This window comes from Maribacter cobaltidurans (assembly GCF_002269385.1).
Classification (GTDB): Bacteria; Bacteroidota; Bacteroidia; order Flavobacteriales; family Flavobacteriaceae; genus Maribacter; species Maribacter cobaltidurans.
The window spans coordinates 1,629,721-1,687,094 of the sequence record NZ_CP022957.1 but is presented as its reverse complement, the minus strand read 5'-3'; the positions used below and the strand labels follow the sequence as shown (position 1 = coordinate 1,687,094).

Genomic DNA, 57,374 nt, shown 5'->3' with positions numbered 1-57,374 from the left:
TAAATCCCGTTTCGGTCAACTGATTAAAACAGTCTTGAATTAGTTTCTTTCTTTCGTCTTTATTTAGCAAGTAAATTAGTCCGTAACAAAATATTCCGTCATACAATTTATCATCAAACGGCATTTCGGTTACTGAACCGTGGTGGATTAATAAATCATTACCAAAATGTTCGTGTGCTATGTTAATAGCGGTTTGTGAGATTTCAATTCCCGTTACAGACATTCCATTTTTTCGGAAAATTTGTGCATTTCTTCCGTAACCAATCCCTGGAATAAGGACATTTTTTATATTATGTTTAGCAAAAAAGTCTTTCGTTATAACGGTTGACTTGGCAGGTTCTGACCCCCACATTTCTTGATTTTCCTTGAATGCTTGCTCCCAAAATTCAGTCATTGATACTTTTATTATATGCAAATTTTGTCTTCCAAAATTTCACAATTATGGTCATAACTATTAACTGCTGTCAAAATTTTATCAGCATTGATTTTTTTGCCCTCTACCCTTAACACCGTATGTCCGCAAGGATATTGTTTTTCGGTTTCGTTCAGGTCGTAACTAACTTTTAGTTCAGGACTATCTGTTTTGATTGAGTTCACGATTTTGTTCAGTTGAACTTCGTTTTGAATATTTGTTATAAATATCCCTATCATAATCTAAGTAATATATTTTGCATTGAGTTGTTTCGTTTTTAAATCGTCTTTAGTACTCCCGAATCTGCTCTTAAAGTTGCTCCATTTGTAGCAATAGAAAGGGGACTTGCTAGGTAAGTGACTAAATTTGCAATTTCATTTGGATTAATAAATCGCTGTAATAAAATATGTGGATTAGACTGCTCTATAATTGCATTTTTCATTTGCTCAACGTCAAGTTTTTGCATTTGTGCAATTTGCTCAACAACTGTCGCAACTCCGTCTGAATAAGTCGGTCCACCTAGAACTGTATTTATGGTAACTTCCGTTCCTTTAGTCAGTTTAGAAAGTCCATTTGCAATAGCTGACATTGCTGATTTTGTCATTCCGTAATGTATCATATTTTCGGGAACATTTACTCCCGATTCACTACTAATAAAAATAATTCGTCCCCATTTTTTATTCAGCATTTCGGGTAATAGTTGTCTTGATAAACGAACACTACTCATTACATTTATTTCAAAATATCTATACCAATCTTCGTCTGTAATATTTTCAAATTTTTCTATCCCGAAAATGCCAAGATTGTTAACCAAAATATCTATGTTCGAAAGTTGGTTTAGCAATTTCTCAACTTCTTCTTTTTTTGAAAAGTCTGCCGATAATGCTGAAATATTGGAGGTTGGAAATTCTTTCTGTAACCTCTCTTTGGCTTGATTGGTCTTTTCAGCTTGTCGTCCGTTAATTGTAACAGACACCCCCTCTTTTAATAATTGCTGTGCAATAGCAAAGCCAATTCCTTGTGTTGAGCCACTTATAAATGCTCTTTTCTCGTTTAGTTTTAAATCCATCGTTCATTTTTGTAATGATTGTTCAATAAATAGTCAAAAAAATTAGCTTAATATTTGCAGTTGCATTTCTATTTGCTGTTTAAGTATTTTTTCATTAGGGTAAATCCTTCTAAGTGAATTAATTCCACACCAAAGGGTAATTAAAAATTTTCCTAAATCATCGGCAGGCAATTTTGATTTTATGTTCCCTCTTTTTTGTTCTGTAAGAATGATAGAGGTATAAAGTTCTTCTGTGTCTTTCAATATTTCGATTGCTGATTGTTCTAATTCGTTATCTACAAAAGTCATTTCAACAACTGTATTAGAAATTATACAACCTTTTAAATGAGTGTTTTTAGAAGCAACAGCTACAGAAAGGAAAAAATCCTTTATTAGTTCAATGGGACTATCACTTTTTTCTAATTGTATTTTGAAGTTGTTAAAATCTTCTCTTCGTTGTTGAAGTGATTTTTTGAAAAGTTCTTTTTTCCCACCTTTAAATGAGTTGTACAAACTTCCTGCACCAGCTCCTGTTGCTTTGCTTAGGTCTGCTAACGAAGTAGCGTTGTACCCCTTTTTCCAAAATAGTTCTTGAGCTTTTAGAACAACCTCTTTCTCGTGATGAATGTTTGGTCTTCCTTTCATATTATTGTAATGTTCGATACAAAAATAATAAAAAGCAGAATAAGTTGATGCGAAGCACCAACTTATTTTAAGTAATTGGACTTACTTTTTGTTTGGTCAGTTTTGGTATCTGTCTGTTCAGAATTACCCGCCAAAGGTCTCGTATAACCTTCATTTACAGGTTAATAGGTGTTAATTTTCGGTTTAGCACAGACGTTAGCAATTCCGCGTGGATTCGGACGTAGGCCAATCCACCGACACGAGCGAAGCGACTGACGAACTCCATAAAAAATAAACATCCGTGAGTAAATTGCGGTTATAGATTGTTGGCAATAGTTTTTTATTCAATTTATTCATTCCAATCCATCCCTCCAAGTATATACCAGTCATCGCCTCGCTTAATCCAAGTGTGGGTTAATCGAGTGCTACTTTGAAAAAGGAAAAGTCGATAATGAAGAATTGCAACATTGTTTTCGATATAAATCCCCTGTTTTTCTATTTGGAATTCTGTGTCCGCAGGCATTGGTTTCGAAAAGTATTTTTGTAAGTATTCCGAACCAGAAGTCTTTCTTGCAGAGTTCTCTAAACGACTTGGCCAACCAAGAAAATTTTCGTCCCACATTGATAAAATTTTCGAAAGGTCAGCGTCTTTATGAGCTTTTATATACTCTTCTTCTAACCCCCATAATAAATCTTCTTGGTTTTCTATTGTTCGACTTTTATCAGAACACGCTAGTATCAATCCTGTCAATGAAATCAATAGTATAATAATCTGTAGTTTTCTAAAATATTTCATTCAGTTGGTTTTTAATAATAGTCGGTCGACGTTACGAGTTGTTTCAAATTATTGCTAACGTTTAGTATAAGCGGTCGTTTTAATGCCGCTTATTCATTGTTACCCACTGGCTTTAATTCATATTTCGATACTCTGTTGGGCTCAATCCCGTTTTCATCTTAAAGAATTTGCTGAAATGATTAGGGTAATCAAAGCCTAAATTAAAGGCAACTTCACTAATGCTTAATTCTGGATTTTGTAGCTGATTTTTTGCTTTTTTAACTACAAACAAGTCAATATGCTCTTTAGCTGATTTTCCTGTTTCTTCTTTTAATAGGTCGCTAAAATAATGAGGCGATAAGTGCACAGCACTAGCACATTGCTTAACTGTAGGCAATCCATTTTCTATTAAATTTTGTTCAAAATATTTTTTCAAATAAGCTTCAAATTTGGCTAAATATGTATTGTTGCCTGTTTTACGCGTAATGAATTGGCGAGCATAAAAGCGGTTGCAATATTTTAAAATGGTTTCAATATTAATGCAAATAATTTCTTGTGTATGTTTATCAATTAGCTGATAATATTCCTTTTCTATTTTTAATATCAAATCATTTAGTGCCAACTTTTCATCTTCTGATACGTGTAACGCTTCATTGATTTCGTAGTTGAAAAAATGATAATTATCAATTTCGTTTCCAAGACTTGTCTTAGAAATAAAATCGGGATGAAAAACGAGTGTCCATTCATCTTCACAATTTGAGAAATCTGCCGAACTAAAAGAAAATACTTGATTAGGAGCAAAAAACACCACTGTTCCTTCTTGAAAATCATACGTTTCTCTACCGTAATTGACTACGGCTTCTTGCTTTACTTTTATGCTAATCATATACATATCGGTAGTAAATGATTGCGTTGTAAAATTATCGGGCACCACTAAATCTGAATGACGAAAAACCGAAACAAGAGGATGTTTCGGTTTCGCCAATTTAAATAGTTGGTGTATTTCTGAAATTGATTTTACGCGATAAATAGTATTCATTAGATAGCTTCTTTTTTACTTTCCACAAAAGCCTTTAATTCTTTGTTAAAAACCTCATATCCTTTTTGCATTTGTTTCTCAAGAATTTTTCCTAGTAAAAAACTTGCACCTCCATAAAGTCCATCGGTTTGTATAAACTCGGTTTTGCCATCTGAAGTAGCTTTTAAAGTATATGTATGATAATCGCTCATACCTAACATAAAGACACCGGTCCAAGCAAATGTTTTGCCCTCTTCAAATTGAAACAGCTTTTTTTTCATCTTACTTTGACCAAAAGGGGATTTAAAGGTAACTTCTATTTCACCGTTTTTCTTAAAATCTCCGCTTAATCCTTGAAAAGAAGAACTCCAGGACTTGAGATTATCAAAATCGGTTAGGACGTCCCATACTTTTTGAGGGCTAGCATCAATAATAGCACGAGCCTTTATGTTTGTTTTCCTTTCCATTATAAGCTACTTGGGTCTACAGTCAATAAATCGTTCTTTTTAGCTTTCCAAGCCTGTTCTTGTGTAGCTTTTATCCACGGTACAATGGCTTCTGGAATTACATTTCTGAACTTAGAATTGTCCTCTTCAGCAACTCTTATCATTGCGTCTACCATTATTTGTGGGTCGAGTTGATTTTCTAAACCTTTAGGGTCTGTAAAAGCTTGAATGGTTCCCATTTTTGACAATGACTTTTCTGGGTTCCACCATTTTGTCAATGTCTCCGCACCACGGTCATTAAACCCTGTGCCAAAAACACCTGGATTTACAGTACAAATTTCAACTCCTGTTCCAGACAACTCGTCTTTTAAACCTTCAGCCATACCTTCCAATGCGTGTTTTGTAGAAGTGTAAATTGCAGCAAATGGAACGGTAATTAATCCACCCATTGACGAAGTAAAAATAACTTTACCTGAACCGCGTTTTACCATTTGAGGCAAAAATCCTTGAACCAGTTGAAGCGGTGCAAAAACATTTACTTCATAATTTCTACGTACATTTTCAATTGGAATTTCTGCTACAGGGCCTGTTTCCATAATTCCTGCATTGCTCATTAATACATCAATTTCATAACTGTTAAAAGCAAATTGACGGTCACTTTCTTTGGTAACATCAAGAACTATTACCTCTAATTCTACTCCTTCATTTTTTGCTTCTTCAAGCAAAATTGTTTTTAAAGGTTCTACGTGAACAGCTGCTATGACACGATGTCCTTTTTTTGCTAATCCTATGGCTGTTCCTTTTCCAAAACCCGAAGATGCTCCTGTAATTAAAATTGTTTTACTCATTTTTTATCTTTTTTGTGAGATACAAAGTTGGGTCGCTTAGATAAGACCCATGTAAACATATTCCCGAAGGTTGGATAGATTTCGTGGATGTTGTTTTTTTAGCTTGTGCCTAACGCCGCGCTATGTACGCTATCTGCGGAGGCAGTGGGCGGGAAGGAGCGCTGGTGGCGAATTTTAAGGAAATATAGCAAAATCCAATCAACAATGCTGTGTGAATCGGACTTCCTATTGATCGCACGGCATTGTTCTTCAAGGAGTCCGCGTTAGCGGATGTACCCATGTTGGATTTTGCGGTATTGGGAATAAAATTGGACGGCCATCCACGATAGCTATCGGGAACATATAGCGTCCTGATATGTCGAGTAGCAGAGCCGTAGCGGCGGTCCTGGCAAAAATGCCCCTCATCCTACGGACAATGTAATCTGGCATAGCGCAGAGCCTGTACTGAGTTTATCGAAGTGATGATGTCGACTAGCTTTTAGTGCGGTAATTGCGCTAGCAATGCGGCAAAAGTACGCCGCAGGCGACCGAGCGGAGCGACCGATGAATTCCTCTGAAAAAAAAACAATAGAAATGATATGAATAATTCGACATCACGCTTTAGCTATGCGCAGTGTCCCGAAGGGCATTGCGTATAGGTTTTGTTAGCTGTTGTTTTTAATTTTTGAGTTAGTTGCAATTCTAAATCCTAAGTCATCAATTTTGAACGAAAAGGGGTGACTTCTTCTTCGAGTTGTCGCCATTACGCTCCTTTCTTGGTCGCACCAACCCCCGCCACGGAAAACGCGATATGTTCCGTAAACAGTTTCGTCATAAATGTCTGAACACCATTCCCAAACATTTCCAAGCATGTCGTAAAGTCCCCATTGGTTAGGTTTCTTTTGTCCAACTTCTTGAGTCCGACTGTTGGAGTTCTCTTTAAACCATGCAATTTCAGCTAATTCTCCATGTCTAATCTCTTTCGTTCCTGCTTGGCAAGCATACTGCCATTCTGCTTCTGTTGGTAATCGAAATCCATTTGTATTTGGGTCCAAGGTTACTTTTTCAGCTGCTGAGTCAATTGAATAGCATTTGTCTTTTCCATAAGAGTTAGATAGTTCATTACAAAAATTCACAGCATCAATCCAAGAAACTGTTTCAACTGGTAACCTGTCACCTTTAAATGTCGAAGGGTTCTTGTCAATTATTGCTGAATATATTTCTTGTGTTATTGGGAATTTAAAGAGTTCAAAAGAATTTATGTCAACCGACCAAGTTTCTTTTGTTCGGTCGTCTCGCATGTCAACAGTTCCTGTCGGAATGTTCACAAATGACTCGTCAATTACTTTTTTATATATCTTATTGCTTGTCGTTTTCACGGTTTTCTTTTAAATAACAGCTAACTCCCTGCTAAGTGTTTGTATGTGAATCGTAGCGTGTAAAAAGACGCTGACTTTTCGGATTAAACACGAGCCGAATTTTTAAATTTTTCTTTTTATCTTTATTTTACTAAAAGCCAAATTTAAAAATTTGGCGGTCTTCGCAAATACACACAAACCTCTGGAAAAGCCTGTAATAGCTATGTTTTATATACTTTGTTGGCAACTGGCTTTTCCTTGTCCTTTCGGTAAACTTGTTCTTTATAAGCTGTTCTGCCTTTAATTTGTTTTGGTTTCATTTTCGATTCGTCTTTCTCTCGAAATTTCTCAGTTACTTTCATAGTACTTAAACCAACAATAACTCCTGTAATTATTGATTTGTTTTTTCGATAGGTAGTTTTAGGTTTACTAACCTTTAGTCCATTTCCTGTAATACACTTTATTATAGGAATACATTTTTCTCTAAAATCATTATTTGATGAAAATGTCAAATCATCAATCCATCTTGAATATGAAATGTTTTCTCCTTTTAAAATCTCAAGAATTTGGTTGTCGATTTTTTCGAATACTATATTAGAAAGGGTAGGACTTGTTGGTGCTCCTTGTGGTAACGATTTTGAATTCCAACTATCCTTTGTTCGGAAAGTAGTCAGTTTAGTGATTGTATCAGCTACATTTTTTTGAAAAGCCTTTGTATCTCAAGGCATTAAAAACCATAGTATCTGAAACCGAAGGAAAAAAATTGGTGAGGTCAGTCTGAAATCTGTAAACGTTGCCTTTGTGTATTTTCGAATTGTCGATATTCCCACAACCTTTAACACCACCTTGAATGTGTGGAATTAAATCAACTTTACTTAATATTTTGTGTTGTAATTTGTTCTGAATGTCCTTTAGTCTTTTGCGACTTGGGTTGTAGAACCTTTTTTGTGTAACTCCATCTTTAACTTTGGGAAGTCCAGTTTTGGAATTGTATTTAATTTCAGAAAACTCGTAATAATAGTGGTCTATATTTTCGACAATTTCGGAAATCTCTTTTTTATCATAACCGATTATACTGCAAAGATGGTTTAAAGTTTTAATCATAATTCTCCGCAAAAAATAGAGAATTGACAAGATTATTTAATGATTCGCTAACAACACCATAAGCTTCTTTTTTTGATTCTGGAATGTCAGCATCATCTAACGATTTAAAAAATAATACAGGTAGTGGAATATTTAATTTCTCGCTCAAAACTTTTAAAGTTGATAAATTCGGTTCTTTTTTATTTTTTTCAATCATAGAAAGGTAAGACTGAGTGATGTCGCACGATTGTGCTAAATCTCCCTGACTTAAACCTAATTTCTTTCTGTGTGTTTTTATAGCTTCTCCTAAATTCATAGTATCTGTAAAAAAAAATTAAAAACGGGTCAATCACAAGTTTGCTAAGAATTCGAGTACTTTTCCTAACTCTTCCATAACATCGGAACGAAAAAATGTTCTAATAATTACCGGAAGAACTTCAGACAGAATTTCCTTCCTATCCGATACTTTCGAAACTTTCTTCAATTCGTTCAGCGTAACAATTACGTTTTCTAAGCGAATTACATCGTCAATTGACAAAGAACTGCGGTTCTTTGAGAGAACAATCTCAATCGATAAGACGAGATTGTCAAGATTTGCAATAAAATCAGGTTTTTCCATTTGTTTTTGGATTTTAAAAATTAATAAAAAATAAAAAAGATTAGGAATGAAGAGTGTCTAACACAATTCATTCCGTTTCTAATCTTTAGAAGAACAATAAATAAACAGTTTACTGTTATTGTTGTTCGTTTCTGGTTTACCTGTTAATGCTTCTTAGGGCGTTAATCTATGGCTCCAGCAAAGGGTTATAGGAAACCGTGTAATCTAAGTACACTATTCAATCCCTTCATTCCTAATCTTTCAAATGGAAATCAATCTCTCAAAGAACTTATGATGCAAATATATAAAATATAACTCACAGTACAAAAAAATGACAAAAAGTTTGTTTTTTTTGTCATTTGGTTGATTTTAACGTGATGCTTTTTTAGCTTGTTGCCAACAATTGTATAAACTTACCTGGGTACGTTTATTTCTCTTTTAGGTGTAAGTTACTAATTATCTAGTGTTCATAGGGGATTTGAAAAGAACAGCGAACTATTATACGTATACTATGCACTTACAAACGTTTCACTAACATTCTAGTTTGGAACTTGATACGTTTGGGTAACTGATATTGGTTTTGAAAAATCCACTGGATTCATACCTTTATTGTAGTCAGTCTTTACCGAGCAATATTAATGCGTCAAGCCTTCCAAACAGGTGAAGCGCAAGCGTGCTGCTATTGGTCCGTCGTTTTTGTGTAAACCACTTGCCCGATTAAAATGGTAATTTCCAATTGGGTGTCCAATAATTTGTCCTCTGTATAAATTGGGCCACCGTGAATCGGCAGGGTGGCTGTTTGTTTCTTTTCGCATTAAAAACAGACCAAAACAAGGGTAATTAAGACCTTGCTATAGCGAAACAATTGAATCTGTACGGGATTCATTTTTAAGGTTCCCATAGTACTTAAAATTTTTTAATGGAAATGGGGTGATTGTACTTAGTATATGATTTTTACTCAAAATCAAGATAAAAATCGAAAAAGGGTAACATCTGTTGTGGAATTCTGCCATCCTGGGTGTAGATGTTATTGGTATGGGTGCCAATATATTCTTCGGCAAAATGTTTTACACCTACGTTTTCCAAGCGTTGACTGAACATTTTGCATTGTATGGTAAAACGTTCTCCCGCATTTCTTCCCCAATCAAACTTAATGGCTCTGAGCTTATTTAGATTTTCGAGATACTCATCGATCATATGAACAGGCATTTCTGAGTACCATTTTTCTAGTGCTTCGGGGTTGGCTACAATAGTTTCGTTCTTATATTCAAAGGGTAAATCAAAGTAAAAGGGAGGTTTATTGGCATTGGGAGACCATGACCTTCCAAACGCCATAATAACTTTTCCAAAATAGGATTTTGACAGATCTTCTATGGTTTTCATTTTGGAAAATTCAACATAGGTGTTGCTGTTCGGCCCATATTCTCGAACTATAGTTAGCGCTCCAGGACTTAATGCATAAACGGTTTCAAAAATATCCGGATGCTTCATGGCAATTTTTAAAGCACCATAGCCTCCCATACTGTGTCCGGTAATTCCGCGACTTCCGGGTTTTGCCAAGGTTCTATAGTTGTTATCCATATAAGAAACCAAATCATAAGCTGTAAAATCTTCCCAGTTGCCAAAGATGCCCGTATTGGAATAGAAACTTCCGTCATAAGTAGTACGCTGATCGGGTATTACAAGAATAAAGGGATCAATCTTTTCTGCGGCTATGGCATAGTCCAAAAGATCCTTCATATAATTCATAAGACTATTGTCGTTCAAAAAACCATGTAAAAAATAAATTACGGGATACCTGGTTTTTGAATCTTCATAGTTTGGTGGCAAATAAACCGATACTTTTCTGGTTGGATTTTCACCAAAATCATTTTCCAGGTTTTTGGAATAAATAGAGTCTAAAACAACTTTTCCTTCGGCCACTTCCTGAGCGGATAGCAAACTTGTTAGCGATAGAAATAGAATGACCAATATTTTTTTCATAATCTGAGTTTTAAAAAGGTATGTTAAGTAAATAAGCCCCAAGCGTTTTTCCATGTTTGTCCAAGGCGGTCGAAGACGTCACCCCACCTCCAAGGGCATCGTACATTACAAAATTGAGCGCGCCAAGTTGAGGTAGATCATATCTTTTGACCTCACCCAGTACCTGTTTCCCAAACCATTTCTTGATAAATTCCGGAGTTAATTTTTCCGAAACTATTTTAAAATGTTCAGGGTCATAGACGGTTACGGAAACATTACTGATGTTTCCCTTGTCCCCAGTTCTCACATGAGCAATTTCCCATAATTTCATGGCTATGTAGTTTTATAGAGTACGTTAATTTCAAAATCATCTTTGGGAACCAATATAGAAGCAATGGAAATAATCTCATCTACTTTTTTAGTAGCTCCGCCTCCACCATAAGGACCATTGGTATATAAGGTCTCCACTTCATTGGCAATGAACTGGGCCTGTTCTTTGGTGTTTGTTTTTCCCGCTACCCTTAATCGGGCTTCATTGATGTCTTTGGGTATTTCTCCTTTATCAAATAAGGAATTTATACCGATAAGATCACATCGTAATTCCGAAATTGGGAAAGACAGGTTTTCTAACCTTTTTTCTACGATTTCCTTGGCTAATAGAGCCCTTGCAACACAGTTGGGACCACCATAACTTATTTGACCCTCCCCTATAAAGCCGTTCAAATAGCCAACGCTTACTTTATGCGTTGCAGTGGCCGATTTTCCTGAGGCCCCGGAAAATTCAATGGTGTCCTTTTGTAATTCTTTGAATGTCACTTTTGAAAAATCAGCGGTGCAGTCTGGAGTAAGATAGTTTTCTGGGTCATGAATTTCATAAAGCAATTGTTCCGTACATGTGGCCGTGGTGACCATGCCTCCCGTATTGTCCAATTTGGTGATAAAGCCTTTTCCTACTTCATTGACTTCAACTAGGGGAAATCCCAGATTCCACAGATTGGGTACTTCCTTAACACCGGGATCAGCAAAATAGCCTCCGGTTACCTGTCCGGCGCATTCCAATAGGTGGCCAATCATGGTTCCTATGCCCATTTTTTCCCAATCTGTTTTTTCCCAACCAAACTCGTACAGCAAGGGTGCCAGAAACAGGGAAGGATCTGCAACCCTGCCCGTAATGATAATGTCCGCATCGTTGCTTAAAGCTTCAACAATACCATCGGAGCCCAAATAGGCATTTGCGGAGAAAAGCTCCTTATTAATTTCAGATAATGGCTGACCGGTTTCAATGACTGTTTCGCGGATGTAATCCTGTATTTTGTTCGATATGTCATCCCCAAGAACTGCAGCTACTTTCAGGTTTTTAAGTCCCAATGTAGTAGCCAATTTTGCAACCTCTTCCATGGCTTTTTTTGGATTGGCCGCCCCCATATTGGTAATGACCTTGATTTTGTTTTTATGTGCCAATGGAAGGACTTTTTCCATCCGATAAAGAAGAAGGTCATTATAGCCTTTTTCTGGGTCGGCCTTTTTCGCTTTTTGGGCCAAGGCGATAGTCCTTTCCGCAAGGCCTTCAAAACAAATATAATTTAGATTACCATGCTCCATTAATTCAAGGGCAGGTTCTAATCGGTCTCCAGCATACCCAGCTCCGCTTCCTATTCTAATTTTCTTCATGCTACAAGCTTATTGCTCCAATCATTAAGGATAAAATTAAAATAACTATGGTCACCAAAAATGCCAGTGGTATGGTTTTTTTCTGATGATCCCCCAATTCGATTCCCGTGAGTCCAATTAATAGATACGTGGAGCCCGTAAGCGGACTTACGGGAAAACCTGTCGTCATTTGCCCGATAATTGAAGCCCTTCCTACCTCAATAGCCTCCACGCCAAAGTGCGATGCCGTGGTGGACAACAAGGGCAATATTCCAAAATAATAGGAATCCGGATCAAATAGCAGACTGGCGGGCATGGACAGTACACCGGTAATGACGGCCAAGTGACTACCTATGGCATCAGGAATGTAGGTTACGGCACTTTCCGCCATTGCATTGATCATTCCGGAGCCCTTGAGTATTCCCGTGAAACACCCTGCAGCGAATAATATACTGGCCATCAAAAGAGCTGCCTTGGCATGTGCATTGATACGTTCCCCTTGATCTTTGGGATTTGGGTAATTTACAATTAAGGATATGGCAAATGCTATCATAAAAATAATATGTGGCGGGGCAATTCCACTGATCAAAACTCCCACCGCAACCAAAACCAGGGCAATATTGAAGTAGTAAAGCCTTGGACGTTCCAGTTTAGTGTCTGTTTCTTGTTCCAGTGCTATGTCATCAATAGTGGCACCTTTATCCACACGTTCCCTTTTACCAAGTATATAGGCAATAATCAAAACCGTTAATAGTCCGCCGATAACCGGAATCAGCAAAGGATTGAATAGCTCCGTAACATTGACTTCCAAAGCTGTTGCAGCTCTAATTGTTGGCCCTCCCCATGGAAGAATATTCATGGTTCCTGCCGCCAATGCCGCAATAGTGGCCAACGTGGTTCTCTTCATTTGTAAGGTGTCATATAAAGGAAGGAGTGCCGGTATGGTCACCAAAAAAGTCACTGCTCCTGAGCCATCCAAATGCACGGCCATGGCCAATAGTGCCGTTGCGACAGCAACGCGGGAAGGATTGTTTCCCGCAAATTTCAGTAGGGCCCTTATCAGGGGTTTAAAGGTTCCCGCATCGGTCAATATACCAAAGAACAGAATTGCGAATATAAACATGACTCCGGTGGGAGCGATTGATTTTAAACCATCGGTTATAAAAGTCGTTATTTCCGTAGTAAAACCACCCAAAAGAGCCGTTATAATTGGAACAATAATCAAAGCGACCACCGCCGCCATTTTCTTGCTCATGACAAGAAACAAAAGAGCAACAATGGTGATAAGGCCAAGCCAGGCTAACATTTGAATTTAGGTATTAAGTTGGTTTTGGTCAAAAACTTAAATATAGGCAATTGGGACGTTTCAAAAGTAAAAGCTAGGATATAAACCCTAGCCATTTCCTTATACTAATATTTTTGGGTTTAACTAAGCTCCCATCCCTTACGGTAGCTTCCCTTGACCCATTCATTGGCTTTTTCCCAATTGGTTACACGCATGTTTTCCCCATCCCAAAGAATTTTTCTTCTACCAGGATATTCAAAAGGATCCCAATCACCCAATTGTTTACCTTCCTTCAGTTTTTTGTACTGGAACGCCTTTAAGGCCAAATTACCCATAAGCACAGCTTCGGTCAATGGTCCGGAGCGTTCAAAATTAGAGGAGGTTTCAGCACCTTGTAGGCATCCTTCCACAAAGTTGCGCTGGTGTCCACCGGTATCCCCTTCAATACGTTTTAAATAGGGTTTTGGAGGAGTCAATAGTTCCATGGTAGTGGAAGGCAACAATCTGGCATTTCTGGAATACGTATCACAAACCAAAATACCTCGCGTTCCGTAGAAAATGCTTCCACCACTGTTATCACCAATAGTTTCGCCATCTTTCAACTCATCGGGTAAATCGGGTAATAATCCGCCATCATACCAATTTAACGCAATATCTCCGTGCTCAGGAGTATTGAACTTTAACCGGACAATGGAAGAAGCGGGACAGGATTCACTATAATCCGCCTCCACAAAGTCACCGACCCAGTTGGTCGTACAGCTCGCCTCGGCCTCGGTTGGATAGCCCAATTCCAAGACACTGAAAGGGGTTTCCATGATATGACATCCCATATCCCCAAGTGCACCGGTGCCAAAATCCCAGAAACCTCTCCATTTAAAGGGAAGATAAGCGTCGTTATAATCTCTCATTTCGGCAACGCCCAACCACAAGTCCCAATCCAGTCCTTTGGGGATTCGGTCCTTACCTTGTGGAACGGGAACACCTTGTGGCCAAACGGGTCTATTGGTCCAACAATCTACTTTGTATACTTTTCCTATTATGCCTGAATCAATCCATTCCTTAGCTTCCCTGCTACCATCACTTGATGCTCCTTGGTTTCCCATTTGGGTAACGATGCCATTTTCTTTGGCCACTTTGGTCATTAAACGGGCTTCATTGATATTGTGTGTCAACGGTTTTTCAACATAGGCATGTTTTTTCGCCCGCATGAAAGGCAAGGCTATGGAAGCATGCATATGGTCTGGGGTAGCTACCATAATGGCGTCCATATCATTTAATTGCTTGTCATAGACCTTCCTAAAATCTTTATATCTCTTTACATCGGGAAAATTGGCATAGGTTTCTGCAGCCCTTCTGTCATCCACATCACAAAAGGAAACAAATTTTACTTTTTGGGTTTCATTTAGGCCTTGGATAACGCTAGAGCCCCTTCCACCAACACCAAAAGCACCAATATATAGTGTATCACTTGGAGGAACATGTGATTTGCCCATTACAAAACTGGGTACAATGGAAAAGGCCGCGGATGCGGCAGCGGTATTTTTAATAAACTTTCTTCTTTGCATGGTTAATTAAATTTATCTGAGCTAGGAAGGTACAAAAAATTGACTTTTTATTTCCGTCTTGCGATTTTTATTGAATCTATAAAATGACAGGTCGTATTTTTTGATATTCATAAAAAAATAAAGTCATCTTCATTTTGAATTTGATGCATCCATCAATCCAAAATCTTTACAAATTCTTACCTAAATGTTAAAGGTGGATTTTTTACATAAATAAATCATAACAGGTGATCCAGAGTGCCATGTGTTACCGTATAGACTCTAGAACAAATCGAAAACACAAATGAAATCTGAAAATACGTTTACACCTAAATCTATTAATGTCGAAAAATCCGATTCAACCCCAACTTTCAGAAACGGGTTTTTACTAAAATCGAGATTAAAGTCCTTTATTCAAAATGCAAATGCCTGGGGGGTTTTTGTGATGGGTAGCACGTTCGTGCTTATGATTGCTTCCATATATGTTATGTATGTTTTGCAAACGGATTATGATCAATTTAATCGGGATAGGATAAGTACTACCTTTGGATTGATCTTTATGATTATTGCCACTGGGTTATTTATTTTTAAGGCGGGCTTTTTTGCCTATACACTATATCGATATTTTAGATATAAGGCAATAGCTTCCGTTTCCGATGAGGAGCTGCCAAAATGTACCGTTATCGTTCCTGCATATAACGAAGGGAAACAGGTATATGCCACATTGATGAGTTTGGCAGACAGTGATTATCCCGTAGAAAAACTACAATTACTTTCCATTGATGATGGTAGCAAGGACGATACATGGCATTGGATGCAAGAGGCCAAGAAGGTATTGGGTGATCGGGTATCCATATGTCAACAACCCAAAAATATGGGAAAAAGACATGCCTTGTATCGTGGATTCAATGAAGGTACAGGAGATGTTTTTGTAACGGTAGATAGTGATTCCATCGTTAAAAAGGATACCTTAAGAAATTTGGTAAGTCCGTTCGTTACCAATGAGAATTGTGGTGCAGTTGCCGGTAATATTAGGGTATTGAACAATAAGAAGGCCTTGATCCCAAAAATGTTGGACGTTAGTTTTGTCTTGAGTTTTGAATTTGTGAGATCTGCCGAAAGTAGCCTAAACTCCGTTCTTTGTACTCCAGGGGCCTTGGCGGCATATAGAAGAACCGCTGTGTTTGCCTGTTTAAATGATTGGATCAATCAGACCTTCATGGGACAACCTTCTGACATTGGAGAGGACCGTGCCATGACCAATATGATTTTAAAACAAGGTTATCATGTGCTGTTCCAAAGAAACGCATATGCTTATACTAACGTACCCGAAAAATACAAAGGTCTTTACAAAATGTTCATTAGATGGGGTAGAAGTAATGTTAGGGAGAATATTGAAATGTCCAAGTATGTATTTACAAACTTTAGGAAAGGAAACAAGGCAGGTACTCGACTATTGTTCTTTAGTCAGGCAACTAAGATTGTCATGAGTTACCCATTCCTTTTGTTTATGCTGTATTTTGTTCTAACACATCCAATCTTATTTGTCAGCTCAACTTTCATGAGTATTCTGGTACTTTCTACTTTCCCTGTTATTTTTTATGCGAAGAGATATAACTTTATAGAATCATTCTGGGCTTATTCCTATAGTGTAATGTATACATTCGGACTGTTCTGGATAACTCCTTATGCCATTGCGACCGCCAATAGAAGAGGTTGGTTGACTAGGGGATAGAAAAGAAGATGTAAATTTTTTAGTTTTCATTAAAAGGGGAGTCTATTTTGATTCCCCTTTTTTATTGCTTTGGTCTAACGGTCAATGGATTCCATTCAGAATAGAACTGTTCCAAATAATCCAACATAAATTGGTGCCTTGACTCGGCAAGTTTTTTCCCCGTAGCAGTATTCATTTTATCCTTAAGCAACAATAGCTTTTCATAAAAATGGTTAATAGTTGGGGCCGTTGATTTTTTATAGGCTTCTTTGCTCAGTTTTAGATTTGGGGCAATATCCGGATTGTAGATTTCCCTATTTTTGAAGCCCCCATAATTGAATGCCCGAGCAATACCAATAGCACCAATGGCATCCAAACGATCGGCATCCTGAACAACTTCAAGTTCCTTGGATTTAAAAGGTCTCTTTTTGGGCTTACCTAGACTGTTTTTAAAGGATATGTGTTCAATAATTTTTACAACATGCCGCACTACTTTTTTCTTGACCTTAAGAGAGTGTAGAAAATCTTTTGCCATTTGCGGTCCTACAGTTTCATCGCCGTCATAAAATTTTGCATCGGCTATATCATGCAATAAGGCTGCAAGGCTTACCACAAGAATATCCACTTTTTCGTCCTTTGCAATGAGCATGCTGTTTTGAAACACCCTTTTTATATGAAACCAATCATGCCCACCTTCGGCATTCTGTAGTGTTTCCTTTACAAAGGTGATGGTCTCTTCAACGATTTCGGTATTGCTCATTTAAAAGAATTTATTCCGGATACAACAGCAGCTTCGGCTTTGGCAAGCAATCCATCAAAGTCTCCATCATTTTCAAATGGTTCGTGGACATCAAAGGAAACTTTCGTTCCTAATCCCATTGGAAATTTACCATATTGGACCAATTTCCAGGAATTATTGATGCTTATCGGAACGATTAAAGCAGATGGGGCTTTCTTCATCAGCATTTTTAATCCCATAGGCTTGAATGGCCTTGGGTGTCCATCCCTACTTCTTGTTCCTTCTGGGAAAATGACCGCTGTCCTACTGTATTTTTCTATATAGGTTCCAAGTTTTCCAATTTCCATGATTGAGCCCTTCGCATCTTTTCTGTCAATTAATACAGATCCCCCATGTCTCAAATTATATGAGACACTTGGAATTCCCTTTCCCAGCTCTTTTTTGCTCACAAACTTTGGGTGGTGCTTCCTCATGTACCAAATAATGGGGGGAATGTCGTACATACTCTGATGATTGGTCACTACTATTAGTGGTCTATCAGTTGGTATATTGTGGGGGTTTGTAAACCTGTACGTAGTTCCTAGAATATTAGTGGAGCGCATTAGGCAAAGATTGAGAAGGCTAACCGTTTTCTTAATCCCCGGGTAACCAAATAGTTTTAAACTTAACCAAAGTATAGGATGAAAAACCAACAGGGTCATCCCAAAGGCAAGGAAAAAGAAAGGGGTGACAATGTAGGATAGTATCTTTTGCATACTGCAAAAATAAAAAACCGCTCTATTAAGAGCGGTGTAAAATTTCTAAAATACTGTTGAAATAAGGATACTCTTAACAGAACTCGTTGTAGGCTTGTACAAGGTTCTCAGCAATCATTTCAGCAGGTCTTCCCTCAATATGGTGACGTTCTATCATATGGACCAATTCTCCATCCTTGAACAAGGCCATAGAAGGGGAAGAAGGAGGAAATGGTACCATTAAGTTTCTAGCCGCATTCACTGCTTCCGTGTCCACACCAGCAAATACGGTGACCGTATAATCTGGGGTCTTATCGTTTTGTAAACTCATCTTTGCAGCTGGTCTAGCGTTGGCAGCGGCGCATCCACAAACAGAATTGACCACGACCAATGTGGTTCCTTGCTGTTTAATGGCATTTTCCACTGCTTCAGCGGTATATAATTCTTCAAACCCGGCAGAAGCCAAGTCGTCTCTCATAGGTTTTACTAATTCTGCAGGATACATAGTATTTTTTTAAAAATGAATTACAAAGATAACCAATCTGACCTATTTTCTAGAGGACCTTAACTTTTCGTTAGTCTTCAAGTGTCTCCTGAATATTTTATCTTTGGCAAATATCAAAGTATTGGAATGATTAAATGGATTGGGGCTTTCCTCGGCTTTTTTGTAAGGGGTTTTGCGGGGGCCATATTAGGCTTTTTTGTTGGGAGTGCCCTTGATAGCCTTTTTGGTTCTGGGTCTGGCCAGACACAGACCGTTTTCAGGGATTTTACCAGACCAAATGTTTCGCCTGCAGATTTTGAACTTAATCTTCTTTCCCTTTGTTCCATAGTCATTAAGGCGGATGGCCATGTTAGCCAGCAGGAGATGGATTATGTAAGGCAGTACTTTGTTGGTACTTACGGTAAGGAAAAGGCGAATGCCATTTTCAGGACCTTCAACGACATTAACAAAAAAAGGGAAATTTCCGCACAGCGCATCAGTACATTTTTGGCACAAAGAACCCGGTATGAGGTAAGACTTCAATTACTTCATTTTTTGTTTGGGATAGCCCAGGCCGATGGAAATGTTAGCACGCCCGAGATTAACAAAATCCGAGAAATAGCGGGATACTTAAGGGTATCTCCAAGGGATTTTGAAAGTATAATGGCCATGTTCATAAAATCGGCTGATAATTCCTATAAAATATTGGAGATAGATAAATCCGCTACCAACGAAGAAGTAAAAAAAGCATACCGGACCATGGCCAAAAAATATCATCCTGACCGAGTGAATACCCAGGATGAAGCCATAAAAAAGGGCGCTGAGGAAAAGTTCAAACAGGTTCAGCTTGCCTATGAAACCATTCAAAAGGAAAGAGGAATCAATTAAAACAGTTAAAGTACATGGAGAATTTTTGGTTTTATATTAAAATGGGGTTGAACCATGTGTTGGATTTTGGTGCCTATGACCATATTTTGTTTTTATCGGCATTGGCCATTCCATTTACCTTTAAAAGTTGGCGAAAGGTATTAGTATTGGCAACGGTATTTACCCTAACCCATTGTCTTTCCTTGATGCTTTCGGTTTTTGAAATAGTGGTTATGGATGTTGGTTTAATTGAATTTTTAATACCTGTAACCATATTTTTGACGGCAATCTTCAACATTTTTTACTTAAAGAGGTTACAAGGGCAGACCAATATTTTGTTGCATGCATTGGCAACCGCTTTTTTTGGTCTCATCCACGGCTTTGGATTTTCCAATTATTTTAAGATGTTGATTGCTGGGGAAGATGAGAAAGTAACCCCTCTTCTTGGATTCGCTGCTGGAATTGAAATCTCCCAATTGATTATTGTGATGATGGTTCTTCTAGTGGCTTATGTATTCCAAAACCTAGGTAAGGTAAAGCAATCCGTTTTTGTTTTGGTTGCCAGTATTATTGTTTTGCTAATCACAATACCTTTATTATATCAAACGTTTCCTTGGTAAGAAGATAACCGACCCTTTGCAAGTTTGCGATACAATATAATTACTTAAATCTCGATTATCGAGTAAAAGTTAAAATTGTCCTTATACTTTTGGAAAGGTTTTTAAAGCGGGTATCTTAGGCGAACGAAGAATTTTGCTCCCGATTACATGAACAAATCGAAACAGGAAAAATACGACAAGGCTTATTTACGCATGGCCAAGGAATGGGGGAAATTGTCCTATTGTCGGCGAAAACAAGTTGGGGCCATCATCGTTAAAGATCGTATGATCATTTCAGATGGATATAATGGAACGCCTACCGGTTTTGATAATTATTGTGAGGACGAGGAAGGGTATACCAAATGGTATGTGCTCCATGCAGAGGCGAATGCGATACTTAAGGTTGCTTCGTCTACTCAGTCCTGTCAGGGAGCAACTTTATACATAACCCTTTCACCTTGTAGGGAATGCAGTAAATTGATTCACCAATCTGGCATAAAACGTGTGGTATATCAAATTGCGTACAAGGACGATTCAGGACTCAACTTTTTGAAAAGGGCTGGGGTAGAACTTGAATTTATGCCACAAATAGATGATTGATTGTAATGAAAAACAAGTATTCATATCTTCTGCCCACCATAATTGCCCTAGCCTTGGCCATGGGAATTTTTATAGGTGGCAAGCTTAACTTCAATGACACTCCAGAAAAATTATTCACGACCAATTCTAAAAAGGATAAGCTCAATAGACTTATAGATTACATCGATTATGAGTATGTAGACGATGTGAATACGGACAGCATTGTGGATGTAACGGTAAATAGTATTCTCGAAAAATTGGACCCACATTCTGTTTATATCTCCGAAAAGGAAATGAGTAAGGTTTCTGAGAATATGAAAGGCGATTTTGTTGGTATAGGAATCAATTTTTATGCCTATAAGGATACCATATCAGTTATTAGGACCATTAAGGATGGCCCCAGTTTTGTAAAAGGAATAAAGGCAGGGGACCGTATTCTTATGGCGGACAATGATACATTGTACGGCAAGAATATGTCCAGTGATGTTATAGTTGATAAACTAAAAGGAAAGGAGGGTACGCCGGTAAAACTTACGGTATATAGAAAATCCGAGGATAAAATGTTCACCGTTAAGGTAAATAGGGGAGTAGTGCCCATTAGGAGCGTGGAATCCTATTATATGCTTTCCAATGACATCGGATATATAAAAGTAACCCGTTTTGCGGAGTCTACGTTTAAGGAATTTAAATCGGCCCTTAGACAGCTTCAAAACGAAGGCGCCCGCAAGTTGGTTTTAGACCTTAGGGACAATCCAGGTGGATATCTTAATATTGCCGAGCAAATGGCCGATGAGTTTTTAGAAGATGGCAAACTAATATTGTTCACAAAGAATAAAAAAGGAAAAATAGACAAGACCTATGCCACTGGAAGAGGTAATTTTGAAGACAAGCCCATTTATGTCCTTATAAATGAGCGCTCTGCTTCTGCAAGCGAAATCGTGGCTGGGGCACTTCAGGATAATGACATTGGAACCATTGTAGGAAGAAGGTCATTTGGAAAGGGCTTGGTACAAAGGGAAATGGCCTTGGGCGATGGATCGGCAGTGCGATTGACGGTATCTAGATATTATACCCCTACGGGAAGAAGTATTCAAAAAAGTTATGCCCATGGGAACAAGGATTATTACGAACGTTTTATGGAAAGATACCATAGTGGTGAAATGGTATCCGTAGACAGTATAAAAGTAGCCGACTCCTTGAAGTTTACCACCCCTAAGGGTAAAATAGTCTATGGAGGAGGTGGTATCATACCCGATGAGTTCGTCCCTATAGGAACCAATGAGGAAGAGGCCGTTGAGAGCATGGACAGTCTTGGGTTTTTATCATTTTTTGTATTTGAACATTTGGATGAAAATAGAGGATTGTACACAGATTATACCCCTGAGGAATTTTTTAGATATTTTCGGGTAGACGATGTACTATTTGAAAAATTCGTGGACTATTCCTTGGAAAGAAATCTTAAAATGAATTTCTATGATTTTGAGGACAGCATCAAACTTTATTTAAAGGCTTCCCTGGCGGAACAACTGTTCGATGCCAATATGCATGCCAAAATAAAAAGTGTAGAGGATCCAATGCTTTTAAAGGTGTTGGAATTAGATAATCCAATTATAAAACAGGAAGAAGCGGCAACGATAGAGTCACAAAACTAATCCTCTTCAAGATTTTTCTGTATTTTTTTGCTAGTGTAAAAAATCAGGATTAAAACAATGGCACATAAGGAAGCCATGACACCAATAACAGCTACAATACTATTTCCTTCAAAAGGATCTTCAAAGTCTATTAGTGTCACATTATAGGCAATGAGGGCCACTGCACATACCACTAGGATTATCGATAAGGTCTTATTCATATCAGATTACGTATTCAGGTTAAAAATACGTTCTTTTTTATTGATTGAAAAGCGCATTGATATTTGCGGCGAACAGTTTAACGGCAATTGCCATAAGGATTACCCCAAAAACTTTTCTGATTACGTTTAAGCCTCTCTTTCCAAGGATTTTTTCAAGTTTTACCGAAGATTTAAGAACCAGATACACGAAGATGATATTGACAATAATGGCCAATATAATATTCTCCACATAGTATTCAGCCCGTAATGATAACAAAGAAGTAAGCGTACCTGCCCCGGCAATCAATGGAAAGGCAATGGGGACAATTGAGGCACTTTCCGGTTCCTCGTCCTTATAAATGGTAATTCCTAAAATCATTTCGATGGCCAGAAAGAAAATGATGAATGCACCGGCAACAGCAAACGAGTTTACATCTATACCAATGAGATTTAAGATTTCTTCACCTAGGAACAAAAAGGCCACCATGATGCAGGCCGCAACTACCGAAGCCTTTTCAGATTGGATATGGCCTACCTTTTTCCGTAGACCAATGATGATAGGAATACTTCCCAATATATCGATTACCGCGAAAAGGACCATACTGGCCGTCGCAATCTCCCTAAAGTCAAAATTAAAGGTCATTTTCAAATTTTTGCAAATCTACGTTTAATTAAAGGTCTTTGGATGTTATTGTACCAATAATATCTTTAACTGACTGTGTAAATAATGTATCTTTCGCCCTAAAATTTTTTCATGTTCCAATTAGGAAAAACCATCGTATCAGAAGAGATAATAGAGAACGACTTTGTCTGCAATCTTACGGCCTGCAAAGGTGCATGTTGTGTGGACGGAGATGCCGGGGCACCTTTGGAAGAGAAGGAGACCGAGGTTTTGGTTGATATTTATGCCAAGGTAAAACCATTTTTAAGGCCAGAGGGTATAGCGGTCATTGAAAAGGAGGGGGCTTTTGTAAAGGGTGAGGACGGTGAATGGGAGACCCCATTGATAAAGGGAAGTGAATGCGCCTACGTCATTTTTGATGAAAGGAATATAGCAAAATGTGGTATTGAGGAAGCCTATAACCAAGGAAAGACAAAATGGAAGAAACCTGTATCCTGTCATTTGTATCCCGTAAGAATTAGGGAATATACGGAGCTAACGGCAGTGAACTACCACAAATGGCAAATTTGTGACCCTGCATGTACCTTGGGCGAGGAGTTAAAAGTACCTATTTACAAATTCGTAAAGGAAGCCCTGATCCGCAAATTTGGTAAGGCATGGTACGAGGAATTGGAGCAGGTTGCTGACGACCATCTTAAATAGTGGGAATATGTAGCATTATTTTTGTGCCAGAGGGCTGATTATGCTCATCATAGATATCAATTATTTCCACATGGAAGGAGTTTTGATAATCCTTGGAGAAATTAGCCAATCGCTCTTTGGTTATATCTATTCCCACGGATTTTCTTTTCAGTACCTTTCGTTCCTTTATTTTCTCAGCGGCATCCCGCCCAACCCCGTCGTCCGTTATGGCTATTTTAATAAAGCCTTCAGGTCCCTTTAAGACATCTAAAGTGATATTTTTTTCTCCTTCCTTTGATGATAACCCGTGCCAGAGTGCATTTTCCAAAAACGGTTGAAGAATCAACGATGGAATTTTTACGTTATGGACATCAATACCGTCCTCTATATTGATTTTGAACACAATTTCATTCGAAAAACGGATATTCTCGATATTCATATACAATTCCACGGTTTCCAATTCTTCTGAGAGTGGAATCTCCCTTTGGGAAGAGGCCTCTAGAATTTTCCGAACCAGTTTGGAGAACTTATTTAGATAATGGACCGCATTCTTCTTTTCATTATTTATAATATAGAGCTTTATGGAATTTAATGAGTTAAAAAGAAAATGGGGATTCATTTGACTTCGCAACATAGTCTGCTCTAAGGTCAAAAGTTTCTTTTCGCTACTTAACTGGTATTGGCGGTACAAAATGTAAAGAATTCCACCAACAAGAGCAAGAGCGATAAACGTTACAAGTAGAATCGTTTTGTTTTTGCGTAGGGTAATGGCTTGGTTCTTTACCTCTTCCTCTAGGGTTTTTAATTGATCTATTTGTTTTTCCGCCTCGTACCTTAGAATCATATCATTGACATACCTAACATTTAAGTTATTGGTAACCTGTTCCTCATATTTTTTGGACTCTTTATAAAAATCCATTGCCTTTTTAAAGTCATTCTTTTTCATCCACAATTCCGAAAGGAATTTGTTGGCCTCGGCAATTTCGGATGGAAAATTATAGGATTTGGCAATATTGAGTCCCTCTTGTAAATAGGATTCCGCTTTGGTATAATCACCTACATTTAAGTTGGCCCATCCCAGATTGTTGAGAATGCTGGCTATAATTTCTTGGTCCCCTAGGACTTTTGCCCTTTCAAGGGATGAAGTAAGCAATGTTAATGCCTCATCCATTCTTTTTAGATGAACATATACATGTGCAATACTGTAATTACAGATTATTTTTCCCTTTTCTGAATTTATCTCCCTATTGTACGACAGTGATTTTTGAAAGCTTTCCAAGGCGGGTTCCAGTTTGGCCTGTGCTTCATAGCATTCGCCAACGTTTTGGTAGTTTATGGCTAGGCCAAGGGGATTGTCAAGCTCCTCTTCCAATTTCATGGATTCTTTAAATTTGTCTATCGCCAAATCATATTGTTCCAATAATTGGTAGATGTTGCCAATGGAATTTAAGGACACGTTGATACTTCTTTTTAATCCTTTTGAACGGTTTTCCGGTTCCACCGTTTCTGCGAGTTCCAAGGCTTCTTGGCTATAGTCCAGTGCAGATTTAATGGCCTCGGTACGCCTATATACAACGCTGATCATATTTAGGCTATAAATCCTAAATTCAAGATTGTCTGTTTCTATGGATAATTTGAGGGCTTCCTGAAAAAGCTCGAGGGCCTTTGGGTAATTGGATATGTCCCTATAGACCCTGCCAAGTTGATTTAGGGCGTATATTCGGCCGTCGATGTAGTCATGTTCAATGGATTCCTTTATGGTGTACCGCATTAATGAAGTATCCTTTCTGGAGCTTCTAAGAAAACCATCTATTTCTTCATAGGTTTTTGGAGCTTTACTGATCAACTCATTGACCTTATTCTTAAATTGATCGGGGACCTTTTGTGATTGAATGAGGTTGAAGGACAGGATTGTCCAACTCAATAAGAAATATCCTCTAAAAACAAATGAAAATTTTAGGTATGGGAATGTCCAATGATTTTTAGAACGTTTCAAAACCATATGCACTTATAATAAATCCAAAAAATCCGATTTCTTTTGTCTGGAAACGGGAATCTTATGATTGGATTTTAGGACTACGTATCCATCGGTTTTAAGGAATTCCTTAATCTTGTTCAGGTTGATAATGTATGAATTGTGTATTCTAAAGAAGCAGTCCTCGGGCAGTAATTGGTTGACCTCCTTTAATTTTTTGGTAAGGACGATTTTTTGACCATCGACCAAGAATATGGTACTATAATTTCCATCGGATTCGGCATATAAAATTTCATCACTTTCTAAAAAAAGTAATTTGCCGTCCGTATTCAATGTAATTCGTTTGTTAACAGATCTAGAATTAAAATTGAGAAGTATCTGCTCCAGTCTTTCTGCGGAAAAGTTCTTTGCATTGAATTTTTTGATTTTAGAAATGGTGTCTTCCAAATCATCTGAATCAATAGGCTTCAATAAATAGTCTATGGCCTCGTTCTTTAGGGCTTTAATGGCGTATTGGTTATAGGCAGTGGTGATTACGACCGGGAAGTTTTTGTTCGTTAATTTTTGAATGAATTGAAATCCGTCCATGGTTGGCATTTCAATATCCAAAAAAAGGCAGTCCGGCGTATTTTTCCCTAAATATTCCAAAGCTTCAAAAGGATTTGTAAAGGAAGCTGTCACATTAATTTCTTCGCTGAAATTTGTGAGTTCCCAAGTAAGACTTTGGAGGGCCTTTATTTCATCATCTACGATAACTGCTTCTAACATATCTACCATTTGGTATAGGGAAAGTTAATCAAAAATAAAACTAACAGCGTAACCACTTATGTAATTTGTGTCAATGGGCTTTATTTAAGTATAATCGGCATAAAATGTAAAATCAGCTGTATAGCTACATGAAAATCAAAACTTTATAAGAAAAATATTACAATAACTTTTATTCTTACGGCTTTGGGAAAAACCATCTCCCGATTATACAAAAAAGGATGCAATTTATACATGTTGACCATGGTGGGCTTAAACTTGTCTTAAATTCGTTACGGTTACGAGTTTTACCATAAAATTATTTTGACTATGAAAAGATGTTTGCTAATGTTCGGGATTTTGTTGGTTGTTGTAATTGTGGCATCTATACTGGAGCATAAAACCAATGATGAGGCTTTAAACAAGAAACTGGCCATGGGCAACAATGAGCCAAGCATGACTATTATACCCAATAAATAGATGTACGGTTTTAATTTAAAAATATTCAGGTTTAGTCTGTTGGGGATACTTCCCTTTTTATTGATTTCCAATTCTGGGAAGGAGATGAATATGGAGGTAGTTGCTATTAATAATGAAAACCTGATTCCTTCTGAATTGAATTTTGGGTATAGTACAGAGGAGTCAATTGAAGGCACTAAATTTAAAAAGTTGACTCTTGTTTTTCAGGATATAACGAAGAAGAATAGAATTGAGTTAATAATGGGAACCACAGATGAGGAAGTGGATTTTCAGCATGGGGATTTTACAATTAAAGAGGTAGAAGGTTTTCTACATGGCTATGAAGGAGTTTTTGGATATTTTACCAATAGCGAGTTTGGAGAGAAACCATTTTTTGCAAAGAATGGTTTTGTTAGAATATTAAATTTAGACGATGATCATATTGAGGGCTACATGGATTTAACCTTGGTAAACGATTATGGAAAGAAAATTAGAATTTCGGATACGTTCCGTAATTTTTAGCAATATACGACCCTAGGGATTCTGTCCCGGTTAATGTTTTGAACGCCAAAAGCAACAGTGATGAAAAGAACATTACGTTGCAGGTCTAATAATAGGTTTCGGGGGAACTACCTAGATTAGCACTTGGTGGGCATTTCGTCAAATCAAGCATTAAGGGTCGTATTTTTTAAATTTATTCAATACAAAAAGACCGAGGAAGTAATTCCCCGGTCTTTCATTTTTTATGGATGTTTCAAATCAAATAGAGGTTCCGAAAATAAATAGGAAAACTATATGGGAAAATAAGTATCCCAAAATTATAGAAATTGGTCCGTTTTTTTGTAAGCTTCTATAACAGCTGTTTCGCCGTCTTTACCTGGACTAGAATTTCCATGTTCCATGCCCAACACACCTTCAAAACCTTTGTCATAGATAAACTTAAAAACATTTTTATAATTTATCTCACCGGTCGTAGGTTCGTTTCTTCCTGGGTTATCCCCAATCTGTATGTAGGCGATTTCATCCCAAGTAAGCCCCATATTATGAATTAAGTTCCCTTCTGTTTTTTGCATATGATAGATATCAAAGAGGATTTTGCAGGAAGGACTGTCCACGGCCTTACAGATCATATAGGTCTGATCTGAATTCTGTAAATATAAGTCTGGAGAATCGGATAAGGGTTCCAAAACCATCACAAGTCCATGTGGCTCCAATATTTCGGCACCTCGTTTAAGGGCTTCTATAACATTGCCATCTTGCACTCCTATCGGCAAGCTTCTTTCAAAACCTCCAGGAACAACGGTCATCCATTTGGCATTGACGCGTTTGGCCACTTCTACCGACCTTTTACACCCATCTAAAAAGATGTCTATATATTCCGGCTTTCCTGCGGCCAACGTATTGGCCATATTTCCACCTTTGTCCACAACAAAAACACCCATGGTCATACCACGTTTGGCAAGGGTTTCGCCAATTTTATTTTGCATGGAAATATCACGGTTCATGAGGCCATTGTCCTCAAACGCCGTAAATCCTTGGTCGGCCATGAAATTTATTTGGTCAATTAGGTCTTCCCCTGCATGATGCTTAAACATGCCGGAGTGCGGGGCGTATTTGAGGTTAAAGTTGTGAAATGCTTTTGCCCGATTATTATTAGATGAGGCATACGAAAAAGCCCCTCCCAACGAAATAACTCCGCTGGAAAGGGCCGTATTTTTTAAAAAGTTTCTTCTTTTCATTTTATAGGGACCATGCTTTGCCTTCCGTCAACTCCTGGGTGTCCGCACAAGCGATATACTCACCAGGTACCGGTAGATAGGCCAATACTTCCTCACCTACATATTCTGAAGTCTTATAACCCCAAATGGTCAAACCGCGAAGGTTGTTCGCAAATGCAAATCTACTGGTTCCATCATCCAAGGTTGCTTCTTTTCCTTCAGCTACGGCTTCAGTATATGATGTAATTGATTCAAACATTTCAGCCTCGTCTTCCTTGGTGTTTTTAAGTGCAGCTGCCAGGACAGGTTCTAAGTCCTCTACTGTTAGGTCCTCCACATCACTTTTGCCAGAATCCATTAAAGCCTTATCCGTAAATTTACCCATGGCCATCCTGAAAAAGTCTTGCTCCTCCTTTTTCATAACGTCATTGGCGAACTTATCTATAAAGATATCTACCTGAACTTCGGATGCAGATGGCGTTTCTGTTTTGGGAAGAATCACATCTACTAATTTTGTAAGTACACCTCCTTCTGCTGGGGTTAAAAATTCTGGTGTCCAAGTGGCCACAGTTTCCCCCTTACAGCTTTGCATTATACTTATTAATGTTGGAGTGGCAATGGTATATCCCATTGCAAGTCCCATATTTTTAAGTGCTTTTCTTCTATCCATCATATATTTCCTTTTTTAAGTTCCTCTGCGGCATGGTTAGCGGCTCTCGCTGAAAATGCCATGTATGTCAATGAAGGGTTTACACAATTTGCGGAAGTCATAAAAGATCCGTCCGTTACATATACGTTGGGTACATCATGGAGAGCATTGTTTCCATTTAAAACAGAGGTTTTTCTATCGCGACCCATTCTTGCTGTTCCCATTTCATGAATACCAAGGCCGATGGCTTGGGAATCCTTATTATCATGTCCTTTAACATCGCGCAGACCTGATTTTTCCAACATCTCGACTGCGGATTCCTGCATGTCTTTACGCATATTGTATTCATTTTCCTGAAATTCCGCATCAAAGGTCACCGTAGGTAGTCCCCATTGATCCTTTTTGTCATAATCCAAGGTAAACCTATTTTCCTCATAAGGTAGGATTTCTCCAAATCCTCCAATTCCAAAAGTCCATCCTCCTGGCTTTGTAATAGCTTCTTTCAAGCTTTTTCCGTGTGACAACTCGGACACAATATCTTCCCAATTTCCTCGGCTCGCTCCTCCTTGATATCCAAAACCACGTATGTAATCTTTTCTGTCTGAATCACCCCCCAAGTTTCTAAATCTTGGAATATAGACACCGTTAGGTTTTCTTCCTTTATAATATTTGTCTTCAAAGCCGTCAAATTTTCCAGTAGCACCTACACCAAGATGATGGTCCATGATGTTACGGCCCAATTGGTCGGAATCGTTACCCATACCATTAGGGAATCTATCCGATTTTGATTGCATCAATATAGAGGTGGAGGCGATGGCAGATGCACAAAGGAATATCACCTTTGACTTAAATTCATAGGCCTCTTTGGTAACTCTATCTATTACCTTTACTCCTGTGGCTCTTTTGGTATCTGGGTCATACATAATCTCGTGAACGATGGAATCCGGTCTTAAGGTCATATTCCCTGTTGCCTCCGCAGCGGGCAGTGTAGAGGATAGACTACTAAAGTATCCACCAAATGGACATCCTCTTATACATCTATTCCTGAACTGACATTTTGTTCTGCCGTCAAATTTTTTGTCACCCGTAATATGGGCCACCCTTCCGGCGGTTATTACACGGCCTCCAAAATTTTCTGCTACCTTTTCCCTAACATGCTGTTCCACACAGTTTAACTCCATCATTGGAAGAAAGTCACTATCCGGAAGCTGGGGCAAGTTTAATGCTTCGCCACTAACCCCTATAAAATTTTCTACTTTGGAGTACCAAGGGGCAATATCCTTGTATCGCACGGGCCAATCCACAGCAATACCGTCCCTTTTGTTGGCTTCGAAGTCTATGTCACTCCAGCGATAACTATGTCGCCCCCACTGGAGGGATCTACCGCCAACATGATAACCACGCATCCAATCAAATCGCTTGGTTTCATTATAGGGATGTTCCAAGTCATTTACGAACCACATATGGCTTGCCTGACTTGTAGTATAGCCTGTTCTGTTCTGCTTGGGTTGCTGTTCAATAATTTCCTTGGTAGCCACGCCGCCATTCGGAAAATCCCAAGGGTCTTTATTAGCGGTCTCATAGTCTTCAATATGCTTGACCATTCTACCCCTTTCAAGAACCAATGTTTTTAAACCATTTTCACATAGCTCTTTAGCAGCCCAACCACCGCTAATCCCAGTTCCAACAACAATCGCATCGTACGATTCCTGTTCTTCGTTATAATAAAATTTACTCATAGAAATTGTTTATTCCCTAAATTTATTAAATATTAAATTAATTCTATACATTTAAAGCTTAATCTTATTGTGAATATGGCACTACATCGTTATAGATACTGTAGTGCTTCTTTGAATACGGAGACCTGAACTTTATCAAAATCAATAACATAACCAAAATAGTACATTGAGTCATGAAGAGAAGAAAATTTATTTCCAAAACCACAGCGGCGGGAGTAGGAGTCACCTTTTTAGGGGCTTATGCCTGTAAAGAAGCAAAAAAGGAGGAACAATCTGTTACTGAACCTGATGAATCTTCCGGTATGGAAGAACCCTTCTTTGAATTATCTCTGGCGCAATGGTCGCTACATAAAAATATAAGAGAAAAGGGAATGGATCCGTATACATTTGCGGAGAAGGCCAAAAATTGGGGATTTACAGGCTTGGAATATGTAAGCCAATTATATGATCCGGAATTGTCCGACGCTAATTATTCTGAAGAAGCTATGGCCGCTTTTATTGAAAAAAGTAACGCCGAAGCCAAAAAACATGGTATGAAAAATGTCTTGATCATGATTGATCGTCAAGGTGAGCTTGCGGTAAGTGATGAAACGGAACGTAATGAGACCGTGGAAAAACATAAAAAATGGGTAGACGCCGCCGCCGCAATGGGATGCCATGCCATTCGTGTAAACCTTTCCGGCAGTAATGATCCAGAAGAATGGAAGAAAAACTCCGTAGATGGTCTAACGAAACTGGCTACCTACGCCAAAGATAAAAATATCAACATCTTGGTGGAAAACCATGGCGGATTATCCTCGAACGGAGCGTTGCACGCCGAGGTAATGAAGATGGTGGCTATGGACAACGTTGGTACATTGCCCGATTTTGGAAATTTCTGTATCACCAGAAAACCCGATAGTTGGGATTGTGCGGAGTCCTACGATAAATATAAAGGTGTAAAGGAACTTATGCCTTATGCCAAGGCAGTAAGCGCAAAGTCCAATGTATTCGATGCCAACGGTAACGAAGAGAATATAGACTATGTAAAAATGTTGCAAATGGTCAAGGACAACGGTTATACTGGTTTTATTGGAGTGGAATATGAAGGTAATGAGCTCAGCGAGGAAGAAGGTATCATTGCGACCAGGGACTTATTGTTAAAAGCGGCAAAGGAAGTGGTTTAACTCTCTGTTTTTTATGAAAGCATTCTTTAACGAGTTGTTCGATTATAATTTCTTTTGTAACAAAAGGATAATCACCCAAAGTATCGAATTGCAAAAGGTTCCTGACAATACCCAGAAACTTTTTAGTCATATACTAAATGCCCATCATATTTGGAACTCACGTATTAATGGGAATACGGCCGAATTTAATGTTTGGGATATACATGATACTAAGGATTGGTCAGATATCCATTATGAAAACCAAAGGAGTTCCTTCGAGATTATTACAAATGCGGATAGTTTTGAAAAACGTATAGACTACGAAAATTCAGAAGGTAGGTTATTCACCAACAATTTAAAAGATATACTATTCCATATCATTAATCATTCCACCAATCACAGAGGGCAAATTGCAGTCGATTTTAGAAACAATGGTTTGGAGCCGCTGGTCTTGGACTATGTGTTCTATAAAAGATAGCTTGGTATGAACTTGGGAGTTAGAATGCAGCTTTGTTTGATGATGTTCCTTGAATTCTTTATATGGGGAGGCTGGTTCGTTACCCTTGGTACTTTTCTAGGAAACAATATTAACGCAACGGATGGGGAAATTGCGTTGGCGTTCTCCACACAATCCTGGGGTGCAATCATTGCCCCTTTTGTAATAGGATTGATTGCCGATAGGTATTTTAATGCCGAACGAATTTTGGGTGTACTTCATTTAATCGGGGCGGGCCTTTTGTTTTTAATGTACAAGACTACTTCCTTCGATCTTTTTTACCCTTATGTCCTGGGATATATGATTTTGTATATGCCTACTCTGGCCTTGGTCAATTCCGTTTCTTTTAACCAAATGACCGATCCTGCAAAAGAGTTCTCTTTGGTAAGGGTCTTTGGAACCCTGGGATGGATTATTGCCGGTGTATTGATCAGTTACCTTTTTAGATGGGACTCCAGTTCCGGAATTACGCAGGGATTGTTGAAAAACACTTTTATAATGACCTCCATCGCATCCATATTTCTGGGTTTTTTCAGTTTTACCCTGCCTAAAACACCACCAAAGGCCAAAGGGAATAATGAAAAGTTGACCTTAAGGGATATTCTGGGGCTGGATGCCCTGGGCCTTTTCAAGGACCGAAATTTTTTGATCTTTTTTATATCCTCCATTCTCATTTGTATTCCATTGGCTTTCTATTATCAAAATGCAAATCCTTTTTTAGTGGAGGTGGGCATGGAGAGTCCTACGGGAAAAATGACCCTAGGTCAGCTTTCTGAAATTCTATTTCTGTTGTTGCTGCCCTATTTCTTTTCCCGGTTCGGGTTTAAAAAAACCATAATGGTGGCTATGCTGGCCTGGTTCGTCCGTTATCTCCTTTTTGCCTATGGGGACGTTGGTGATTTGGAATTTATGCTGCTCATTGGAATTGCCTTGCATGGAATATGTTACGATTTCTTTTTCGTTTCAGGACAAATATATACCGATAGCAAAGCCGGACCCAAATACAAAAGCTCTGCACAAGGGTTGATTACCCTGGCTACTTATGGGGTGGGAATGTTAATAGGGTTTTGGATAGCCGGTAAAATATCCAATAACTATTTGCTAAGTGACGGAATGCATATTTGGGATTCAATTTGGCTTTATCCCGCAGGATTTGCCTTAGTTGTGTCGATTTTATTCGCTCTTTTGTTTAAATCAGAGAAAATCGACTACCAATCTTAGAATTTTTACATAATTTAAAAGCCTTAAAACTTAAAATACGATTACAACATGCCAAAGAAAATTAGATTAGGAATTTTAGGAGGAGGAGGAGATTCTCTTATTGGAGTATTGCATAGGGTAGCTTCCCATATCAATGATAATTATCAGATAACGGGAGCAGTTTTTAACCCTAATTATGAGGATAATGTGGCTTTTGCCAAGGAAATAGATATTCCCCTGAATAGGGTCTACAAGGATTTTGACACCTTGGTAGAGGAAGAAATGAAATTGCCGGAAGATGAACGTATACAAGTATGTTCCGTGCTAACCCCTAACTTCTTGCACTTTCCAATGGCCAAAAAGTTATTGGACAACGGTTTTCATGTTATATGTGAAAAGCCTATGACAACTACTTTGGAAGAGGCTAAAATTTTATTGGAAGCGCAACAAAAATCAGGTGCTGTATTTGCTTTGACACATACCTATACGGGTTATCCTATGGTACGCCAAATGAGGGAAATGATCAAAGCCGGTGCTTTGGGCAAAATACATAAGGTAGATGCGAGGTACTATCAGGGTTGGATCAATGAAATAATCCATGACAAGGACAAACGAAACTCCGTCTGGAGACTGGACCCCAAAAAGGCCGGAATAAGTTCTTGTATGGGTGATATTGGGGTGCATGCATTCAATATGGTAGAATACACTACCGGTCTTAAAGTAAAATCGCTTTTGTGTGATTTTAATTATCTGTACGACGACAACCAAATGGATGTAGACGGTACGGTACTCATTAGAATGGGAGACAATGTTAAAGGAGTTATTCGTGGTAGTCAGGTTGCTACGGGAGAGGAAAACGGACTGGCCATTCGTATTTATGGCGAAAAAGGAGCTTTTGTCTGGGAACAGGAAAATCCCAATTTTCTTTATAAATTAAGTGATACGGAACCTGTACAGATTTACAAACCAGGACATGCGTATAATACCGAACTGTCTTTGGACGGAACTAAATTGCCACCAGGACACCCTGAAGGTATATTTGATTCCATGGCCAACATCTATTTGGGAGCTGCAAGGGCGATACGAGGAGAAAAATATAACGATGGGGAATTCCCCACGATTATAGACGGTGTAAGAGGTATGGATTTTATTATTTCTACAGTAGAATCAAATAAAAATGGAAATACTTGGGTGAATTTAGAGGATTAATTAATAAACCCATTTAAAAAAAGGACCGGCTACTCACCGGTCCTTTTTATTTAGAATATTCTCTCAAACTCCTGGCATACCAAGATCATACTTTCCCTTGGTACGCGGCCAAAAGGTTCTAGTTCCCTAGTATAATAATCCCAATGGGTCTTTTTCCAGTATTCTAGACTCTTGTCGCCTTCTCCTTCCAGTTGTGCATAGGAAGCATCAATGCTAAAATAGGGTTTTAGCTTAACGGAGGTGAGCTGTATAATGCATTGTGCTTCGCCTTTCCAATTGGTTACCACTTTAAAGTCTCCTATTTTTGGCAATGGCTCGTTTCTATATTGCAGACCCAAAAGAGAATCGGTTGTAGCTTTTTTAATACCATTTTTTACCAATTCAGCGCAGTTATTGGCATCGGTTTCATTATCGCAAAAGTGAATCACTTCAGGTGCTTCGTGAAAGGCATCCTCAAGATGTTTGTCCAGATAATCTCCCCACATATTTCTGGCAGAGGTGTTTTCCATGATATATCCGTTAATGGTTGGGTCTAATATAGTTATTAGACGAGTGATATTATAGTATTAATTCGATACGTTTTCTTGGATTTCCGATGTAAGGTCTTTACTATGATAATTTGAGTGCATTATTTTTCAATCCAATATAAGTACCATTTTGGGCAGTAGTGCATTGTGGCCCCTATCTCGATTCATCCCTATATTTTTATCTTTTTCTGTTGGTATTTCCTATATTTATAAATTGACTATCGGCAAACGGCGATATGTACAAAGAATTCTTAAATATAGTATTAATTCGCATATTTCTATTTGTAAGATTAACAACCATTTAAACAACAGAATCAAGTATTACGTATGAAATGAGCCATAACAATTCGTGATATATATCGTGAATTTCAATGGCGAATTACATTTGTCCGAATTAAAAAATAAAAAACAACAAATGAAAACAATTAAAGGGCCAGGAGTATTTTTAGCACAATTTGTAGATAGTAAGGCACCGTTCAACACCTTGGACGGCATGTGTAAATGGGCTGCCGATCTGGGCTATAAAGGAATTCAGATACCTACATGGGAAAGTTTCCTTATTGACTTGGACAAGGCCGCTGAAAGTCAGACTTATTGTGACGAATTAAAGGGAAAAATAAATTCCTATGGGTTGGAGATTACGGAGCTTTCCACGCACTTACAGGGACAATTGGTAGCTGTGCACCCGGCATATGACCTGATGTTCGATTCCTTTGCGCCCAAAAATGTACATAATAACCCAAAAGCAAGAACGGAATGGGCGGTAGAAACGGTGAAAAAGGCAGCTACTGCCAGTAGAAGATTGGGCTTAACTTCCCATGCGACATTTTCAGGGTCTCTTCTTTGGCATACCATGCACCCATGGCCGCAAAGACCGGCCGGATTGGTAGAGATGGGGTTTGAGGAATTGGCCAAAAGATGGATGCCCATTTTAAATCATTTTGACAAGGAGGGCGTGGATGTATGTTATGAAATCCATCCTGGTGAGGACCTTCATGATGGGGATACTTTTGAGCGTTTTTTGGAAGCTACCAATAACCACAAAAGGGTAAACATCCTATATGACCCAAGTCATTTCGTATTACAACAGTTGGACTATATAGAATACATAGATTTCTATCACGAATTCATTAAATCCTTCCATGTGAAGGATTCCGAGTTCAACCCTACAGGAAAGAAAGGAGCCTTTGGCGGTTATAACGATTGGGGAAATCGTGCCGGTAGATATCGTTCTTTAGGCGACGGCCAAATAGATTTTAAGACCATTTTTTCCAAATTGACTCAGTACGGGTGTGATGTATGGGCCGTAATGGAATGGGAATGTTGTATTAAAAGTCCGGAGCAAGGAGCAAGGGAAGGTGCCATTTTTATCAAGGACCACATTATTGAGGCTACCGAAAAGACCTTCGATGATTTTGCCGGTACCGAAATCGATGAGCAAATGCTTAAGAACATATTGGGACTTTAAACATTAAACTATGCACATGAAAAAAATACTTAAAACAGCAGTACTTGCCTTATTGATAATAGGGTGTAAGGAAGCAAAAAAGGAAAACACCCCGGCCGTTGAAGAGATGGACGAAACGGCAGAAATGGCATCGGACAATGAGTGGACCTCATTATTTGATGGGGAATCCTTTAGTGGTTGGCACGAATATTTAAAGGATAATGTCACCGATAACTGGAAGATAGAGGACGGGGCCACGGTTTTATATCCGCCTGAGAACCATGAAAACGGTGAACAATCTAATTTGGTAAGCGATAATACGTATACCGATTTTGTTTTGTCCATGGATTGGAAAATCTCGGAAGGTGGAAACAGTGGGGTTATGTGGGGCGTAAAGGAAATAGATAGTTTGGGACAACCTTATCTAACAGGTCCGGAAGTACAGGTGTTGGACAATGAAGGCCACCCAGACGGAAAGAATGGAACTAGCCATCAATCCGGAGCATTATATGATATGGTATCACCTACCGAGGATGTCACTAAACCCGTTGGAGAATGGAACACCATGGTAATTACGGTAAACCACAAAACCAATGAAGGTAATGTAGTGCTGAATGGGGTCAAAGTTGTTGATTTTCCTGTTAATGATCCGGAATGGGGAGAAATGGTCTCTAAATCGAAATTTGCGAATTGGGAACAATTTGGAAAATACCCTACAGGTAAAATTGCTTTGCAGGACCATGGTAACGGAGTGGCATTTAAGAATATTAAAATAAAGGAACTTTAAACAATACTTATTATAGAATGAAACGATTTTATTTTACAGGGATTTTAACCTCCCTATTAATAATATCCTGTCAGGAAAAGGTTGAGGAGGTAGCTAAAGAACCAGAAGCTATGGTCGAGGACCAAGTTATCACCTACGAGGAGTACAGTGGAACAGAACCTACCAAACCTGAGGAAACGGAGTATTATGAGCCAAAAGTGAAAGAGGTGAAACCATATTCCCAAAATGGGGCTCCTAGTGACGCAATCGTATTATTTGATGGGAGTAATTTGGACAATTGGATTTCTTCCAGAGACAGTACGGCCGCAAAGTGGCATGTGAATAAGGACGGAAGTATGACGGTAAATGATAAGACCGGGGATATTCAGACCAAGCAGAATTTTGGCGATATTCAGCTTCATATTGAATGGCGCTCTCCTTTACCTGTTCAAATGGAAGGACAGCACAGGGGAAACAGTGGTGTTTTTCTAAACGGAATATACGAAATACAAGTATTGGATCAAAATGATAACCCGACCTATGTGAACGGTCAAGTGGGATCGCTTTATAAGCAAGGTCCGCCACTTGCTATGGCCTCGGTTCCCACAGGGGAGTGGAATGTATATGACATTATATACCATGCACCGGAATTCAATGCCGATGGAGGCAAAATAAAATCGGGAACGGTAACGGTATTGCAAAACGGTGTTGTTATCCAGGATCATACGGAAATAAAGGGAACTACACCTTATATTGGGTGGCCCAAAAATCCTCCCCACGGAAAAGGACCTATACTTTTACAGGATCATGGTGACGATAGCCGGGTGAGTTACCGTAATATTTGGGTGAGGGAGCTGTGACGGGTATAATACCATCTAAAAAGTTACCTTTGCCACGAATTTAAATTTGACCTATGATTCAATCCATGACTGGATTTGGAAAGCATGTGGTGCAGCTTCCAACTAAAAAGATTACAGTTGAAATAAAATCCTTGAACAGTAAAAGCATTGATTTAAATGCGAGGATGCCCTCTGCCTATCGTGAAAAGGAGTTGGAGCTTAGAAAGTTGATTGCAAACGCACTGCAACGTGGTAAGGTCGATTTTAACCTATATGTAGAAATTACTGGTGACGAGGCTTCTGGACAGGTCAACGAAAGTGTCGTAAAGCAATATATGAAACAATTGAAATCCATTGCCGATGGTGAGGATATTCAATTATTGGAAATGGCACTTAGATTACCGGACGCTATGCGTACCGATAGGGATGACATCGACGAGGAGGAATATGCCGCCATTTTGAAGGCATTGGACGGTGCGCTTGAAGAAATCAATATATTCAGGTCCGAAGAGGGAAATGTTCTCGAAAAGGACTTTTTAGAGCGCATAGAAGCATTACAGCAACTATTGGACAAGGTAATGGAGATGGATCCGGAAAGGCAGTCCAACGTAAGGGAACGATTGGAGAAGGCCGTACAGGATATCAAAGTAGAGTTGGACGAGAACCGTTTTGAACAGGAATTGATCTACTATTTGGAGAAATATGACATTACGGAGGAGAAAGTTCGCTTGGCCAATCACTTGAACTATTTTGAAAAGACCTTAAAATCCAACGATAGTAATGGAAAGAAATTAGGCTTTATTTCACAGGAAATAGGGCGTGAAATCAACACTATAGGTTCCAAGGCAAATTATGCCCCTATGCAGCAATTAGTGGTGCAGATGAAGGACGAACTGGAGAAAATAAAGGAACAAATGCTAAATGTACTCTAATGGAGGGAGGAAAACTGATCATATTTTCGGCTCCATCAGGAAGTGGAAAAACGACCATTGTCCGGCATCTATTGGGATGCCCGGAACTTAATTTGGCCTTTTCCGTATCCGCTACTTCCAGACCAAGACGGGGAAAGGAGAAGAATAAGGAGCATTATTACTTTATGTCTGTATCTGAGTTCAAGAACCATATCAAGAACGATGATTTTTTGGAATGGGAGGAAGTATACCGGGATAATTTTTATGGAACCTTAAAGAGTGAGGTCGAACGTTTGTGGGCACAGGGCAAGAATGTCATTTTCGATATCGATGTTGTGGGTGGCCTACGTATTAAAAAGAAATATCCGGACCTTACTTTGGCCGTCTTTGTAAAACCTCCCAGTGTGGACGAGCTTAAAATACGGTTGAAAAAGCGCAGTACCGAGAGCGACGACAAAATCAATATGCGGATTGCCAAGGCATCCGTAGAATTGGCCACGGCACCCCAATTTGATAAAATCATTAAAAACTATGATTTAAAAGTGGCCCTAAAGGAAGCGGAGGAATTGGTCGCGGATTTTGTAGGCGTCAAGAAAAAGGAATAGTGCAGTATCATGCCCTATGTTTTAAATCATTTCAAGTAAAGGCATTTGACATATGAAGAAAGTGGGTCTATTTTTTGGCACTTTCAACCCCATTCATATCGGTCATATGGTCATTGCGAACCATATGGTGGAGTTTTCAGACTTGGATGAGGTTTGGTTCGTAGTTACACCCCAAAGTCCGTTTAAGGTCAAGAAATCTCTTTTGGACAATCACCATAGATATCAAATGGTATTGGAGGCTACGGAGGATTACCCCAAATTGAAACCGTCCAAGATCGAGTTCGACCTTCCCCAACCCAATTATACCATCAACACCTTGGTTCATTTGTCGGAAAAGTATCCGAAGGACTACGAGTTTTGTCTTATTATGGGCGAGGATAACCTAAAGAGTTTCCATAAATGGCGTAATTATGAAATGATTTTGGATGGATATTCTATTTATGTATACCCAAGGATATCAGAAGGTAAAATCGAGCATCAATTTAAGGACCATCCCAAAATCCATAGGGTAGGTGCCCCTATTATGGAAATTTCATCCACTTTCATTCGAAGAGAGCATAAAAAGGGCAACAATATTAAACCGATGTTGCCACCGGCCGTTTGGAAATATATGGATGAGATGAATTTTTATCGGTAGCGGTTACTCCAAAGCGTTTGCCTTAACCAGATCATCGGTGCCTAGATAGGTATTATCCTTGTTATAGTACCAAGCCCTGACCTTGGGCATTTTTATATCTTTGACCAACATTTCTTCTGAAAGCAGTATGTATTCGCCATCGTTTTTGGACTCATCGTGGTAGAATTGGTAGACCTCCATATTGTAATTGGTTGGATCAAAATAAAAGTACCAGGTGTCACTGCCAACGTTTTCATCATACTTTACTTTTAAAACCAAATAATCCTTTCCCTTGAAGGATTTTCTAAGCACCTTGGGGTCAATTAAGGTGCTTGGGTCTTTTAATTTCATGGGAAGGCCATAGAGATATGTATAGTAATCCTTCATTTTTTTAGCCCGGTCACAGGTAATTTGAAGGCTATCTCGGTAATTGTCCGCAATTGCATTACTCTTATTGAGCAATAGCTCACATTTCCCTTTGTCCAGTATATAGTCCACGGTGTTATTGCCTTTTCTAACAGAGGATTTAAAATAGCTGGAAGGTAGATTCAGTTCCAACTGGGTCCTTCGGGTTTCGGCATCCGGAGTAGTCATGATAATGTCCATTTTCCCTATAAACTGTTTCCAATGACCGTTTGGATCGTGATAGGCAATGGCTTTATCCAAAAGTTGGGTTCCGGTTAATTGCTCTTGGGCATTACCTTGTAAAACGTTAAAGAAAAGTACTGGAAGAAACCACTTTAGAATTTGAATACTTTTCATAAATCTCAATTAGGTTCATAATGGCCGTCAATAAATCCTTGGTCTCTAACAAAAGACTAAAATAAAGTGCGGTGTTTTTAGGGCTCGATTCATCAGATCGGGTGCGTTCTACCTGCTTGGCGATTTTAGCGTCGAGTTTGTTTAGCAATTCCTGTCTGTTCATGAGAAGTGGGGTCAATTTTTCAAACCTTTTGTTCTCAAAAATTTCTTGGATGCTTTTAAATAGGTCCTCAACATAGGATTCTGTTTCCTTTAAATCCTTGATTTGATTAAAACGAAGCCTCTTATGGTTGTTATGAACATGCTTATAACCTGCTTTGGATATATATTCCAAGGATTGGGTCATGTCCTGCAAATAACTAAGTGCAGTGATGTAGAAATTACTGGTTCCTATACTGGATTCATCCAAATTTTTTATAAAATAAAAGATATTGTTTCTAAGGTCTTCGACCTCCTTGTCTAATTTATTAATACCCTTTTTCCCCTTTTTTAGGGTATCGATATCATGCTTTGCAAGTCCGTCGATGCTTTGTGTGTAGATTTTGTTTCCCCTTTTCATGGAAAGTGCAATGTTGGAGGCACTTTCTTCTATCAGTCCTATGATGGTATTACTTTCCGCACGCTGTAATTTTTCCTCCAACTTGGTCTCCTTCATTTTTTTGGAATGTGATAAATAGTTCTTACCGATCAAGAGAAAGGCAAGGATCAAAAGCGCTCCAATGGCAAAAATGCCACCAAGATGTATGAAATATGCAATGATCGCCGCTGCAGTAAAGGCACTAAAAGCCGTAAAAAACCAACCACCAATTACATTGAGTACACCTGCAACCCTGTAGACGGCACTTTCTGGCCCCCAGGCTCTATCGGCTAAAGAAGATCCCATAGCGACCATAAAGGTCACATATGTAGTAGATAGGGGTAGTTTCATGGAAGTGGCCAAGGAAATCAAAACACTTGCCACCATTAGGTTTACGGAGGCGCGCACCAAATCAAAGGCAGGTAAATCCTTCACTTTGCTTTTGGGTATATACACGTAGGGTTTTTCGAATTGCTTGTCGATTTTGTCCTGAACGACTTTTGGGATAATCCCGCTCAGGTTCTCAGATGCCCTAATGGTATACTTTACAATTTGGCGTGATAGAAAATTGGGTTCAAAACGTTCGTCGCCTTCATCCTGTCTGGACAGGTCTACACTGGTCTTTACTACACTCTTCGCTTTGGAGGAAAACCATAGGGTAATGATCATTACTACTCCAGATAAAAGAAGAAGATAGGTAGGGGTTTGTACGGCAGCCGAGAGTCCCTTCATATTGAATTCCGTAGGTAGGATTCCAGAACTTTTCCAACTTATAAAAGATTCCAATGCGGCCAAGGGTACCCCTATGAAATTGACAAGATCGTTACCCGCAAAGGCCATAGCCAGTGCAAAAGTTCCCAAAACAATGATAAGGGTGTAGATGTTCCATTTGAGAAACGCGGAAACAATGTAGGATACCAGCGTCCAAAAAACAAAATTTATTAGGATGAACAAGGATGCTTGGGTAGCAATAAATTCAGTTATTTCCGCAGGTAGAATAGATGTTCCCTTTAGACCTTTGACCAATATAAAATAGATGATACCGGTAATGGCAACACCCCCAAAAACGGCACCGTACCATTTGGGCTTTTCATTGAATTTAAATGAAATCAGGATTCGGCTTAAAAATTGAACTATAGCGCCAATGGTGAATGCTACAACTACAGATAGCAAAATACCCAGGATGATTTCAGTGGCCTTGTCAGTGTTAATATAGTTAGCCAAATCTGAAATACTGCCGTCATCTGCGTAAATTTTAACAATGGATATAGCGACTGCCGCCCCTAAAAGCTCAAATACAATGGAAACCGTTGTGGATGTGGGCATGCCCAAGGTGTTGAAAAAATCTAAAAGAAGAATGTCCGTAATCATTACGGCCATAAAAACAATCATAATTTCTGCAAACACAAATTCACCTGGATTGAAAATTCCTTTTCTCGCCACTTCCATCATACCGCTAGACGAGATGGCACCAAAGGCGATTCCTATACTTGCAACGATCATGATGGTCCGGAAGGATATGGCCTTGGAACCAATGGCTGAATTTAAAAAATTGACCGCATCATTACTTACTCCGACCACCAAATCCGTAATGGCCAATACGGCCAGGGCAATGATCATGAAGAGGTAAATGTTTTCTCCCATCTAAAAATTAAATAAATGCAAAAATGATATTATAATTCTTCAATCAGGTTAATAAAAGGTTATGAAGTAAATGAGGAACGCTCGTTTGTATATTTCTCATTCAACAATTGCCGATGAAAATAGGAAATAAATCTGGAACAACTTGAACTTTGGACTCTTATAGTATTCCCAAAAGAACAATTTAATAAAGTGGACCAGAAGAACGATCAGATGTCAATTTTTCTGAGCTTTCTGCCGTGATGGGCATTGATAACGTTTTGGCCTTTAACGATTCCAAGATTTCAACTTCTTGGCCTTCCTTTATTTCTACAGGAATTTCCAGGCCCTCGTAACCTAAAAAATTGATTGCCAACGTATAGTTACCAGGTGCGACTTCTGTAATCTCAAAGTTACCGTTGAAATTTGTCTGATCGGACAAATCAGTATTTTTTAAGGAAACCGTTGCCATTAGCAAAGGTTCACTAAACATTTCCTTATCTAAAATTTTTCCGCGAATGGACCCGGTGGATTGGGCATAGGTAAAGGTGGTTACCAGGGCAATCATCACAAAGAATAGTATTCTCATCTTCAATCAGTTTATTTGCTTGCAAATAAAACCACTTAAGGTTAAGTTAAGGTTATGTATGGGTTATTAATATCTTTGCAAAAGGTTAAGGTTAATGTAGGGGTTACCTTTTAGGAACTATAGGCTCAAGATTATTTCTACACGGCAAATAATGTATCTTGCGGGATTAAAATAAGGTACATGAATTGGGAACAATTACTGTCTCTGCGCAGAAAGGGCGATGTCAACAAAAGAATTAGGAATGAACAGAACGAAACCCGTTTAGGTTTCGATGTGGATTATGACCGCATTATATTTTCTGCGGCGTTCAGAAGCTTGCAGGACAAAACCCAGGTAATTCCTTTATCTAAAACGGACTTTGTCCACACTCGGTTGACGCATAGTCTTGAAGTTTCTGTAGTAGGAAGAAGCCTTGGGAGGTTGGCAGGCCAAAAAATCCTAGAAAAGCACCCTCATTTAAAGGAGATTCATGGTTATAAATTCAATGACTTTGGGGCCATTGTGGCCGCTGCGGCCCTTGCCCATGACATAGGCAACCCGCCTTTTGGCCACAGTGGGGAAAAGGCCATTGGGGAATATTTTAAAAACGGCAAGGGAAAGGTGTATAAGGACCAATTGTCACCCAAGGAATATCAGGACATTATTGACTTTGAAGGGAATGCCAATGGCTTTAAATTGCTTACGCAGGATAGGGCAGGAGTTCCCGGCGGGTTGCGTTTAAGTTATGCTACCTTAGGAGCCTTTATGAAATACCCCAAGGAATCCCTTCCGAAAAGACCCACAAAACACATAGCGGATAAAAAATTCGGGTTTTTTCAGTCGGAACGAAATGCGTTTTTGGAAGTGGCGGAAGATTTGGGCCTTATTCAAACACGTGACAGTAATGATATTGCTTTTACCCGTCATCCCCTGACCTTTTTGGTTGAAGCTGCAGACGATATCTGTTACACGATTATCGATTTTGAAGATGGTATAAACTTGGGATTAATATCCGAAGATTATGCTTTGGAATACCTCATTAAACTGGTTAAAGACTCTATAAATACCAAAAAGTATAATACTCTTGAGTACAAGGAAGATCGTATTAGTTATTTAAGGGCTTTGGCCATTAATACACTTATTAAAGATGCGGTTGCAATTTTCATGGACAATGAAGAAAATATACTTAATGGTACATTTGAAATGTCCTTAATGGATAAAAGCAAGTATGACGCCCAGATACGGGATATTATAAGCTTAAGTGTAGAGAAGGTGTATAAGAACCAAGAGGTTATAGAGAAAGAGATTGCCGGATATAAGGTCATTGCCGATATCTTGGAGGTCTATACCGATGCATTGGTACAAAAAATGGAAAACAAGGCCTCTAACTATCACCATTTGGTTTTACAGACTTTGCCGGAATTTTATAGGAGAACCGATCTTTCCCTCTATGAGATTTTGTTGAACACCTGTTGTTATGTAGCCAGTCTATCCGATAGCTCGGCCGTACACATCCATAATAAAATAACTGGCAAACAGCTTTAGAAATCAACGGCGACTCCTACCCCCAACACCTGTTTGAACTGTATTTTGGGAATACCGGGATTCGTAACTATGCCCGCTTCGTTTTGAACCTCGTCAAAGAGGATATCATCATCGTAGATTAAATGGGTTCCCAAGGTGGTGAGAATGTATTTGTTGACGCGCATTTTTATATTCAATTCCCAATCCACGTCCACATTGCCAAAGCTTCTAAGGTAATCGGTATATAGGTTAAGCCGACTGTTTATGTCAATATTTTCGGCAATGTTAAATTCCCATTTATGCGTTATCAATATACCTAGCTCCAACCGATGGTTCTCCCCGGGGGTTATCACATTTCCATTACTGTCCAAAATGGCTTTCTCGACACCAAAAGCTCCTTTGTCAGCCAAATCCTGATCTAATACAAATGTGGATTTTTGGGTTATTGGCGACATGTACAGGTTGAACCTTTGGTTTTTGCTAATGTATGAGGTACCAGCACCAAAGAAAAGATATCCCGGGGCCATAAACCTTGAAATGGGGTTATCCCTATCGGGATATTTATAACCATTGGAGAATTGGGTGTTAAAATTCAATTGAACGGAATAATACCAATTGCTGATGGTATCCCTTCTATAGCCCAAATTAGAACTAAGGCGAATGACATCTTCGGTTTTTCTCATTTTTCTACCTTCCTGAGCATTGAGACCATAGCGCAGTTCAACAATATTGTCCCATTTGAAATACCTAAACTTATAGTCTCGTACGAATTTTAGAAATCCAAGTCCGCTCACTGCGTTATCACCCCCAGCGTTCCAGTTGACAAAAGCTACCTCGCTCAGATTGATGCCCAACAGGTTTTCCTTGGTCCAAAAAGAAGGAACACGAAAAGGGTCATATTTGTCCTTTAACGGTTTGGTACGTTTAAAGGAGATGACCGGGTTCATCAAATTTACGCCCCTGGGAATATGTTTTATTTTTTCCTGTGTCTTTCGGATTACAATCGTATCCACCACAGTAGTGTCTATCAAAACAGTATCCGGCACTATGGGCGAGGGTATGGTGTCCTGGGAATATGCAACTATTGAAATAAAGAATAGAAGGTAGTATAACGGTTTGGATTTACGTGAAACTACTTTTTTCATAATAGGGTTTCTAAGTACGATTTTACGGATGAATTGTCTATATGTGCCAAATGGTATAATTCTTCTTGCGTTCCATGGGTGATAAAATCATCCGGAACGCCAAACACCTTGATGGTTTTTTGGACTCCCAAACGGTTCGCCTCTTCCAAGACTCCGCTCCCAAATCCTCCAATGGCAGAGCCATCTTCTAAGGTTAGAATATGCTCGTAATTTTCTAAAATTTGCTGTATACGTTTTGTGTCCAAGGGTTTAATAAAAGGAAAATGATAGTGTCCCACGCTTTGGCTGTTTTTAATTTCTCTAAGTAAATGGGTCACCTTATTTCCAATGGTGCCAGTACTCAGTATGGCGATTTTTGTTCCATTTTTCACCTCAAAAGATGTGCCAATAGACATCTCTTCAAAGGGCATTTGCCAATCTAGAAGCACTCCCCTGCCTCTAGGGTACCTAATGGCAATAGGGTTTTGCAGTCCCAATTGGGCCGTGTACATAATATTTCTAAGTTCTACCTCGTTCATAGGTGCGCAAAGGATTAAATTGGGAATGCAGCGGAGGTAGGCAATATCAAAAACACCATGGTGTGTGGGGCCATCCTGACCTACTAGGCCCGCCCTATCCAAACAAAAAACGACCGGTATATTTTGAAGTGCCACATCGTGAATCACTTGGTCATAGGCACGTTGGAGGAAAGTAGAGTAAATGTTGCAAAAGGGAATCAGACCTGCCGTGGCCATTCCAGCGGCCATAGTCACGGCATGTTGTTCTGCGATTCCCACATCAAAGGCGCGTTCCGGAATGGCTTCCATCATATATTTTAAGGAACTGCCCGTAGGCATGGCCGGAGTGATACCTACAATCTTTTTGTTTTTTATGGCAAGTTCCACCAACGTATGGCCAAAAACATCCTGAAATTTTAAAGGTTGAGGGTCATCATTCTTTTTAAGAAGCTCCCCTGTTGTTCTATCGAATTTTCCTGGGGCATGATAGGTAACCTGATTTTCCTCTGCTTTTTGAAGTCCTTTTCCCTTGGTGGTGATAACATGCAACAATTTTGGTCCCGGAACGGATTTTAATCGCTCCAATTCGCGTATCAGGGTATTTAGATCATGCCCGTCAATTGGACCGGAATAATTGAAATTGAGGCATTCAAAAATATTTTCATCCTTGGCCGTACCCTTTTTAACATTGGTCAGGTATTTTTTTAAAGCACCCACACTAGGGTCTATTCCAATGGCATTGTCGTTTAAGATGACAAGAATATTAGTATCCGTAACTCCGGCATGGTTGAGTCCCTCAAAGGCCATACCACTGGCAATGGAGGCATCCCCTATAACCGCAATGTGTTGCCTATCAAGTTCTCCCATTAACTTGGAGGCCATAGCCATGCCCAAGATGGCAGAAATGGAGGTGGAGCTATGTCCGGTACCAAAGGCATCATAATCGCTTTCCGCCATTTTTGGAAAACCACTGATACCATTAAGCTGCCTATTGGTTTCAAATATTTTCTTTCTGCCGGTTAGGATTTTATGTCCGTAAGCTTGGTGGCCCACATCCCAAATAAGTTTGTCCTCGGGCGTGTTAAAAACGTAGTGCAGGGCCACGGTGAGCTCAACAACACCCAAACTGGCTCCTAGATGCCCTTCCTTTGTAGCCACAATATCAATGATGAACTCCCTTAACTCCCGTACCACTTGAGGCAGTTGGTCCGCAGTAAGTTTTTTAAGGTCCTTTGGGGTATTGATATGTGCTAGAAGTGAGTCCACAAGAAATTTATACGTCGCAAAAATACTTCTTTTATGTACCAAAACAATTGTTTTTAATTACTAGTAGTCCAGTTCTTCTTATTGTATTTTTGGGGTATGATACCACCTTTTGATGATTCCTATTTCATGAAAAAGGCCCTTCAGGAGGCCCAATACGCTTTTGAACAAGATGAGATTCCGGTGGGAGCCATTGTTGTTATACAAGATCGGGTCATTGCTCGGGCACATAACCTTACCGAAAAACTGAACGACGTTACGGCACATGCCGAAATGCAGGCTATCACAGCAGCGGCCAATTTTCTGGGGGGTAAATATCTTAGGGATTGTACCTTATATGTCACCTTGGAACCCTGCCAAATGTGTGCAGGGGCACTATATTGGAGCCAAATTTCTAAAATCGTGTTCGGGGCATCGGACCCTCAGCGTGGTTTTAGGATCATGGGTACCCATTTGCATCCTAAAACGACAGTAGTTGGAGGGGTTTTGGAAGAAGATGCATCAATTCTTTTAAAACAGTTTTTTGAAAAGAAGCGGAAGTAGTCTTTCACTTTTTGTGAATTCCTTGGCTGATCATAAAATTTCTACCTTATAATTAGTTCAGTAAATACAAGAAATCATTCCGGCAAGCCTAAGAAAATTAGATTTTTCTGATTTAAATCGATTCTAGTAGTCCAGAAAAACTCAATGGTCTTTTACGGAACCATCTGTATCCCACATTTCCGGAAACTCCCACTCAGGGACGTTCCTTTCGTTTTCCACAATATTATCATCAAGTTCTAGGCCGAGTCCAGGTCCGTCAAAATTTCCAGCTACCATAATTTCTCCTTTGTTCATGGTAAGCGGTTTTTTAATATAGCTCTTTCCGAGGTAGCTGCGTTCCACGCCATCTTCCGGAGCCGCTTGTAGACTTGGGAGTTCATGACATACAAAATTGGGAATGGAAGCTGCTACGTGCATAGAAGCGACCGCACCAATAATTCCTTCCTTTGCATGAGGCAGCATGCCTGCGTAGTGTGCTTCAGCCAATGTAGAAATCGCTTTAAGTTCCGTAATTCCTCCACAGTGCGTAATATCGGGTTGCAGTAATGAGGCAGCCTTCAATTCCAGAAGTTCCCGGAATTGCCATTTTGTAACCATACGTTCCCCGGTTGCGAATGGAATATGGGTCTTTTTGGCCATTTCCGCCATAAGGGGAAGATTTTGGAATTGTATAGGTTCTTCATAAAACCAAGGTTGAAATTCTTCAAGGGCTTTGATTAATAACATAGCAGTCTGGGGTTGGTGATCACCATGTAGCTCAATTCCCATATCCACTTTGGGTCCGATTACCTCTCGTATAGCTCGGATATTTTCAACTGCACCGGCTATGAAATCCGGATTTTCTACATAACGTGAAAGCCGACCCCTACTACTAGTTACACCCACTTTCATAGAAGTATAACCTTCTGCCATCACTTTTTTTGCGCCTTCCGGGGTTTGGGCCTGGCCGTACACTCGTATACGATCCCGGGTAAGACCACCTAAAAGCTCATATACGGGTACACCTAAGGCTTTACCTTTAATGTCCCACATGGCAATGTCTACCGCTGAGAGTGCAGAGGTAAGAATAATTCCGCCTCTATAGAAGGCATGGCGGTACATTGCTTGCCAATGGTGGGCTACCAACCTTGGATCCTTACCTATTAGGTATTCCTCCAGTTCCTTTATGGCGGTCATTGTCGTGGGTACCCTACCTTCCACAGTGCCTTCTCCCAACCCGATGATTCCCGCATTTGTATGCATTTTTACGAATATGGTTCTCAGGGTATGGACCGGAATGATTTCCAGTTTGGTTATTTTTAAATCATCTTTTGGATCTATAAGGGCGGTAACATCATTAAGATGACGAGAGCTTTTGGCGTGAGTCCTTTCATGTATCATTAGGCCTGCCACCCCAAGCGAAATCCCTTTTAACCAATGGCGACGCGTAAAATCTTTCATATCAGAATAACATTTAATGACCTAAGATAATGATAAACACCATGGCTGCCAACAACTTATCGGTTTCCGAATGATTGTTTTAACCCAGAACTTTAGCAATAAAAAAACCACGCATGGCGTGGTTCCTGTTTCAAAATGCAATACGTAAATTAAAGGACAGTAACCTGTCCTGCAACTATACCTTTTCTGCCTTCTTCCTCAACGTATTCTACTTTGTCTCCTTCCCTGATTTCCGTTCCGTTAAGAGCGGTCGCATGGACAAATATGTCTTTTCCCGTGTCGTCGTTCGTAATAAACCCATAACCTTTGGATTCATTAAAAAATTTTACTGTACCAGTCATTAAAATAAAAAATTATAGAATTAATATTCTAATTTAAGAATTTTTAGGGCAAGTAACGGGTAAAATTTATTTTTTATCCTTTGGAAACTGTTGATTTTCAGTGTTTTTTGTCGATTTCCCCTGCATTTTTCGAATGTTTTCCTCGGTCAACATATAGTCGTTCATTTTTTTACCCCGGCTTTCCTTGATCAAAAATAAGGGCATGGCAATTAAAAAGAGTCCAACTGTACCACCACCAATAAATTTATGTGCCGTATCCTCTTTGGATGGGTCGAGATTAAAACCGTAGATGATGCAGCCAAAGGAAGTCAAAACGATAAGCGTAATCAAATACTTCATGGGGCAAAGTTAGGAATTATGGCCCGAATCATTGTAGGAAGTTTAATCCTTGGAAATTGGAAGTACTGCAATTCCCGTTGCACGAATTCCATCCTCATTTACAGAAAGTTTAAGAGAACGTCCTACTTAAAATTTTTAATGAGTTGGTAGGAGAACTGCACAATTTCCTTGTAGTTCTCCTTACTTATTTTTTCGTCTATACCATGAAATCGTGTCATACTATCCGGAGCTAGGCGTATGGGGTAGAAACGGAATACATCGTCCGCAACTTCATAAAAATAGCGTCCATCGGTACCGCCGCCCACCAAACCAGGGACTACTACGCTAGTTGAAAATTGGTTACGTATGGTCTGCTCCAGTGTTTTATAGGCCTTGGAATCGATACTGGAAACCTTGGATGGGTTGGTCAAAAACCCCACAGGTTCCACCTTTATTTTATCCGAAACTGTATTTTCTATATGTTCTTGTACGGACTCTATGGATTCTCCCGGAAGTATCCTAAAATTAATCGTTGCCTCCGCAACAGTAGGTATCACGTTGTTTTTGACACCGCCACTTACAATGGTAGGTGCTGTGGTGGTATGGGCATTTAGGGCTTCCAGGATAGGGGTTTTAAATAACCAAGGATTGGCAAAAGCCATTTTTTTAAAGAAAGGCAATTCCGCCCCCATATATTCTAACTGATAGTCTATAGGTTTTACCAGCTTATAGGGTAGCTGATTGTTTTCAAGGTCCACAATAGCCTTAGCAAGTATTCCAATAGTATTTTCCTTAGGGGGTTGGGAGCTGTGTCCCCCTTTTGTTTCCACAATCAATCTAAAGGAAGCAAACCCTTTTTCGGCCAGATTGACCATAGCCACGGGGTTTTCTATACCAGGAACCAAATTTTCCGCAATAAAACCACCTTCATCCAACGCCATGGCTGCATTGACACCTTTCGCCTTTAAGTGTTTTGCAATTTCGGCGGCACCTTTGCCACCGCCAACTTCCTCATCGTGTCCAAAAGCCAAGTAAATGGTTTGTGAGGGTACAAAGGATTCTTCCAATAATTTTTCTACGGCTTCCAATAAGCCTATCAAGGTGCCCTTATCATCCAAGGTTCCCCTTCCAATGATATGGGTATCGGTTATCTTGCCTTCAAACGGACCTGCTTCCCAATCCTCCAATGTAGGCTGATCTACGGGAACTACATCTTGGTGCGACATAAGGATAAGGGACTTTTTGGAAGCATCGGAACCTTTCCATGTATATAAAAGGCTATAGGTATTAATTTTTTCGAGGGACAGATTTGCATGCACCAAAGGAAAGGTTTCTTCCAAAAATTTATGAAAGCCAAAAAAGGCCGTAGAATCCTGTATGGCATCCTCACTAAAGGAGATGGTCTTGTATTGCAAGCCTTTGGATAGGTTTTGAAATATATCCTCTGGAAACGTTACTTCCTCTACTGGTTGGGAAGCTACTTGTTTAGAGCTCAATTGTAGGGTGTTGAAGACTAGAATGCCAGCGATAATCAGAATTACGATCAATGTGAATAAAAGGACTTTTTTCATTGGGTTGGTTGTTTAGGAATAACTTGTTTGGTACCTCTAAAGGTATGAAATTCTGGGATGGATAAATACGTAAAAGTGTACTGCCAAAGGCTAAGAATTATGTCTTTAATTAAACTCAAAGGGCTTGTGTTTTAACTCAGTTCTTTGTTTTCATACTTATTTAGTTTTTTTGAATATCAGGGAAGTTCTCCATTATTAATATTTCTTCGCAACCCTGCATAAGCTCCTTAATTATTTTTTCATTGTATTGAAGCTGATGTTCTCTTGGAACTAATTCGTTAATGATATCAATTGCCGGGCTAAGTTCTTCATGAAAGTAATTTTCAACTAAAACGTTTTTTAAAGAGTCTTTCTTCTTGTAAGTGAACAACTTTATATCCCCATCCAGCACGCATTGATTTGAATAGATTGCTTTTAGATTGGCGAAGTCAATTTGAGAAAGCTGTCTTAAGCTTCTAGCTGGGATATCAATTGATTTAAATAAGATAGTATCCGATTCACTTTCTAATTCACCTTTGAAAACGACCTTGAGTTCTTCATTAGATATTGAATACACTTTGGAGTAGGCCGAAGCGTAATTGAAATCACGAATGGACAATTCAAATGGCTCTATCGGTTCTGAATTGCAGCTTAATAATAAGCAAACACTCAATAACGTTGTATGTCTCATTTCCTTTTGATTAAGTGATAAAACCGCTATGTTTTATACCCATTTTTGGCAACTGCCTTTTATTTATTCAGTTCTACTTTTATATTACCAACAGTTTCTTTAGAAATGTCTCCTTTTGTGATTTTTGAGTGGCAATTTGGACAAAGCATTAATAAATTTCCATATTCATTATTCTCTGGGTTTTCATCGATATGATGTACTTGAAAATGGTCTACATCCTTGTTAGGGCAAAACGGACATTCAGATTTAATTTCTTTCTGTAAAAGTGCTTTTGTCTTATATGGAATAGCTTTTCTTCTATTCGTTTTTTTTCTTCGTTTTCCAATTTTGTCATTGTCAAACAGGTATTTATTAAATTCAGGGCATTCCGAAAAGTGTTGAGATTTTAAAACTCGGTTTTTTTCTCCTTTATAATATTTGTCATAGTCGCCTTTTGAACAGGCTTTTCCTGAAATCATAGCGTTCATTCCGTCAAATAAATTTACTTCCGGACAAACATCTGAAAAATAGTAATTATCACTTCCTCTTATTATAGAAGGTGATTCGCCTTGTACCAATATTTCGTTTTCTTCAAAATCTTGCGGTATTTCTCCCGCTTTTTTCAAAGCTTGAACCATATTCAAACTAGGGTCATATTTTGAATATTCGGAAAATAAATAAATTGTCCAAGCTCTTCTCGAACAATAATTCAGAATAGGACACCTTAATGGCAAGTCATTTTCTTTACTTATTTTGTAATATTCACTTTCTTCCATTTCGGTTTTTAGGTTGTTGCCAACTTGTTTATATAGATGTAAAATACATCTGTACACCTCCAATATAGGAATAAAAGCAATGAAAAAGGTCAATCTTTATTATCAGGGGTAAAACCATAAATGATTTATTTGAGTATTGCGGGATGGGTGGCTTGACCCATCCAATCATGTAGCAGTAATAAATCCTAGGGGTACTGCTATGGACCAACCTAAGAGTTGAAATTCGTTACCCAGAATAAAAGGTGTACCGGTTTTGAACCAAGGTTTAGTTCCCCGTAAAGTTGATCAGTTCCCTACGGTAGGCGGTCAATAACTTGGATTTGGAAACAAAGCCCATATACTTTCCGTCCTTGACCACAGGAAGATTCCAGGCTCCGCTGTCCTGGAATTTCTGCATAATGGCCTGCATGTTGTCCTGGTCGTAAAAAATGATTTCCGGGGGTTTTTGCATAAAGGTGATGGCCTTGGTGGTTTTATACAAGGCGGTATCGAACATGAATTCCCGAATATCGTCCAATAGGATAATACCTACCAATGCTTCATGACTATCTACTACAGGAAAGATATTACGGGTAGATTTGGCTACGGACTCATGCAACATTTCCCCGAGGGTCATATGTTGATTCACCGTTTTGAAGTTCATTTCGATTAGGTCGTCCAGACTCATAAGGGTCAGTACGGCCTTGTCCTTGTTATGGGTGATCAGGTCGCCCCGCTCCGCCAGTTCTCGGGTATAAATATTGTAGTCGATAGTGTTTTTGGTAATCAAATAGGAAATGGAAGCGGTAATCATTAAGGGTACAAAAAGCCCGTATCCGCCGGTAATTTCGGCAATGAGGAATATAGCCGTCAAGGGGGCGTGTAACACCCCGGCAATGAGTCCGGCCATACCTATCAGGGTAAAATTACTCTCGGATACGGAGAATCCCAGCCCCAGGTTGTTGATGACCTTGGCCACCACATTGCCCAGGGCACTTCCCATGACCATGGTAGGGATGAAAATTCCACCGGCACCTCCAGCCGCAAAGGTGGTTGTCATGGCCACGGCCTTAAATATGGTAATACCGAATAACAAAGCGATAACCACCCAAATATTTCCCAAATACTGATCAAAAGGAGTCTTGCCCAAGGCCTGTATATGGTCTCCAATTAAAAGGTTGTTTATAAAACTGAAACCCTCCCCATAAAGCGGGGGAATCATATACAACATAATTCCTATGGCGAGACCGCCCACCAAAAGTCGATATTTAGGACTTTTAAGCGGTTTAAAAAGCTTGAGAATACCAAAGTACATTTTGGTAAAGTAAATAGAGGCAACGGCCGTACCTACCCCTAAGACAATATAGAACAAGGTGTCTTTGACCTCAAAAGCCCGGGATATACTAAAGTTGAACAGGACCTCGTTTCCCAAAAAGAAATAGGAGGTAAGCACCCCGGAAATCGATGCCAATAATAGGGGTAACATGGAAAGCATGGTGAGGTCCATGCTAAAAACCTCCACAGCAAATATGATGGCCGCAATGGGCGATTGAAAGATGGAGGCTATGGCACCTGCGGAGGCACAGGCAATCAATAAAGAGCGGGTCTTGGCATTGATATGGAATAATTTGCCCAAGTTGGAACTAATTGCCGCTCCCGATGCTACGGCAGGACCAAGAAGACCTACGGAACCACCGAAACCTACGGTTAGCGGGGCCGCTATTAATTGGGTAAGGATTTGCTTTCGGGCTATGATTCCCCGCTTTTTCGATAATGAAAAGAGAATTGAGGAAACGGCATGTTTCAAGCGCTCTTTATGTACGAATTTCACATAGAGGTAGACAAGGGTCAACCCAATAATCGGTAGGATAAAGTACAGTTGGTTTTGGGAGAAAATGATGCCTTTCTCCAAGGAGGCTTCAATAAAATATGTGACGTTTTTAAGGGTTACCGAGGCCAAACCTGCCAAAAGTCCTACCACCACGCTAAGAATATAGATGAAGGTTTTCTCGGAAATATTTTTATACCTCCAGATGAGCAAACGTTTAAGTAAGGATTTGTTTTGGGTTGGCATTCCTGAAAAACTTCATTTAAAGGTATATAAAAATCCCACCTAAAAGTGGGATTTTTTATTTCCTATAAATCCAATTTCAGATTGAGCTCCTTAAGTTGTCCATCATCTATAGGGGCAGGGGCATCTATCATCACATCCCTACCATTGTTATTTTTGGGGAAGGCGATAAAATCCCGAATGGTTTCCTGTCCGCCTAAAATCGAAACCAAGCGATCCAACCCAAAGGCGATTCCGCCATGTGGCGGCGCGCCATATTGGAAGGCGTCCATTAAGAATCCGAACTGTGCTTTTGCCTCTTCGGGCGTAAACCCTAAATGTTTGAACATGATGGATTGGGTTTCCTTATCGTGTATACGAATGGAACCTCCTCCAATTTCGTTTCCATTTAATACCAAGTCATAGGCATTGGCGCGAACGGCTCCTGGATCTTTGTCCAACAGTTCCAGTTGTCCCGGTTTTGGGGAAGTAAACGGATGGTGCATAGCATGGTAATGGCCGGTTTCCTCGTCCAATTCCAATAAGGGAAAATCAACCACCCAAAGGGGAGCAAATTCGTCCGATTTTCTTAGGCCCAATCGCTGTGCCATCTCCATACGCAAGGCACTCAGTTGTCCCCTTACCTTGTTTTTGTCCCCAGAAAGGACACAAATAAGGTCACCAGCCTTTGCGCCAGTCGCTTTGGCCCATTGGGCCAAGTCGTCCTGGTCGTAAAATTTATCTACGGACGATTTGTAAGTACCGTCTTCGTTACATCGGCAATAGACCATTCCCAAAGCGCCAACCTGTGGTCTTTTTACCCAATCCGTAAGTTTGTCGATTTCCTTTCTGGTATAGGAGTTACCGCTGGGGATAGCAATGCCCACAACCAATTCGGCCGAATTAAAAACATTGAAATCCTTATGTTGGGCAACCTCGTTCAATTCGCCAAACTCCATTCCAAAACGAATGTCGGGCTTATCGTTACCATATTTTGCCATGGCCTCGTCGAAGGTGATTCTTGGGAATTTGTCTATTTCAACCCCATTGATTTCCTTCAATAGATATTTGGTCAACCCTTCAAAGACTTCTAGGATATCCTCCTGTTCCACAAAAGCCATTTCACAGTCGATTTGGGTAAACTCAGGTTGCCTGTCTGCCCGTAGGTCCTCATCCCTAAAACACTTTACAATTTGAAAGTATTTGTCCATTCCACCCACCATTAACAG

61 protein-coding genes (2 of these 61 only partly in view) are annotated in these 57,374 nt (G+C 39.3%); 20 read left to right on the top strand and 41 right to left on the bottom strand.

The features are described from left to right. The 17 genes from CJ263_RS07360 to CJ263_RS07275 form a co-directional block, all read right to left on the bottom strand. Nucleotides 1-394: the 5' portion of a class I SAM-dependent methyltransferase gene (locus CJ263_RS07360; RefSeq protein ID WP_094996676.1), read on the bottom strand. It extends 254 nt beyond the left edge of the window; 394 of the gene's 648 nt are visible here — the first part of the coding sequence; its start codon is at nt 392-394; its stop codon lies beyond the left edge, outside the window. An 11-nt stretch (nt 395-405) separates the two neighbouring features. After that, a complete protein-coding gene (locus tag CJ263_RS07355) occupies nt 406-651 on the bottom strand; it encodes a hypothetical protein (protein ID WP_094996675.1) in 246 nt (81 codons plus the stop codon). A gap of 38 nt (nt 652-689) precedes the next feature. Next, nucleotides 690-1,481: an SDR family NAD(P)-dependent oxidoreductase gene (locus CJ263_RS07350; protein WP_094996674.1), complete on the bottom strand. Its 792-nt coding sequence runs from the start codon at nt 1,479-1,481 to the stop codon at nt 690-692. Between the two features lie 42 nt (nt 1,482-1,523). After that, the gene (locus tag CJ263_RS07345; RefSeq protein ID WP_094996673.1) at nt 1,524-2,105 is read right to left on the bottom strand and encodes a TetR/AcrR family transcriptional regulator; all 582 of its coding nucleotides are present in this window, start codon (nt 2,103-2,105) and stop codon (nt 1,524-1,526) included. A 328-nt stretch (nt 2,106-2,433) separates the two neighbouring features. Next, nucleotides 2,434-2,880, bottom strand: coding sequence for a nuclear transport factor 2 family protein (locus CJ263_RS07340; RefSeq protein WP_094996672.1), 447 nt, complete (start codon nt 2,878-2,880; stop codon nt 2,434-2,436). Between the two features lie 112 nt (nt 2,881-2,992). Then, entirely contained in the window at nt 2,993-3,898 is a 906-nt protein-coding gene (locus CJ263_RS07335) for a helix-turn-helix domain-containing protein (RefSeq protein ID WP_094996671.1), read from the bottom strand. Beyond that, nucleotides 3,898-4,344 (bottom strand): SRPBCC domain-containing protein, encoded by a 447-nt coding sequence (locus CJ263_RS07330; protein ID WP_094996670.1) that lies wholly within the window; start codon nt 4,342-4,344, stop codon nt 3,898-3,900. Before CJ263_RS07330 ends, CJ263_RS07335 begins: the two co-directional genes overlap by 1 nt. Continuing rightward, nucleotides 4,344-5,171 carry an SDR family oxidoreductase gene (locus CJ263_RS07325; protein WP_094996669.1) on the bottom strand — a complete coding sequence of 276 codons (828 nt, stop codon included), beginning with the start codon at nt 5,169-5,171 and terminating at the stop codon, nt 4,344-4,346. Before CJ263_RS07325 ends, CJ263_RS07330 begins: the two co-directional genes overlap by 1 nt. Nucleotides 5,172-5,815: 644 nt before the next feature. Next, nucleotides 5,816-6,529 (bottom strand): formylglycine-generating enzyme family protein, encoded by a 714-nt coding sequence (locus tag CJ263_RS07320; protein ID WP_229702439.1) that lies wholly within the window; start codon nt 6,527-6,529, stop codon nt 5,816-5,818. A gap of 200 nt (nt 6,530-6,729) precedes the next feature. Continuing rightward, complete coding sequence (locus CJ263_RS07315; protein ID WP_229702443.1) at nt 6,730-7,182, bottom strand: reverse transcriptase domain-containing protein; 453 nt, start codon at nt 7,180-7,182, stop codon at nt 6,730-6,732. A 422-nt stretch (nt 7,183-7,604) separates the two neighbouring features. After that, nucleotides 7,605-7,907: a helix-turn-helix domain-containing protein gene (locus CJ263_RS07305; protein WP_094996665.1), complete on the bottom strand. Its 303-nt coding sequence runs from the start codon at nt 7,905-7,907 to the stop codon at nt 7,605-7,607. 33 nt (nt 7,908-7,940) lie between these two features. Next, on the bottom strand, nt 7,941-8,210 hold the full coding sequence (locus CJ263_RS07300; protein WP_094996664.1) for a hypothetical protein: 270 nt from the start codon (nt 8,208-8,210) through the stop codon (nt 7,941-7,943). Between the two features lie 933 nt (nt 8,211-9,143). Further along, nucleotides 9,144-10,172 (bottom strand): alpha/beta hydrolase, encoded by a 1,029-nt coding sequence (locus tag CJ263_RS07295; protein ID WP_094996663.1) that lies wholly within the window; start codon nt 10,170-10,172, stop codon nt 9,144-9,146. A 10-nt stretch (nt 10,173-10,182) separates the two neighbouring features. Then, nucleotides 10,183-10,482 carry an AtuA-related protein gene (locus CJ263_RS07290; protein WP_094996662.1) on the bottom strand — a complete coding sequence of 100 codons (300 nt, stop codon included), beginning with the start codon at nt 10,480-10,482 and terminating at the stop codon, nt 10,183-10,185. A gap of 2 nt (nt 10,483-10,484) precedes the next feature. After that, entirely contained in the window at nt 10,485-11,822 is a 1,338-nt protein-coding gene (locus tag CJ263_RS07285; protein WP_094996661.1) for an acyclic terpene utilization AtuA family protein, read from the bottom strand. 1 nt (nt 11,823) lies between these two features. Beyond that, nucleotides 11,824-13,107 (bottom strand): CitMHS family transporter, encoded by a 1,284-nt coding sequence (locus tag CJ263_RS07280; protein WP_094996660.1) that lies wholly within the window; start codon nt 13,105-13,107, stop codon nt 11,824-11,826. A 119-nt stretch (nt 13,108-13,226) separates the two neighbouring features. Further along, nucleotides 13,227-14,651: a Gfo/Idh/MocA family protein gene (locus tag CJ263_RS07275; RefSeq protein ID WP_094996659.1), complete on the bottom strand. Its 1,425-nt coding sequence runs from the start codon at nt 14,649-14,651 to the stop codon at nt 13,227-13,229. 280 nt (nt 14,652-14,931) lie between these two features. On the opposite strand from CJ263_RS07275, the gene CJ263_RS07270 reads away from it, so the two are divergent. Continuing rightward, nucleotides 14,932-16,362 carry a glycosyltransferase gene (locus CJ263_RS07270; RefSeq protein ID WP_094996658.1) on the top strand — a complete coding sequence of 477 codons (1,431 nt, stop codon included), beginning with the start codon at nt 14,932-14,934 and terminating at the stop codon, nt 16,360-16,362. Nucleotides 16,363-16,423: 61 nt separating this feature from the next. On the opposite strand, the gene CJ263_RS07265 is transcribed toward CJ263_RS07270, so the two are convergent. From CJ263_RS07265 to CJ263_RS07255, 3 genes are all read right to left on the bottom strand, one after another. Then, nucleotides 16,424-17,101, bottom strand: a complete 678-nt coding sequence (locus CJ263_RS07265; protein ID WP_094996657.1) for an HD domain-containing protein — start codon at nt 17,099-17,101, stop codon at nt 16,424-16,426. Then, nucleotides 17,098-17,682: a lysophospholipid acyltransferase family protein gene (locus CJ263_RS07260; RefSeq protein ID WP_317044137.1), complete on the bottom strand. Its 585-nt coding sequence runs from the start codon at nt 17,680-17,682 to the stop codon at nt 17,098-17,100. The genes CJ263_RS07265 and CJ263_RS07260 overlap by 4 nt, the downstream gene beginning before the upstream one ends. A gap of 226 nt (nt 17,683-17,908) precedes the next feature. Continuing rightward, on the bottom strand, nt 17,909-18,319 hold the full coding sequence (locus tag CJ263_RS07255) for a BrxA/BrxB family bacilliredoxin (protein WP_094996655.1): 411 nt from the start codon (nt 18,317-18,319) through the stop codon (nt 17,909-17,911). Between the two features lie 126 nt (nt 18,320-18,445). On the opposite strand from CJ263_RS07255, the gene CJ263_RS07250 reads away from it, so the two are divergent. From CJ263_RS07250 to CJ263_RS07235, 4 genes are all read left to right on the top strand, one after another. After that, on the top strand, nt 18,446-19,186 hold the full coding sequence (locus tag CJ263_RS07250; RefSeq protein ID WP_094996654.1) for a TerB family tellurite resistance protein: 741 nt from the start codon (nt 18,446-18,448) through the stop codon (nt 19,184-19,186). A gap of 14 nt (nt 19,187-19,200) precedes the next feature. After that, a complete protein-coding gene (locus CJ263_RS07245) occupies nt 19,201-19,785 on the top strand; it encodes a HupE/UreJ family protein (RefSeq protein ID WP_094996653.1) in 585 nt (194 codons plus the stop codon). A gap of 147 nt (nt 19,786-19,932) precedes the next feature. Next, nucleotides 19,933-20,364, top strand: coding sequence for a deoxycytidylate deaminase (locus CJ263_RS07240; protein WP_094996652.1), 432 nt, complete (start codon nt 19,933-19,935; stop codon nt 20,362-20,364). Between the two features lie 5 nt (nt 20,365-20,369). Further along, on the top strand, nt 20,370-21,995 hold the full coding sequence (locus CJ263_RS07235; protein WP_094996651.1) for a S41 family peptidase: 1,626 nt from the start codon (nt 20,370-20,372) through the stop codon (nt 21,993-21,995). On the opposite strand, the gene CJ263_RS07230 is transcribed toward CJ263_RS07235, so the two are convergent. Beyond that, nucleotides 21,992-22,195 (bottom strand): hypothetical protein, encoded by a 204-nt coding sequence (locus tag CJ263_RS07230; RefSeq protein ID WP_094996650.1) that lies wholly within the window; start codon nt 22,193-22,195, stop codon nt 21,992-21,994. The genes CJ263_RS07235 and CJ263_RS07230 overlap by 4 nt on opposite strands. Before the next feature lie 37 nt (nt 22,196-22,232). Continuing rightward, nucleotides 22,233-22,817 (bottom strand): MarC family protein, encoded by a 585-nt coding sequence (locus tag CJ263_RS07225; RefSeq protein ID WP_094996649.1) that lies wholly within the window; start codon nt 22,815-22,817, stop codon nt 22,233-22,235. Nucleotides 22,818-22,928: 111 nt separating this feature from the next. On the opposite strand from CJ263_RS07225, the gene CJ263_RS07220 reads away from it, so the two are divergent. Continuing rightward, the gene (locus CJ263_RS07220; RefSeq protein ID WP_094996648.1) at nt 22,929-23,498 is read left to right on the top strand and encodes a DUF3109 family protein; all 570 of its coding nucleotides are present in this window, start codon (nt 22,929-22,931) and stop codon (nt 23,496-23,498) included. Here the strand turns inward: CJ263_RS07220 and CJ263_RS07215 are convergent. Then, the gene (locus CJ263_RS07215; RefSeq protein WP_229702440.1) at nt 23,491-25,401 is read right to left on the bottom strand and encodes a tetratricopeptide repeat protein; all 1,911 of its coding nucleotides are present in this window, start codon (nt 25,399-25,401) and stop codon (nt 23,491-23,493) included. The two genes, CJ263_RS07220 and CJ263_RS07215, sit on opposite strands and share 8 nt — an antisense overlap. Nucleotides 25,402-25,485: 84 nt before the next feature. Beyond that, the gene (locus CJ263_RS07210) at nt 25,486-26,220 is read right to left on the bottom strand and encodes a LytR/AlgR family response regulator transcription factor (protein ID WP_094999150.1); all 735 of its coding nucleotides are present in this window, start codon (nt 26,218-26,220) and stop codon (nt 25,486-25,488) included. Nucleotides 26,221-26,526: 306 nt separating this feature from the next. On the opposite strand from CJ263_RS07210, the gene CJ263_RS20910 reads away from it, so the two are divergent. Beyond that, complete coding sequence (locus CJ263_RS20910; RefSeq protein WP_158657106.1) at nt 26,527-26,676, top strand: hypothetical protein; 150 nt, start codon at nt 26,527-26,529, stop codon at nt 26,674-26,676. Then, on the top strand, nt 26,677-27,177 hold the full coding sequence (locus CJ263_RS07205; RefSeq protein ID WP_094996646.1) for a hypothetical protein: 501 nt from the start codon (nt 26,677-26,679) through the stop codon (nt 27,175-27,177). A 296-nt stretch (nt 27,178-27,473) separates the two neighbouring features. Here CJ263_RS07205 and CJ263_RS07200 read toward each other — a convergent pair whose 3' ends face one another. Genes CJ263_RS07200 through CJ263_RS07190 form a run of 3 tightly spaced genes read right to left on the bottom strand, consistent with a single transcriptional unit; the run spans nt 27,474 to nt 30,761 of the window. Then, a complete protein-coding gene (locus tag CJ263_RS07200; RefSeq protein ID WP_094996645.1) occupies nt 27,474-28,394 on the bottom strand; it encodes a hydroxypyruvate isomerase family protein in 921 nt (306 codons plus the stop codon). Nucleotide 28,395: 1 nt separating this feature from the next. Beyond that, entirely contained in the window at nt 28,396-29,046 is a 651-nt protein-coding gene (locus CJ263_RS07195; RefSeq protein WP_308423249.1) for a gluconate 2-dehydrogenase subunit 3 family protein, read from the bottom strand. Then, entirely contained in the window at nt 29,043-30,761 is a 1,719-nt protein-coding gene (locus CJ263_RS07190) for a GMC oxidoreductase (RefSeq protein ID WP_094996644.1), read from the bottom strand. Before CJ263_RS07190 ends, CJ263_RS07195 begins: the two co-directional genes overlap by 4 nt. Before the next feature lie 173 nt (nt 30,762-30,934). Here CJ263_RS07190 and CJ263_RS07185 point away from each other — a divergent pair, with 173 nt between their 5' ends. From CJ263_RS07185 to CJ263_RS07170, 4 genes are read left to right on the top strand one after another with little or no spacing between them, the layout of a single operon-like run. Continuing rightward, entirely contained in the window at nt 30,935-31,927 is a 993-nt protein-coding gene (locus tag CJ263_RS07185; protein ID WP_094996643.1) for a sugar phosphate isomerase/epimerase family protein, read from the top strand. 13 nt (nt 31,928-31,940) lie between these two features. Further along, the gene (locus CJ263_RS07180; RefSeq protein ID WP_094996642.1) at nt 31,941-32,384 is read left to right on the top strand and encodes a DinB family protein; all 444 of its coding nucleotides are present in this window, start codon (nt 31,941-31,943) and stop codon (nt 32,382-32,384) included. A gap of 6 nt (nt 32,385-32,390) precedes the next feature. Beyond that, entirely contained in the window at nt 32,391-33,623 is a 1,233-nt protein-coding gene (locus CJ263_RS07175; RefSeq protein WP_094996641.1) for a nucleoside permease, read from the top strand. A 48-nt stretch (nt 33,624-33,671) separates the two neighbouring features. Next, nucleotides 33,672-34,811, top strand: a complete 1,140-nt coding sequence (locus tag CJ263_RS07170; RefSeq protein ID WP_094996640.1) for a Gfo/Idh/MocA family protein — start codon at nt 33,672-33,674, stop codon at nt 34,809-34,811. Nucleotides 34,812-34,861: 50 nt separating this feature from the next. Here CJ263_RS07170 and CJ263_RS07165 read toward each other — a convergent pair whose 3' ends face one another. After that, a complete protein-coding gene (locus tag CJ263_RS07165; RefSeq protein ID WP_094996639.1) occupies nt 34,862-35,320 on the bottom strand; it encodes an ASCH domain-containing protein in 459 nt (152 codons plus the stop codon). A gap of 433 nt (nt 35,321-35,753) precedes the next feature. On the opposite strand from CJ263_RS07165, the gene CJ263_RS07160 reads away from it, so the two are divergent. From CJ263_RS07160 to nadD, 6 genes are read left to right on the top strand one after another with little or no spacing between them, the layout of a single operon-like run. Next, nucleotides 35,754-36,806 (top strand): sugar phosphate isomerase/epimerase family protein, encoded by a 1,053-nt coding sequence (locus CJ263_RS07160; RefSeq protein ID WP_094996638.1) that lies wholly within the window; start codon nt 35,754-35,756, stop codon nt 36,804-36,806. Nucleotides 36,807-36,822: 16 nt separating this feature from the next. Then, on the top strand, nt 36,823-37,572 hold the full coding sequence (locus CJ263_RS07155) for a 3-keto-disaccharide hydrolase (protein ID WP_094996637.1): 750 nt from the start codon (nt 36,823-36,825) through the stop codon (nt 37,570-37,572). 17 nt (nt 37,573-37,589) lie between these two features. Beyond that, on the top strand, nt 37,590-38,411 hold the full coding sequence (locus CJ263_RS07150; protein WP_094996636.1) for a 3-keto-disaccharide hydrolase: 822 nt from the start codon (nt 37,590-37,592) through the stop codon (nt 38,409-38,411). A 53-nt stretch (nt 38,412-38,464) separates the two neighbouring features. Continuing rightward, the gene (locus CJ263_RS07145; protein ID WP_094996635.1) at nt 38,465-39,322 is read left to right on the top strand and encodes a YicC/YloC family endoribonuclease; all 858 of its coding nucleotides are present in this window, start codon (nt 38,465-38,467) and stop codon (nt 39,320-39,322) included. Then, a complete protein-coding gene (gmk, locus tag CJ263_RS07140) occupies nt 39,322-39,906 on the top strand; it encodes a guanylate kinase (protein WP_094996634.1) in 585 nt (194 codons plus the stop codon). The genes CJ263_RS07145 and gmk overlap by 1 nt, the downstream gene beginning before the upstream one ends. Before the next feature lie 52 nt (nt 39,907-39,958). Continuing rightward, entirely contained in the window at nt 39,959-40,543 is a 585-nt protein-coding gene (gene nadD, locus CJ263_RS07135; protein ID WP_094996633.1) for a nicotinate (nicotinamide) nucleotide adenylyltransferase, read from the top strand. 3 nt (nt 40,544-40,546) lie between these two features. On the opposite strand, the gene CJ263_RS07130 is transcribed toward nadD, so the two are convergent. From CJ263_RS07130 to CJ263_RS07120, 3 genes are all read right to left on the bottom strand, one after another. Then, nucleotides 40,547-41,284 (bottom strand): DUF6503 family protein, encoded by a 738-nt coding sequence (locus CJ263_RS07130; RefSeq protein ID WP_229702441.1) that lies wholly within the window; start codon nt 41,282-41,284, stop codon nt 40,547-40,549. Further along, nucleotides 41,235-43,505 (bottom strand): inorganic phosphate transporter, encoded by a 2,271-nt coding sequence (locus CJ263_RS07125; RefSeq protein ID WP_094996632.1) that lies wholly within the window; start codon nt 43,503-43,505, stop codon nt 41,235-41,237. Before CJ263_RS07125 ends, CJ263_RS07130 begins: the two co-directional genes overlap by 50 nt. 181 nt (nt 43,506-43,686) lie before the next feature. After that, nucleotides 43,687-44,070 carry a carboxypeptidase-like regulatory domain-containing protein gene (locus CJ263_RS07120; RefSeq protein ID WP_094996631.1) on the bottom strand — a complete coding sequence of 128 codons (384 nt, stop codon included), beginning with the start codon at nt 44,068-44,070 and terminating at the stop codon, nt 43,687-43,689. Nucleotides 44,071-44,250: 180 nt separating this feature from the next. On the opposite strand from CJ263_RS07120, the gene dgt reads away from it, so the two are divergent. Continuing rightward, nucleotides 44,251-45,594, top strand: coding sequence for a dGTP triphosphohydrolase (dgt, locus tag CJ263_RS07115; protein ID WP_094996630.1), 1,344 nt, complete (start codon nt 44,251-44,253; stop codon nt 45,592-45,594). Here dgt and CJ263_RS07110 read toward each other — a convergent pair. Continuing rightward, nucleotides 45,591-46,718, bottom strand: a complete 1,128-nt coding sequence (locus CJ263_RS07110) for a DUF3078 domain-containing protein (RefSeq protein WP_094996629.1) — start codon at nt 46,716-46,718, stop codon at nt 45,591-45,593. The genes dgt and CJ263_RS07110 overlap by 4 nt on opposite strands. Then, nucleotides 46,715-48,481, bottom strand: a complete 1,767-nt coding sequence (locus CJ263_RS07105) for a 1-deoxy-D-xylulose-5-phosphate synthase (protein ID WP_094996628.1) — start codon at nt 48,479-48,481, stop codon at nt 46,715-46,717. Before CJ263_RS07105 ends, CJ263_RS07110 begins: the two co-directional genes overlap by 4 nt. Nucleotides 48,482-48,577: 96 nt before the next feature. Between CJ263_RS07105 and CJ263_RS07100 the strand changes: the two genes are divergently transcribed. Continuing rightward, a complete protein-coding gene (locus CJ263_RS07100; protein WP_094996627.1) occupies nt 48,578-49,021 on the top strand; it encodes a nucleoside deaminase in 444 nt (147 codons plus the stop codon). 141 nt (nt 49,022-49,162) lie between these two features. Here CJ263_RS07100 and dgoD read toward each other — a convergent pair whose 3' ends face one another. The 8 genes from dgoD to aspS form a co-directional block, all read right to left on the bottom strand. Next, nucleotides 49,163-50,461: a galactonate dehydratase gene (gene dgoD, locus CJ263_RS07095; RefSeq protein ID WP_094996626.1), complete on the bottom strand. Its 1,299-nt coding sequence runs from the start codon at nt 50,459-50,461 to the stop codon at nt 49,163-49,165. A gap of 149 nt (nt 50,462-50,610) precedes the next feature. After that, nucleotides 50,611-50,802: a cold-shock protein gene (locus CJ263_RS07090; RefSeq protein ID WP_094996625.1), complete on the bottom strand. Its 192-nt coding sequence runs from the start codon at nt 50,800-50,802 to the stop codon at nt 50,611-50,613. Between the two features lie 66 nt (nt 50,803-50,868). Further along, on the bottom strand, nt 50,869-51,141 hold the full coding sequence (locus tag CJ263_RS07085; RefSeq protein ID WP_094996624.1) for a hypothetical protein: 273 nt from the start codon (nt 51,139-51,141) through the stop codon (nt 50,869-50,871). 122 nt (nt 51,142-51,263) lie between these two features. Beyond that, nucleotides 51,264-52,691: a M20 family peptidase gene (locus CJ263_RS07080; protein WP_094996623.1), complete on the bottom strand. Its 1,428-nt coding sequence runs from the start codon at nt 52,689-52,691 to the stop codon at nt 51,264-51,266. Between the two features lie 160 nt (nt 52,692-52,851). Next, nucleotides 52,852-53,361 (bottom strand): hypothetical protein, encoded by a 510-nt coding sequence (locus CJ263_RS07075; RefSeq protein WP_158657105.1) that lies wholly within the window; start codon nt 53,359-53,361, stop codon nt 52,852-52,854. Between the two features lie 59 nt (nt 53,362-53,420). After that, on the bottom strand, nt 53,421-54,116 hold the full coding sequence (locus tag CJ263_RS21085) for an HNH endonuclease signature motif containing protein (RefSeq protein WP_199768163.1): 696 nt from the start codon (nt 54,114-54,116) through the stop codon (nt 53,421-53,423). Between the two features lie 265 nt (nt 54,117-54,381). After that, nucleotides 54,382-56,169 carry a chloride channel protein gene (locus tag CJ263_RS07065; protein WP_094996621.1) on the bottom strand — a complete coding sequence of 596 codons (1,788 nt, stop codon included), beginning with the start codon at nt 56,167-56,169 and terminating at the stop codon, nt 54,382-54,384. A gap of 62 nt (nt 56,170-56,231) precedes the next feature. After that, a protein-coding gene (gene aspS / locus CJ263_RS07060) for an aspartate--tRNA ligase (RefSeq protein WP_094996620.1) crosses the window boundary here: on the bottom strand, nt 56,232-57,374 show its 3' portion. It continues 606 nt past the right edge of the window; 1,143 of the gene's 1,749 nt are visible here — the last part of the coding sequence; its start codon lies off the right edge, out of view; it ends in the stop codon at nt 56,232-56,234.

Bases quoted from the DNA above. Each gene is read 5' to 3' on its own strand.
- CJ263_RS07355 (WP_094996675.1), bottom strand. From the start codon at position 651: ATGATAGGGATATTTATAACAAATATTCAAAACGAAGTTCAACTGAAC.
- CJ263_RS07350 (WP_094996674.1), bottom strand. From the start codon at position 1,481: ATGGATTTAAAACTAAACGAGAAAAGAGCATTTATAAGTGGCTCAACA.
- CJ263_RS07345 (WP_094996673.1), bottom strand. From the start codon at position 2,105: ATGAAAGGAAGACCAAACATTCATCACGAGAAAGAGGTTGTTCTAAAA.
- CJ263_RS07340 (WP_094996672.1), bottom strand. From the start codon at position 2,880: ATGAAATATTTTAGAAAACTACAGATTATTATACTATTGATTTCATTG.
- CJ263_RS07335 (WP_094996671.1), bottom strand. From the start codon at position 3,898: ATGAATACTATTTATCGCGTAAAATCAATTTCAGAAATACACCAACTA.
- CJ263_RS07330 (WP_094996670.1), bottom strand. From the start codon at position 4,344: ATGGAAAGGAAAACAAACATAAAGGCTCGTGCTATTATTGATGCTAGC.
- CJ263_RS07325 (WP_094996669.1), bottom strand. From the start codon at position 5,171: ATGAGTAAAACAATTTTAATTACAGGAGCATCTTCGGGTTTTGGAAAA.
- CJ263_RS07305 (WP_094996665.1), bottom strand. From the start codon at position 7,907: ATGAATTTAGGAGAAGCTATAAAAACACACAGAAAGAAATTAGGTTTA.
- CJ263_RS07300 (WP_094996664.1), bottom strand. From the start codon at position 8,210: ATGGAAAAACCTGATTTTATTGCAAATCTTGACAATCTCGTCTTATCG.
- CJ263_RS07295 (WP_094996663.1), bottom strand. From the start codon at position 10,172: ATGAAAAAAATATTGGTCATTCTATTTCTATCGCTAACAAGTTTGCTA.
- CJ263_RS07290 (WP_094996662.1), bottom strand. From the start codon at position 10,482: ATGAAATTATGGGAAATTGCTCATGTGAGAACTGGGGACAAGGGAAAC.
- CJ263_RS07285 (WP_094996661.1), bottom strand. From the start codon at position 11,822: ATGAAGAAAATTAGAATAGGAAGCGGAGCTGGGTATGCTGGAGACCGA.
- CJ263_RS07280 (WP_094996660.1), bottom strand. From the start codon at position 13,107: ATGTTAGCCTGGCTTGGCCTTATCACCATTGTTGCTCTTTTGTTTCTT.
- CJ263_RS07275 (WP_094996659.1), bottom strand. From the start codon at position 14,651: ATGCAAAGAAGAAAGTTTATTAAAAATACCGCTGCCGCATCCGCGGCC.
- CJ263_RS07270 (WP_094996658.1), top strand. From the start codon at position 14,932: ATGAAATCTGAAAATACGTTTACACCTAAATCTATTAATGTCGAAAAA.
- CJ263_RS07265 (WP_094996657.1), bottom strand. From the start codon at position 17,101: ATGAGCAATACCGAAATCGTTGAAGAGACCATCACCTTTGTAAAGGAA.
- CJ263_RS07260 (WP_317044137.1), bottom strand. From the start codon at position 17,682: ATGCGCTCCACTAATATTCTAGGAACTACGTACAGGTTTACAAACCCC.
- CJ263_RS07255 (WP_094996655.1), bottom strand. From the start codon at position 18,319: ATGTATCCTGCAGAATTAGTAAAACCTATGAGAGACGACTTGGCTTCT.
- CJ263_RS07250 (WP_094996654.1), top strand. From the start codon at position 18,446: ATGATTAAATGGATTGGGGCTTTCCTCGGCTTTTTTGTAAGGGGTTTT.
- CJ263_RS07245 (WP_094996653.1), top strand. From the start codon at position 19,201: ATGGAGAATTTTTGGTTTTATATTAAAATGGGGTTGAACCATGTGTTG.
- CJ263_RS07240 (WP_094996652.1), top strand. From the start codon at position 19,933: ATGAACAAATCGAAACAGGAAAAATACGACAAGGCTTATTTACGCATG.
- CJ263_RS07235 (WP_094996651.1), top strand. From the start codon at position 20,370: ATGAAAAACAAGTATTCATATCTTCTGCCCACCATAATTGCCCTAGCC.
- CJ263_RS07230 (WP_094996650.1), bottom strand. From the start codon at position 22,195: ATGAATAAGACCTTATCGATAATCCTAGTGGTATGTGCAGTGGCCCTC.
- CJ263_RS07225 (WP_094996649.1), bottom strand. From the start codon at position 22,817: ATGACCTTTAATTTTGACTTTAGGGAGATTGCGACGGCCAGTATGGTC.
- CJ263_RS07220 (WP_094996648.1), top strand. From the start codon at position 22,929: ATGTTCCAATTAGGAAAAACCATCGTATCAGAAGAGATAATAGAGAAC.
- CJ263_RS07210 (WP_094999150.1), bottom strand. From the start codon at position 26,220: ATGTTAGAAGCAGTTATCGTAGATGATGAAATAAAGGCCCTCCAAAGT.
- CJ263_RS20910 (WP_158657106.1), top strand. From the start codon at position 26,527: ATGAAAAGATGTTTGCTAATGTTCGGGATTTTGTTGGTTGTTGTAATT.
- CJ263_RS07205 (WP_094996646.1), top strand. From the start codon at position 26,677: ATGTACGGTTTTAATTTAAAAATATTCAGGTTTAGTCTGTTGGGGATA.
- CJ263_RS07200 (WP_094996645.1), bottom strand. From the start codon at position 28,394: ATGAAAAGAAGAAACTTTTTAAAAAATACGGCCCTTTCCAGCGGAGTT.
- CJ263_RS07195 (WP_308423249.1), bottom strand. From the start codon at position 29,046: ATGATGGATAGAAGAAAAGCACTTAAAAATATGGGACTTGCAATGGGA.
- CJ263_RS07190 (WP_094996644.1), bottom strand. From the start codon at position 30,761: ATGAGTAAATTTTATTATAACGAAGAACAGGAATCGTACGATGCGATT.
- CJ263_RS07185 (WP_094996643.1), top strand. From the start codon at position 30,935: ATGAAGAGAAGAAAATTTATTTCCAAAACCACAGCGGCGGGAGTAGGA.
- CJ263_RS07180 (WP_094996642.1), top strand. From the start codon at position 31,941: ATGAAAGCATTCTTTAACGAGTTGTTCGATTATAATTTCTTTTGTAAC.
- CJ263_RS07175 (WP_094996641.1), top strand. From the start codon at position 32,391: ATGAACTTGGGAGTTAGAATGCAGCTTTGTTTGATGATGTTCCTTGAA.
- CJ263_RS07170 (WP_094996640.1), top strand. From the start codon at position 33,672: ATGCCAAAGAAAATTAGATTAGGAATTTTAGGAGGAGGAGGAGATTCT.
- CJ263_RS07165 (WP_094996639.1), bottom strand. From the start codon at position 35,320: ATGGAAAACACCTCTGCCAGAAATATGTGGGGAGATTATCTGGACAAA.
- CJ263_RS07160 (WP_094996638.1), top strand. From the start codon at position 35,754: ATGAAAACAATTAAAGGGCCAGGAGTATTTTTAGCACAATTTGTAGAT.
- CJ263_RS07155 (WP_094996637.1), top strand. From the start codon at position 36,823: ATGAAAAAAATACTTAAAACAGCAGTACTTGCCTTATTGATAATAGGG.
- CJ263_RS07150 (WP_094996636.1), top strand. From the start codon at position 37,590: ATGAAACGATTTTATTTTACAGGGATTTTAACCTCCCTATTAATAATA.
- CJ263_RS07145 (WP_094996635.1), top strand. From the start codon at position 38,465: ATGATTCAATCCATGACTGGATTTGGAAAGCATGTGGTGCAGCTTCCA.
- gmk (WP_094996634.1), top strand. From the start codon at position 39,322: ATGGAGGGAGGAAAACTGATCATATTTTCGGCTCCATCAGGAAGTGGA.
- nadD (WP_094996633.1), top strand. From the start codon at position 39,959: ATGAAGAAAGTGGGTCTATTTTTTGGCACTTTCAACCCCATTCATATC.
- CJ263_RS07130 (WP_229702441.1), bottom strand. From the start codon at position 41,284: ATGAAAAGTATTCAAATTCTAAAGTGGTTTCTTCCAGTACTTTTCTTT.
- CJ263_RS07125 (WP_094996632.1), bottom strand. From the start codon at position 43,505: ATGGGAGAAAACATTTACCTCTTCATGATCATTGCCCTGGCCGTATTG.
- CJ263_RS07120 (WP_094996631.1), bottom strand. From the start codon at position 44,070: ATGAGAATACTATTCTTTGTGATGATTGCCCTGGTAACCACCTTTACC.
- dgt (WP_094996630.1), top strand. From the start codon at position 44,251: ATGAATTGGGAACAATTACTGTCTCTGCGCAGAAAGGGCGATGTCAAC.
- CJ263_RS07110 (WP_094996629.1), bottom strand. From the start codon at position 46,718: ATGAAAAAAGTAGTTTCACGTAAATCCAAACCGTTATACTACCTTCTA.
- CJ263_RS07100 (WP_094996627.1), top strand. From the start codon at position 48,578: ATGATACCACCTTTTGATGATTCCTATTTCATGAAAAAGGCCCTTCAG.
- dgoD (WP_094996626.1), bottom strand. From the start codon at position 50,461: ATGAAAGATTTTACGCGTCGCCATTGGTTAAAAGGGATTTCGCTTGGG.
- CJ263_RS07090 (WP_094996625.1), bottom strand. From the start codon at position 50,802: ATGACTGGTACAGTAAAATTTTTTAATGAATCCAAAGGTTATGGGTTT.
- CJ263_RS07085 (WP_094996624.1), bottom strand. From the start codon at position 51,141: ATGAAGTATTTGATTACGCTTATCGTTTTGACTTCCTTTGGCTGCATC.
- CJ263_RS07080 (WP_094996623.1), bottom strand. From the start codon at position 52,691: ATGAAAAAAGTCCTTTTATTCACATTGATCGTAATTCTGATTATCGCT.
- CJ263_RS07075 (WP_158657105.1), bottom strand. From the start codon at position 53,361: ATGAGACATACAACGTTATTGAGTGTTTGCTTATTATTAAGCTGCAAT.
- CJ263_RS21085 (WP_199768163.1), bottom strand. From the start codon at position 54,116: ATGGAAGAAAGTGAATATTACAAAATAAGTAAAGAAAATGACTTGCCA.
- CJ263_RS07065 (WP_094996621.1), bottom strand. From the start codon at position 56,169: ATGCCAACCCAAAACAAATCCTTACTTAAACGTTTGCTCATCTGGAGG.